The organism is Natrinema gari JCM 14663 (assembly GCF_000337175.1).
In the GTDB taxonomy this organism is placed as follows: Archaea; Halobacteriota; Halobacteria; order Halobacteriales; family Natrialbaceae; genus Natrinema; species Natrinema gari.
Window position 1 is genome coordinate 1 of record NZ_AOIJ01000032.1, and the last position, 57671, is coordinate 57671.

The 57671-nt window shown below is 61.3% G+C and carries 53 protein-coding genes, 4 pseudogenes and 1 CRISPR repeat array (1 of these 58 running past the window's edge); of the genes and pseudogenes, 28 read left to right on the forward strand and 29 right to left on the reverse strand.

Translation table 11 applies throughout. The annotated features are described in order from the left end of the window. Window positions 1-517: phage integrase SAM-like domain-containing protein (locus C486_RS02265; RefSeq protein WP_008452585.1), on the reverse strand; the 517-nt coding region annotated here is incomplete at its 3' end. Window positions 518-837: 320 nt separating this feature from the next. Here C486_RS02265 and C486_RS22750 point away from each other — a divergent pair. The 6 genes and pseudogenes from C486_RS22750 to C486_RS02295 all read left to right on the forward strand — a co-directional run. Next, window positions 838-1104, forward strand: a pseudogene (locus tag C486_RS22750) (hypothetical protein); the annotation flags it as partial. Window positions 1105-1303: 199 nt separating this feature from the next. Then, window positions 1304-2038 (forward strand): annotated as a pseudogene (locus C486_RS02270) (IS6 family transposase). Window positions 2039-2391: 353 nt separating this feature from the next. Then, on the forward strand, window positions 2392-3453 hold the full coding sequence (locus tag C486_RS02275; protein WP_008452589.1) for a zinc-dependent alcohol dehydrogenase family protein: 1062 nt from the start codon (window positions 2392-2394) through the stop codon (window positions 3451-3453). Between the two features lie 524 nt (window positions 3454-3977). Then, window positions 3978-5015: a Gfo/Idh/MocA family protein gene (locus C486_RS02280; RefSeq protein WP_049910058.1), complete on the forward strand. Its 1038-nt coding sequence runs from the start codon at window positions 3978-3980 to the stop codon at window positions 5013-5015. A 344-nt stretch (window positions 5016-5359) separates the two neighbouring features. Continuing rightward, window positions 5360-5575, forward strand: coding sequence for a hypothetical protein (locus tag C486_RS02285; protein ID WP_008452595.1), 216 nt, complete (start codon window positions 5360-5362; stop codon window positions 5573-5575). 672 nt (window positions 5576-6247) lie between these two features. After that, window positions 6248-6700, forward strand: coding sequence for a hypothetical protein (locus tag C486_RS02295; protein ID WP_008452598.1), 453 nt, complete (start codon window positions 6248-6250; stop codon window positions 6698-6700). A gap of 389 nt (window positions 6701-7089) precedes the next feature. Here C486_RS02295 and C486_RS02300 read toward each other — a convergent pair whose 3' ends face one another. Further along, window positions 7090-7830 carry an Lrp/AsnC family transcriptional regulator gene (locus tag C486_RS02300; protein ID WP_008452599.1) on the reverse strand — a complete coding sequence of 247 codons (741 nt, stop codon included), beginning with the start codon at window positions 7828-7830 and terminating at the stop codon, window positions 7090-7092. A 232-nt stretch (window positions 7831-8062) separates the two neighbouring features. Here C486_RS02300 and C486_RS02305 point away from each other — a divergent pair, with 232 nt between their 5' ends. The 4 genes from C486_RS02305 to C486_RS02320 all read left to right on the forward strand — a co-directional run bounded on the left by C486_RS02305 (window position 8063) and on the right by C486_RS02320 (window position 10977). Continuing rightward, window positions 8063-8413 carry a hypothetical protein gene (locus C486_RS02305; protein ID WP_008452601.1) on the forward strand — a complete coding sequence of 117 codons (351 nt, stop codon included), beginning with the start codon at window positions 8063-8065 and terminating at the stop codon, window positions 8411-8413. Between the two features lie 6 nt (window positions 8414-8419). After that, entirely contained in the window at window positions 8420-9106 is a 687-nt protein-coding gene (locus C486_RS02310) for a potassium channel family protein (protein WP_008452603.1), read from the forward strand. A 123-nt stretch (window positions 9107-9229) separates the two neighbouring features. Then, window positions 9230-10771: a TrkH family potassium uptake protein gene (locus C486_RS02315; RefSeq protein WP_008452604.1), complete on the forward strand. Its 1542-nt coding sequence runs from the start codon at window positions 9230-9232 to the stop codon at window positions 10769-10771. Continuing rightward, on the forward strand, window positions 10768-10977 hold the full coding sequence (locus C486_RS02320) for a hypothetical protein (protein ID WP_008452606.1): 210 nt from the start codon (window positions 10768-10770) through the stop codon (window positions 10975-10977). The genes C486_RS02315 and C486_RS02320 overlap by 4 nt, the downstream gene beginning before the upstream one ends. A gap of 396 nt (window positions 10978-11373) precedes the next feature. On the opposite strand, the pseudogene C486_RS19900 reads toward C486_RS02320, so the two are convergent. From C486_RS19900 to C486_RS02345, 6 genes and pseudogenes are all read right to left on the reverse strand, one after another. Continuing rightward, window positions 11374-12084: pseudogene (locus tag C486_RS19900) on the reverse strand (IS6 family transposase); the annotation flags it as partial. A gap of 32 nt (window positions 12085-12116) precedes the next feature. After that, window positions 12117-12668: a phosphatidylglycerophosphatase A family protein gene (locus C486_RS02325; RefSeq protein ID WP_008452609.1), complete on the reverse strand. Its 552-nt coding sequence runs from the start codon at window positions 12666-12668 to the stop codon at window positions 12117-12119. Window positions 12669-13039: 371 nt separating this feature from the next. Beyond that, window positions 13040-13759: a metal-dependent transcriptional regulator gene (locus tag C486_RS02330; RefSeq protein ID WP_241432455.1), complete on the reverse strand. Its 720-nt coding sequence runs from the start codon at window positions 13757-13759 to the stop codon at window positions 13040-13042. A 65-nt stretch (window positions 13760-13824) separates the two neighbouring features. Next, window positions 13825-14835 (reverse strand): metal ABC transporter permease, encoded by a 1011-nt coding sequence (locus C486_RS02335; protein ID WP_008452613.1) that lies wholly within the window; start codon window positions 14833-14835, stop codon window positions 13825-13827. Next, on the reverse strand, window positions 14832-15620 hold the full coding sequence (locus C486_RS02340) for a metal ABC transporter ATP-binding protein (protein ID WP_008452615.1): 789 nt from the start codon (window positions 15618-15620) through the stop codon (window positions 14832-14834). Before C486_RS02340 ends, C486_RS02335 begins: the two co-directional genes overlap by 4 nt. A gap of 7 nt (window positions 15621-15627) precedes the next feature. Then, window positions 15628-16680, reverse strand: a complete 1053-nt coding sequence (locus tag C486_RS02345) for a metal ABC transporter substrate-binding protein (protein ID WP_049910060.1) — start codon at window positions 16678-16680, stop codon at window positions 15628-15630. Between the two features lie 659 nt (window positions 16681-17339). Here C486_RS02345 and C486_RS02350 point away from each other — a divergent pair. Then, window positions 17340-17476, forward strand: a pseudogene (locus tag C486_RS02350) (site-specific integrase); the annotation flags it as partial. Between the two features lie 149 nt (window positions 17477-17625). Then, window positions 17626-18720 carry an AI-2E family transporter gene (locus tag C486_RS02355; RefSeq protein ID WP_008452620.1) on the forward strand — a complete coding sequence of 365 codons (1095 nt, stop codon included), beginning with the start codon at window positions 17626-17628 and terminating at the stop codon, window positions 18718-18720. 254 nt (window positions 18721-18974) lie between these two features. On the opposite strand, the gene C486_RS02360 is transcribed toward C486_RS02355, so the two are convergent. Then, window positions 18975-19658: a zinc ribbon domain-containing protein gene (locus C486_RS02360; RefSeq protein WP_008452621.1), complete on the reverse strand. Its 684-nt coding sequence runs from the start codon at window positions 19656-19658 to the stop codon at window positions 18975-18977. 348 nt (window positions 19659-20006) lie between these two features. Here C486_RS02360 and C486_RS02365 point away from each other — a divergent pair, with 348 nt between their 5' ends. From C486_RS02365 to C486_RS02375, 3 genes are all read left to right on the forward strand, one after another. Further along, on the forward strand, window positions 20007-20243 hold the full coding sequence (locus C486_RS02365) for a winged helix-turn-helix domain-containing protein (RefSeq protein ID WP_008452623.1): 237 nt from the start codon (window positions 20007-20009) through the stop codon (window positions 20241-20243). Window positions 20244-20972: 729 nt separating this feature from the next. Continuing rightward, window positions 20973-21236, forward strand: a complete 264-nt coding sequence (locus C486_RS02370) for a PhiH1 repressor-like protein (protein ID WP_008452625.1) — start codon at window positions 20973-20975, stop codon at window positions 21234-21236. Between the two features lie 45 nt (window positions 21237-21281). After that, window positions 21282-21569: a hypothetical protein gene (locus C486_RS02375; protein WP_008452627.1), complete on the forward strand. Its 288-nt coding sequence runs from the start codon at window positions 21282-21284 to the stop codon at window positions 21567-21569. Between the two features lie 330 nt (window positions 21570-21899). On the opposite strand, the gene C486_RS02380 is transcribed toward C486_RS02375, so the two are convergent. The 3 genes from C486_RS02380 to C486_RS20785 all read right to left on the reverse strand — a co-directional run bounded on the left by C486_RS02380 (window position 21900) and on the right by C486_RS20785 (window position 24775). Next, window positions 21900-23009, reverse strand: a complete 1110-nt coding sequence (locus C486_RS02380) for a hypothetical protein (protein WP_008452629.1) — start codon at window positions 23007-23009, stop codon at window positions 21900-21902. Continuing rightward, window positions 23006-24091 (reverse strand): hypothetical protein, encoded by a 1086-nt coding sequence (locus C486_RS02385; RefSeq protein ID WP_008452631.1) that lies wholly within the window; start codon window positions 24089-24091, stop codon window positions 23006-23008. The genes C486_RS02380 and C486_RS02385 overlap by 4 nt, the downstream gene beginning before the upstream one ends. A 72-nt stretch (window positions 24092-24163) precedes the next feature. Then, complete coding sequence (locus C486_RS20785) at window positions 24164-24775, reverse strand: hypothetical protein (protein ID WP_152419115.1); 612 nt, start codon at window positions 24773-24775, stop codon at window positions 24164-24166. Window positions 24776-25374: 599 nt separating this feature from the next. Here C486_RS20785 and C486_RS02390 point away from each other — a divergent pair. From C486_RS02390 to C486_RS02405, 5 genes are all read left to right on the forward strand, one after another. Beyond that, a complete protein-coding gene (locus C486_RS02390) occupies window positions 25375-26508 on the forward strand; it encodes a hypothetical protein (protein ID WP_008452632.1) in 1134 nt (377 codons plus the stop codon). Between the two features lie 277 nt (window positions 26509-26785). Next, complete coding sequence (locus C486_RS02395; protein WP_008452634.1) at window positions 26786-27124, forward strand: CHY zinc finger protein; 339 nt, start codon at window positions 26786-26788, stop codon at window positions 27122-27124. 208 nt (window positions 27125-27332) lie between these two features. Beyond that, window positions 27333-29924, forward strand: a complete 2592-nt coding sequence (mutS, locus tag C486_RS02400) for a DNA mismatch repair protein MutS (protein ID WP_008452637.1) — start codon at window positions 27333-27335, stop codon at window positions 29922-29924. Between the two features lie 46 nt (window positions 29925-29970). Beyond that, window positions 29971-33883: direct repeats of the CRISPR family, unit length 30 nt; unit sequence CCTTCGACCCCACAAGGGTCCGTCTGAAAC. Between the two features lie 359 nt (window positions 33884-34242). Next, window positions 34243-34377 (forward strand): hypothetical protein, encoded by a 135-nt coding sequence (locus tag C486_RS22555; RefSeq protein WP_275039787.1) that lies wholly within the window; start codon window positions 34243-34245, stop codon window positions 34375-34377. After that, a complete protein-coding gene (locus tag C486_RS02405) occupies window positions 34374-34766 on the forward strand; it encodes a type II toxin-antitoxin system VapC family toxin (RefSeq protein ID WP_008452641.1) in 393 nt (130 codons plus the stop codon). Before C486_RS22555 ends, C486_RS02405 begins: the two co-directional genes overlap by 4 nt. A 396-nt stretch (window positions 34767-35162) precedes the next feature. Here C486_RS02405 and C486_RS02410 read toward each other — a convergent pair whose 3' ends face one another. Next, window positions 35163-35696, reverse strand: coding sequence for a GNAT family N-acetyltransferase (locus C486_RS02410; RefSeq protein ID WP_049910061.1), 534 nt, complete (start codon window positions 35694-35696; stop codon window positions 35163-35165). A gap of 105 nt (window positions 35697-35801) precedes the next feature. Here C486_RS02410 and C486_RS21500 point away from each other — a divergent pair, with 105 nt between their 5' ends. Both C486_RS21500 and C486_RS02415 read left to right on the forward strand, forming a co-directional pair. Beyond that, window positions 35802-35945 carry a hypothetical protein gene (locus tag C486_RS21500; protein WP_008452646.1) on the forward strand — a complete coding sequence of 48 codons (144 nt, stop codon included), beginning with the start codon at window positions 35802-35804 and terminating at the stop codon, window positions 35943-35945. 131 nt (window positions 35946-36076) lie between these two features. Beyond that, window positions 36077-36532 (forward strand): YbhB/YbcL family Raf kinase inhibitor-like protein, encoded by a 456-nt coding sequence (locus tag C486_RS02415; RefSeq protein WP_008452648.1) that lies wholly within the window; start codon window positions 36077-36079, stop codon window positions 36530-36532. Between the two features lie 89 nt (window positions 36533-36621). Here the strand turns inward: C486_RS02415 and nucS are convergent, their stop codons facing one another. Further along, window positions 36622-37365 (reverse strand): endonuclease NucS, encoded by a 744-nt coding sequence (gene nucS / locus C486_RS02420; protein ID WP_008452649.1) that lies wholly within the window; start codon window positions 37363-37365, stop codon window positions 36622-36624. A 136-nt stretch (window positions 37366-37501) separates the two neighbouring features. On the opposite strand from nucS, the gene C486_RS02425 reads away from it, so the two are divergent. Then, a complete protein-coding gene (locus C486_RS02425; RefSeq protein WP_008452651.1) occupies window positions 37502-38110 on the forward strand; it encodes a hypothetical protein in 609 nt (202 codons plus the stop codon). A gap of 39 nt (window positions 38111-38149) precedes the next feature. Here the strand turns inward: C486_RS02425 and C486_RS02430 are convergent, their stop codons facing one another. Then, the gene (locus C486_RS02430) at window positions 38150-38635 is read right to left on the reverse strand and encodes a hypothetical protein (RefSeq protein WP_008452653.1); all 486 of its coding nucleotides are present in this window, start codon (window positions 38633-38635) and stop codon (window positions 38150-38152) included. Between the two features lie 360 nt (window positions 38636-38995). Between C486_RS02430 and C486_RS02435 the strand changes: the two genes are divergently transcribed. Next, window positions 38996-40930 carry a beta-CASP ribonuclease aCPSF1 gene (locus tag C486_RS02435; RefSeq protein ID WP_008452656.1) on the forward strand — a complete coding sequence of 645 codons (1935 nt, stop codon included), beginning with the start codon at window positions 38996-38998 and terminating at the stop codon, window positions 40928-40930. Between the two features lie 303 nt (window positions 40931-41233). On the opposite strand, the gene C486_RS02440 is transcribed toward C486_RS02435, so the two are convergent. The 10 genes from C486_RS02440 to C486_RS02480 form a co-directional block, all read right to left on the reverse strand. Then, window positions 41234-42037 (reverse strand): ABC transporter permease, encoded by an 804-nt coding sequence (locus C486_RS02440; protein ID WP_008452658.1) that lies wholly within the window; start codon window positions 42035-42037, stop codon window positions 41234-41236. Further along, entirely contained in the window at window positions 42030-42965 is a 936-nt protein-coding gene (locus tag C486_RS02445; protein WP_008452660.1) for an ABC transporter permease, read from the reverse strand. The genes C486_RS02440 and C486_RS02445 overlap by 8 nt, the downstream gene beginning before the upstream one ends. Before the next feature lie 2 nt (window positions 42966-42967). Further along, entirely contained in the window at window positions 42968-44125 is a 1158-nt protein-coding gene (locus tag C486_RS02450) for an ABC transporter ATP-binding protein (protein WP_008452661.1), read from the reverse strand. Window positions 44126-44149: 24 nt separating this feature from the next. Continuing rightward, a complete protein-coding gene (locus C486_RS02455; RefSeq protein WP_049910062.1) occupies window positions 44150-45298 on the reverse strand; it encodes an ABC transporter substrate-binding protein in 1149 nt (382 codons plus the stop codon). A gap of 232 nt (window positions 45299-45530) precedes the next feature. Continuing rightward, window positions 45531-46220: a 5,6-dimethylbenzimidazole synthase gene (bluB, locus tag C486_RS02460; RefSeq protein WP_008452665.1), complete on the reverse strand. Its 690-nt coding sequence runs from the start codon at window positions 46218-46220 to the stop codon at window positions 45531-45533. Window positions 46221-46417: 197 nt separating this feature from the next. Then, window positions 46418-47248: an endonuclease III domain-containing protein gene (locus tag C486_RS02465; protein WP_008452668.1), complete on the reverse strand. Its 831-nt coding sequence runs from the start codon at window positions 47246-47248 to the stop codon at window positions 46418-46420. A 98-nt stretch (window positions 47249-47346) separates the two neighbouring features. After that, window positions 47347-47760, reverse strand: a complete 414-nt coding sequence (locus C486_RS02470) for a DUF371 domain-containing protein (protein ID WP_008452669.1) — start codon at window positions 47758-47760, stop codon at window positions 47347-47349. 594 nt (window positions 47761-48354) lie between these two features. Beyond that, complete coding sequence (locus C486_RS02475; RefSeq protein WP_008452673.1) at window positions 48355-49698, reverse strand: alkaline phosphatase family protein; 1344 nt, start codon at window positions 49696-49698, stop codon at window positions 48355-48357. Window positions 49699-49892: 194 nt separating this feature from the next. Continuing rightward, a complete protein-coding gene (locus tag C486_RS22560; protein ID WP_008452675.1) occupies window positions 49893-50024 on the reverse strand; it encodes a hypothetical protein in 132 nt (43 codons plus the stop codon). Between the two features lie 141 nt (window positions 50025-50165). Next, complete coding sequence (locus C486_RS02480) at window positions 50166-50696, reverse strand: inorganic diphosphatase (RefSeq protein ID WP_006184715.1); 531 nt, start codon at window positions 50694-50696, stop codon at window positions 50166-50168. Window positions 50697-50900: 204 nt separating this feature from the next. Here C486_RS02480 and C486_RS02485 point away from each other — a divergent pair, with 204 nt between their 5' ends. Then, entirely contained in the window at window positions 50901-51260 is a 360-nt protein-coding gene (locus tag C486_RS02485; protein WP_006184714.1) for a PadR family transcriptional regulator, read from the forward strand. Here the strand turns inward: C486_RS02485 and C486_RS02490 are convergent. Both C486_RS02490 and rnhA read right to left on the reverse strand, forming a co-directional pair. Next, window positions 51257-51892: a DUF7108 family protein gene (locus C486_RS02490; RefSeq protein ID WP_008452679.1), complete on the reverse strand. Its 636-nt coding sequence runs from the start codon at window positions 51890-51892 to the stop codon at window positions 51257-51259. The genes C486_RS02485 and C486_RS02490 overlap by 4 nt on opposite strands. Before the next feature lie 312 nt (window positions 51893-52204). Then, window positions 52205-52798 carry a ribonuclease HI gene (rnhA, locus tag C486_RS02495; RefSeq protein ID WP_008452681.1) on the reverse strand — a complete coding sequence of 198 codons (594 nt, stop codon included), beginning with the start codon at window positions 52796-52798 and terminating at the stop codon, window positions 52205-52207. Between the two features lie 162 nt (window positions 52799-52960). Here rnhA and C486_RS02500 point away from each other — a divergent pair, with 162 nt between their 5' ends. Then, on the forward strand, window positions 52961-53923 hold the full coding sequence (locus C486_RS02500; protein ID WP_006184711.1) for a transcription initiation factor IIB: 963 nt from the start codon (window positions 52961-52963) through the stop codon (window positions 53921-53923). Between the two features lie 93 nt (window positions 53924-54016). Here C486_RS02500 and gfcR read toward each other — a convergent pair whose 3' ends face one another. Both gfcR and C486_RS02510 read right to left on the reverse strand, forming a co-directional pair. Further along, on the reverse strand, window positions 54017-54670 hold the full coding sequence (gene gfcR, locus C486_RS02505; RefSeq protein ID WP_008452683.1) for a transcriptional regulator GfcR: 654 nt from the start codon (window positions 54668-54670) through the stop codon (window positions 54017-54019). After that, window positions 54667-55788 carry a glucose 1-dehydrogenase gene (locus C486_RS02510; protein WP_008452686.1) on the reverse strand — a complete coding sequence of 374 codons (1122 nt, stop codon included), beginning with the start codon at window positions 55786-55788 and terminating at the stop codon, window positions 54667-54669. The genes gfcR and C486_RS02510 overlap by 4 nt, the downstream gene beginning before the upstream one ends. Window positions 55789-55950: 162 nt before the next feature. Between C486_RS02510 and C486_RS02515 the strand changes: the two genes are divergently transcribed. Further along, on the forward strand, window positions 55951-57264 hold the full coding sequence (locus C486_RS02515) for a hypothetical protein (RefSeq protein ID WP_008452689.1): 1314 nt from the start codon (window positions 55951-55953) through the stop codon (window positions 57262-57264). Between the two features lie 201 nt (window positions 57265-57465). Continuing rightward, window positions 57466-57671, forward strand: the beginning of a protein-coding gene (locus C486_RS02520; protein WP_008452691.1) for a helix-turn-helix domain-containing protein. It continues 475 nt past the right edge of the window; only the first 206 of its 681 coding nucleotides appear in the window; the start codon lies at window positions 57466-57468; the stop codon falls past the right edge of the window.

A 57671-nucleotide genomic window follows, 5' to 3' on the forward strand; every position in this document is an offset into this window, starting at 1 on the left:
GTTCCCCGACGCGAACGGCGGTGTACGCGAGGACGAACACCAGGGCGCGGTCACGAGCGGCTTTCAGCGCCGCGTAGCGCGCTCGCTGCATGTCGACGGGGGCAGTATCGTCTGGGAGCGTCGTGTACGTCTCGATGGCGTCGCGAGTCCGCTCGTCGACGTATCGGGTGAGGGCGTGGCGCTGCTCGGATGTCCAGGCCTGCTGGTCACCGGGCTTGCGGCCGTCGTCCTCCGGCAGCGGGGCTATCGCACTCGCCCGCTGGGCGTAGTGCGCCTCGAGGTACCCTTCGTTAACACACCAGCCACACCACGCAGAAATATAGCGGTAATAGGTTTGTACAGTGTTCTGTTTGAGTCCACGGTCACCAGCGAGATGCCGGGCGTATTCGCGGAAGACACGTTCATCAAGGTCCTCGAAGGTGGGATCGCGGTCGACATCGTCGGGGACGATCCCGAATTCGGCGTCGCCGTCGCCGCTGCTGTGTCCGTCGAACGGCTCGACGAGGTAGGCGAGCATTTCCTCGGCTCGTCGTCGATCGCGGTCCAGGCGCTCAGCGGGGCAGTGGCAGACGCTCACCGTCCCTTCGATCCTGGCCAGCCGGGTCGCGAGTACCAGTAGCGCGCGGCCAGTTCGAGCGCGACCCAGCCGCACACCGTGCCGAGCGTCAACCACTGACGAACCGACGCGGTGAGGCGTACTCACTCTCGGGTTCGGCGGAGAGGGTGTACATCCCCGACGCGAGCGGCGGAAACAGTAGGAACGGGAGCGCGAGACGGCATTCGAAAGCGCCGTCACCGCAGCGGTGAGCAACGAGACGAACAGCAGCGCCGAGAGATACGGCTATCGAGCGTGCGTCTCTTCAGACCCGATGGTATGAGACAGACGATTTCAACATCCACTACTCTGAACAATACGAGACTGGAGACCACTGGGAGTGTCGGTGGGACCGCCATCCAAACGATCACAATACCCGCTCGCATTTTCATTCACCGCCAGATGCAACGACATCAGGGGATGATGTAGCGTATGAGGAAGACCGGCGAGATATACTCCCGGACGTACTCGGCGACTTAGACGATCGAATCGAAGCGTTTTGGGAATGAATCTGACCGCTGTCACACTCATCTCAGTATATTTTTGTGAGCATATCCCAATCTCAACGAAGGAGATGGTGCCCCAGCGAAGTCAGAGTCGTACGGGTGAGATCGTTCGATGTGTCACTTAGTCTCGGAACCTTCATCACCGGCACTGTCTAGTTGAGCCAGTTTGAGGAACGAGCAGGCCGTTGAGCGAACTGGTTAGATGCTCGCAGACCTGTTCAGTGAGAGCTACGAGACGGATTTAGACGAAGTTTGGGAGAACGAGCGGACGGCGACGCCCGTCAGGGCGTTCGCCGTCCGCCTCCCTCAGACCGGTTGTTCGCTTCGAGAGGCAACAACGATTCTCGCTGAATTAGGCGTTGAACGCTCTCACGGAACGGTTTGGAACTGGGTTCATCGGCTGGCTGACAGCGGACGCGACCCGCCGACGTCCACGAGAGCGTTGCTCTCGTGCGCGGCCCATCAGAACGTGGAGCGTTCTGCGGACGGCGAATCGTCGCGGGTCGCCGTCAACGAGACCGCTGTCACAATCAACGGCGAGTAGTCTTGGCTGTACGCTGCAATCGACGTCGACACGACGTTGATACTCAACGTCGCATTGTTTGGTCGACCTGGCACCGATCCGGCGGCTGCGTTCCTGCACGGACTCACGGAATAACACGACTGTTCGGAGGCGGTGTTTCTCGTCGATCAGTGCGTCTGTCGGACTTCCCTTGCCCGATTTGGGCTGAGTGGTCGGGTGAACTATGTGGAGCGAAACCTGAGCGAAAAGTGGTTTCACACGCTCAAGATGCGGGTCGACTGCTTCCATAATCCGTGGGTTGGCAGTCGGGCGAGCGTCCGCAAATGACTTGCACAGTTCATGCACTACTATAACCACCAGCGACCCCATCAGGCACTCGATGGACGGACGCCAGCTGCGGAGGTGCTAAACTAGACAGTGCGCCTATACCGATACTGTTGATTCCCGTGCATGCTAGTAAATCATAGAATTCCTTTCGTCGAGTACCGGTCGCGTTCTCGCAGCGCATCGACTCGACGAGCGCGTCTCTACGATAGTGACAAATGACGTTCGACCCTCACACATTCCAACCCCTGCCGCATTCTCCGAAGTGTATACATCGACAGTCCGTTTTCGACATCGGTTATCGAACTTCGGTCTGAGTGGTCAATAGCGACCCAACAGGCCGGAATCGGATTACGCACAACAGCAGAAAATCCACGACGGATTTGTGATGAATAGAATACGTACCGCCTACACTTTTATACTCGCTGACTCTATCCCGGAACATGCGAGCAGCCGTACTCGAGGACCATGGGGAACCGCTCTCGGTCGAAGACGTCGCCTATCCGGAGCCACAACCGGACCAGGTCATCGTCGAGACCGAGGCGTGCGGGATCTGTCGCAGCGACTGGCACGCCTGGCAGGGCGACTGGAGCTGGATCGGAGCAGGGGTTCCGGAAGGCCAGATCCTCGGCCACGAGCCCGCTGGCGTCGTGTCGGCGGTCGGCGACGACGTCGAGACGCTCGCGGAGGGCGACCGCGTGGCGGTACCGTTCCACCTCGGCGACGGCAGCTGTTCCCACTGCCGCGAGGGGCGAGCGAACAACTGCGAGACGGTCATCCCCCTCGGCCTCTCGGAGTTCGCACCGGGCGCGTTCGCGGAGGCGTTCCCCGTTCGCGAGGCGGACTTCAACTGCGTAAAACTCCCCGACGAGGTCGAATTCGCGGAGATGGCCGGCCTCGGCTGCCGGTTCATGACGGCCTATCACGCGCTGGCCGACCGCGCCGACCTCCGACCCGGCGACTGGGTCGCGGTCCACGGCTGTGGTGGCGTCGGGCTCTCGGCGATCCACATCGCCCAGGCGCTGGGAGCACACCCGATCGCGATCGATGTCCTCGACAGCAAACTCGAGCGGGCCGCGGAACTGGGTGCCGTCGAGACGATCAACAGCACCGAGGTCGACAGCGCACCGGGTGCGGTTCAAGAGATCACCGGCGACGGTGCCGATGTCTCGATCGACGCGCTGGGGATCGCGGAAACCTGCCGGAACTCGGTTCACAGCCTCGGGACGCGGGGCAGCCACGTTCAGGTCGGGCTCACGACCGGCGAGGAGGAGGGCCAGATCGAACTCCCCGTCGACGTCATGACGATGCAGGAGATCGACTTCCACGGCTCCTTCGGTATGCCCCTGGTCCGCTACGAGGAACTGTTCAACCTGATCGCACAGGGCACGCTCGAGCCGCGCAAGATCATTGGCGAGACGCTCTCGCTCGAGGAAGCACCGGAGACGCTAGCATCGATGGACGACTACGAGACGGTCGGCATTCCGGTCATCACGGAGTTCTGATCCGCGCCCGAAACGCGACCGATCGACAGGATCGGTCGTCGACGCAGCATCGCGAGCGGCGACCCCCGGAAGCCGTCGCTGTTCGATACGGACATCGCGAAACCCGGGCGGGGCGGGAACCGCCCTGGGCGTGAGAGACATGAGCGTACTCGAAGCGGGGGCGAGTCCACGTCGAGCGATCCGGGCACGAACGCACGCAATCGGCCGGTCAGCGCGTCGGTCTGCGCGCGTACCCGGCGGGGCCTTTCCTCCCCGCACGTCGGCTAATGAACGGGTCGGGTATTGTTATGCGGCGGTTTGGACGCCGGTAGCGATCCCGAACCGACGACAGGCCCCGTCTACGCCGTTTGTAGACCGCTGCTACGGTTCGAGCTCTTCGACGACGCCCTCGAGGCCGATGTCCGCGCGGTCGACTCGTCTCGGCGGACGGTCCCAACGCCACTGGTCGCCCCGATGGCGGAGCGCGGCAGGTGCTTGCCTGTGTCGCCGCTAGAGGGATGACGCTGCCGATCGTTCGAGTCCGTATGACCGACGGCGCTTCGCCACGCCCGGTTCGGCTCGGTATCGTCGGCCTCGGATACATCGGTACGACTGTCGGCGGGCAGTTCCACCGCCATCCGGACGCGACCGTCGAGGCGATCTGCGATCTCGACGCGGACCGTCTCGAGCGAGTCGGGCGGGAGTTCGACGTGCCGGGCGACCGCCGGTACGCCGAGTACCCGGCGATGCTCGCGACTGCGTCGCTCGACGCGGTTCTGATCGGTACTCCACACACCCTCCACCACGAGCAGGTCGTCGCCGCCCTCGAGCGGGACTGTCACGTCTACTGTGACAAGCCGCTGACGACCGACCTCGGACGGGCACGCGACCTCGTCGAGCGGGTCGAACGGAGCGACCGGACCGTGATGGTCGGCTACCAGCGACACCTCCAGACGGCGTTCCGAACCGCCCACGAGCGGTTCGTCGATCGCGACCCGACGTGGGTGACCGCCTCGATCACGCAGGACTGGATCGACGACTCGCGGGGGACCTGGCGGCTCGAGCCCGACCTGTCGGGCGGCGGCTTCCTGTACGATACCGGGAGCCACGTTCTCGACGGCGTGCTCTGGACGACCGGCCTCGAACCGGTCTCCGTCGCCGCGAGCATGGACTTCCACGACGACGACCAACGGGTCGATCGCCGTGCCCACCTCGATGTCGCGTTCGCGAACGGGGTGAGCGGCACGTTCTCCGTTCACGGCGACGCGCCGTCGGTCCGCGAGCACATCCACATCTGGGACGCGGCGGGCGCGGTCTATCTCGAGGGAACGCAGTGGAGGCCGCGAACCGTTCGCGAGATCGATTCCGACGCCGGGGAGTACGTCCCGTACATCGATCCCCGTGGCGAGCGGTCCCGCGCCGACGCCTTCCTCGAGAGCATCGAGGCGGGGAGCGACCCGCCGGCGACAGTCCGGGACGCGCTCCGGGTCACGGCGCTGACCGAAGCGGCGTACGAGGCGGCGAGGACGGGTAGTCGCATCGCCGTCGACACCTCGGCGACTTCTCTCGATGGAGGCGGGTGATCACGGGAACCGGGCTCCCTGATCGGGTCCTAAGCCACCGGTACCCGTCGGACAGCGAGACGCCACCGGAACCGTACTCGGACCACGGTAACCGGCTCGTTCGGTCGGGAAAGCGGCGTTTGCGGCGGCCGGATCGGTCCGCGGGATGCCGCCGCCGATCCCGGTCGCGTCGGGTGATTATGCGATTATTACTGGCGTTCGGCCCGGCTCGAGCGACGGCGGCTGGCGGTCAGGACCGCCCGCGTCCGCGTTACCGACCGAAACCCGGGTAAAACCGTGATAGGCGGTCGTCGCTTTCGGTTACAAGCCGGATAACTACAACCGGTGACGGCTATCGGACGGGTATGATCACCTGCACTAACTGCGAGACCGCCCAGTTCCTGCAGATCACGCAGAGTCGCGTCTACTTCGAGGACGGCGAGATGATCAACGAGATTTCCGAGACCTACGAATGTACCCTCTGTGGCGCGACCGGGCAGTACGTCTACGACGACGACAGCGACGAGGAGACCATCACCGGAGATGTCGAACACACGACCGAACGGCCGAAATACGCCTGACTGGCGGCCCCCGTTCGGGGGCGCAGCGGATAACGGTGGTTGTACAGCCTCGATTCCCGGAATAGGGCTCGTCTCGTGACAGTTTTCGGCTCTATTCAATAGCGTAGCCCGGTACGTCCATCTTGAAATCCTGGGCAAGTGGCCGATCGGGCCAGGGACAGAGCCTCAATAACGCAATTCAAAATGCGATCGAGAGTGATATTACCGTTCAAGCTACTGGGTATCGGACAGCCGAGTAAAAGGGCTCCGAGCTGCCGTTCGAGGTCAGTGCGATACAAATAATCTACGACAGGAGTGTTATCTATTGGAGGATCACCGGTCGTATTTCGTGTTCGAACCACTCAGCAGCGACACGAAGTGTCACTGGACACCAGACCCATGCTCGGGGAGTGTGGTATTGAAGCCTGGTCCGGCTCATCACACTTTGGTTGCCAAACTCCGGATGGTAGACAAGAGCCTATGCACGTTTTGGCGTCGAATGGCCACGGCGGCGGTGCGGGCCCCCTCGAGCGAACGGAACCCGGATCGAACTCTCCTGACACAATCACCGACAACGGGCGTCAGTATCTCGGCGATGATCGCAGAGAACGAGTTCATTACGTCGGGGAGTGCCCGATTTTTCGGACCGTACACATACCTTATGTCACTCGAGCACTGTAACGATATACGAAAATGACAGGTGAAGTCGCATTCAGGGAGGTCCAACGGTTCCGACAGTGGTGGCTCTGGGTACTCCTCGGACTAGCCGGTTTGGTTTCGGTCGTTGCCGGCGGACCTGTCGGGCTCCTCATCATCGGAGCCATCGCGGTATTGTTCCGATCGCTGCGACTGGTCACCGAGGTCCGAACCGATGGGCTCTACGTACGGTTCGCTCCACTCCACCGGTCGTTTCGAAGAGTCCCCTGGGAGGCGATCGACTCGGTCGAGTCGGTGACGTACCGGCCACTCCGTGAGTACGGCGGGTGGGGTATCCGCTGGCGACCGGCGACGATCGCGTTCAACGTCAGCGGCTCCCGCGGCGTCTACGTGACGAGATCCGACGACCGCGACCTGCTGGTCGGCAGTCTCCGTCCGGACGAACTGGCGACCGCGATCCGAGACGGGATGCACGAAGCGGAAGAATGAGGCTCGATTTCCGGCGAGACGCGACGATTCCACAACGACTGCCCCGCTGTGGCGTTTCAGAGCCTCTTCGCGGCTGATCGGATGTCTGCTCGAGACAGCGAGGAGTGCAACACGGTGGCTCCGCTTGCTCTATCGCGAACCTGATACCTAGTCGTTCAGTGAAGAGGCGGACCGATCATCCGTCCGCCGAACCGGATACCCGAGCGACGGCGTCGACAGCCGATCCCTTTCGATGTCGATGGCTCGTGTGTATATTCCGTGGATTAGATTTGGTCGACGTGCAACCCTAGGGAAGATTCTGCATCCTGACGGTACTCGTGTGAAGATGCAGGCAAGCAAGAGGGCAAGTCACGTGACTAATTGGAAAAGCAGGATACCGCTTTCAGTAACTATCCACTGGTGAAAACAGCCAAGGTCTCATCAGTGATTCCTGACCGTGAGTGGACCGTCACGAAGTCGTTTACTTCGATCGTCGTCTCCCCCGTCGGAGTGATTGCCTGCTCGTCCCGGTCGATCCGTACGACTAGAACGCTCGAGGGGATGAGACTCTCTTCGTTCGCCTGTTGGAGCGTCTTGCCCGCAATCGGCGCTCCATCTTTGACGATGACTTCGATGACATCTGCGTCTCCGGAAAGGCCCGCGACACCGGTTACTGGCGAGATTGGCTCTTTTTCTCGCGGGCCGAACTGCGCGTACGGGCGAAAGTATTCCCGGTGAACGAGTCCTTCGTCGTTGATTTCGATCCCGAGAGCGGTGATATCTTGCGCGATGCGCGTGAGGTCATCGGTATCCGTCCCGATAACTTTGACTTGGAGATCACCCTTTCCCGTCATAATCTCCCTGACGTTGATGACGCCCGGAACGTCGAGTACCCGCTGGGCGAGTTCCTGCCGGTCGGTCGCCGACGTGCTACAAATAAACAGGTTCGTCAATCGACCATCCGCCTCGTAATTAACGTGCGCATGATAGCCGTTGATGATGCCGTCTTCTTCGAGGCGACGGATCCGGTTTCGGACCGTCGGCGGAGAGACGTCCACCTGCTCGGCGATGTCCGGTGCTGACGTATGTCGAGCCTCTCGCGTGAGATAATACAGGATCTGCTCGTCAACGTCATCGATCTCTCGGGTCATATTTATACTCCGCAATTGGTTCCCCAGCTACATTTAAGCTATCTTTGGGTCTTGGTGAGAAACCGGTTGTCGTCGTTGTCTCCCTCCTCCGTGACCCGCTGCAACGCCGACGATTTCGATGGATAGACTGCCGTCCGACGCTACCGAACGATACAAAAGACAATACTGTATCCACAAACGTATCGAAACTCACAGCGGAAATTATTTTACTATCCGAAATAGGGTGGTATGTATGTCTGACTCGGACGACAAACAATCACCCACGGAACGACTCCCGACAGCCCTCATCGAGGAACTCGACACGCTCGAGTCGCCGGAACTCCACGCGGTACGTGAGTACGTCGACCAATTACTCGAGTCGAGCCAGCCACCGATTGAACAGCAGATCCGCGAGGAAGCAAGCGGTGAGGTCCTCGATATCGAAGACCAGGGGGTTTACACCCTCGTCAAACAACGTCCACCGAGTCAGAGCGAGGGTGATTCGAAACCCGTTTCGCTCTACCATGTAACGCGGGAGAGACATCCAGACGGGGAAGAAACGCTACACTGGGCGTTTTTGGGCGATGTCCATGGTGAGGTGTAGTACGCTATGTATCTCATCATTGTCGGGGCAGGTGATATCGGAACGCCGCTTATCGAGATTGCGACCCGATCAGGGAATGAAGTCGTCGTCATCGAGAGTGACCCAGAGCGGGCAGACTACGTCGTTGGCCGATACGACTGTCTGGTCCTCAACGACGACGCGACGGTCCACAACGTGCTCGCGGACGCCGGTATCGAACAGGCCGACGCGGTGATCAGCACGACCGATCGGGATGCGACCAACATCATGGTCTGCCTGCTCGCACAAGAGCACGACGTCCCGGCGATCGTCTCGGTCGTTCACGACCCCGAACACATGAACGTGTTCCGCCAGATCGGCGTCAACACCATAGAGAACCCGCAGGAACTTATCGCCGAGTACCTCTACCGTGCGGTCGCTCGACCGGCGATCGTCGACTATATGCGCATCGGTGACGCGGCCGAAGTCTTCGAAATCGTAGTCACCGAAGACGCACCGATCGCCGATAAAACCCTCATCGAGACGGCCGATGAGAATCTCCTCCCTGACGACGTACTGGTCGTTGCGATCGAACGCAAAGGGCAGGATCCACCGCTTACTCCACAGGGGGACACGCGAATCAAAGCCGGCGATCTGCTCACCGTCTATTCGGCGTTCGGAGCCACGCCTGAACTCACCGACGTGTTCGGTCATCCAGAAGATCGAGTGAACTGATATGGGGCAGAAAGCGCGGAACTCGTCTCCTGCGATCAAAGCGAGTAGCCGGCGCGTCGTGGCTCGAGTAAGCGATGAAAAGCTCTGGTCAAATACGAACCCGGATCAACGAGGAAGTGACGTATGAGCGAAGCGATGAAAACGATCGGTCGGGACCTCGGGCGGATGCTTGAGGCGCTGTCCGGGCTATTGTTCGTCTCACTGCTCGTCCCGCTCGTTTGGGGCGAGTACTGGACGATCCCGGCGCTGATCGTCTCCGGACTACTGCCGTTGGCTCTCGGCTATGCGCTGACGTCGCAGTTTCGCGAAGCGACCCAGCCCGGGAAGTTACACGGGATGATCATCGCCGCAACTGGCTGGCTGCTCGTCGCGGTCTTCGGCTCGCTCCCCTTCCTCCTGATCGCGTGGACGGCGGAACTCGCGCCGCCGATCCTCGGAGAGCCGTCGCAGACGGAGACGCTCGCGGCGTTTACCGAGCCGCTGAACGCGCTGTTCGAGAGCATGAGCGGCTTTACCGGGACCGGGCTNGACAACGAGGAAGTCCTGCCGCGCACGCTGCAGTGGTGGCGGTCGTTCATCGAGTGGATCGGCGGCGTGGGCGTGATCGTCCTCACGACGGCGGTTCTCGCCCGCCCCGGGAGCGGTTCGCTGACGCTCTACGAGAGCGAGGCCCGCTCGGAGCGGATTCATCCGAGCATCGTCTCGACCGTCCAGACCATCTGGTGGATCTTCATCCTCTTTACGTTCGTCTCGATCCTCCTGCTGTGGATCGTCGGGATGCCGCTGTGGGGCGCGATCAACCACGCGATGACTGGCCTGTCGACCGGCGGGTTCGCGATCAAAGACCACTCGATCGCCACCTACGACAGCGCCGCCATCGACTTCGCGCTCCTGCCGATCATGATCCTCGGGAGCATTGCGTTCCCGGTCCACTACCTCATCCTGCAAGGCGATCTGCGGAACTTGTATACGGATCTTCAGACCCGATGGGTGTTCATCTACATGAGCCTCGGAACGCTCGCACTGACCGCACTCGTATACGTTGGCGACACGTACGACTCGCTGTTTACCGCGTTCCGATACAGCTCGTTCCAGTTCGTCTCGGCGGCGACCTGTGCCGGCTTCCAGACCGCTGTCGACGCGACCAACGTCGCGCTCGGGCAGTGGCCGGCCCAGGCCCAACTCACAGTTATCTTCGGCATGGTCGTCGGCGGTGCGGCCGGTTCGACGGTCGGCGGGATCAAGCTCATCCGGGCGCTCACGCTGCTGAAGGGGATCCGGTTTCGTATCGCCGACATCTTCTATCCGCAGACGGCCGTCCGTCGGTTAGGAATCAACGGACGGCGGCTCAACGATCAGAAAATGCGCCAAGAGTTCGAGGAAGCGGCGATCATCGGGCTCCTCTGGTTCGTCTTCCTCGGACTCGGGCTGTTCGTACTCCTGCTGGTTCTCCCACAGGACGAGTATGTACTCGAGAACGTGCTCTTCGAGGTTGCCAGCGCGCAGGGCAACGTCGGGCTCTCCGCAGGGATCACTGGCCCCGACTCACTGCCGTCAGTTGGGAAGCTCATGCTTCTGTTCAATATGTGGATCGGCCGTCTCGAGATCATCCCCGTTCTGGTGACGCTTCGGACGATCTTCAATCGCGGAGGGCTGTACCAATGAGCCTTGATGATCTCCCAATCGTCGGCGGGTTCCTCGAGGCAGGTGCCGAAGATCGCGTCTTTGATTTGCTCTTATTGGTCGGTCCGCTACTCATACTCTTTATCGCCGTCGCTGGACGGTCACCCCTGACGGTTGGCGGTGCGATCGCGTATTGCTGGTTCTTTATCGCACACATCATTTATCGAGGTGTGCAGAAGAGAGTATGAGCGACGATTCCGGAGACAGAATGTCGCTAACGTGCAGAAACTGCGGACATGGACTCTCGGCCACCGACAGATCATGGCCTTCGTGTGGGACGATAGTGATTGCAGAGCGTCGTGCCAATTCTTCATGAGCGTCTCGGGACTGGTTTCCATCGGCCTCGTCTTCGCAGCAGCCGTAGCGCCGCTCGAGCCTCTAGGCGGAATCGTATTGCCTCTTCTTTCCTCGGGGCGCGCTGTGTTCAGCGCTTTCTGGCCATTTTTGGCTATGAACGGCTTAGAAAACGCCGGAAAAAGCTCGCGGAGAGTGCTCACTATTGAGAAACACCGTTGTTCATGACTGTACACTTCGATCGGCATCAAATAATTACAATAGCAATGAACGAGTCGAATTGGCACTGTCTAGTTTAGCACCGCCGCTGGCGTCTGTCCCTTGAGTGACTGGTGGAGTCGTTGTCTGTTATCATAGTGTCCGAACTGTTCAAGCCACTCTCTGACGCTCGCCCGACTGCCGATCCACGAGTGATGGAAGCGGCCGATCCGCATTTTGAGGGTATGAAATCACGTTTCGGTGTGGTTTCGATCAACATAGCCGAGGTAATTGCTCAAGCCTAACCGAGAGAGGGCAATCAGCTAGCCAGCACCATCGACGAGAAACCGAGGTCGGAGAGATCGTGGTTCTCGGTAAGTCCATGAAGAAACGCAGGAGCCGGTTAGTGCCATGTCGACTGAATAACGCAACGTCGAAGATCAACGTTGTCTCGAGGTCTATTGCAGTATATAGCCAAGACCGATCGCCGTTGATTGTGACAGCGATTTCGTCGACAGCGACCCGCGACGGCTTCGCCGTCCGCAGAACGCTCCACGTTCTGATGGGCCGCACGAGAGCAACGCTCTCGTGGATGTCGGCGGGTCACATCCGCTGTCAGCCATCCGACACACTCAGTTCCAAAACTGCTTCGTAAGTCCTCTCAACCCCTCATTCAGCGGGAATCGTTGTTGTATTCCGAAGCGAACAACCGGTCTGATGGAGGGGACGGCGAACGCCCTGACGGGCGTCGCCGTCCGCTCATTCTCCCAAGATTCTTCTAAATTCCTCTCGTAGCTCGAACTGGCTCAACTAGACAGTGTCTTGGTGAGTTAGATTACAGTACTCTGAGAAGATGGGCTACGACGGTATCCACGTCTGTGGGCTGAACTACGCGGATAACTAGCCCCGTGGTGAGAGCAGCATAAACACCTGCGCCGATGTCGTCGGAGATGATTCCCCAGCCACCCGGCATCCGTTCAAGTGCCCGTAATGGTGGGGGTTTCGAAACGTCGAACGCTCTGAATGCACTCACGGCAATCATAACGAGGAATCCGGTCCACAGCAGACTCTCTTCGGTCCCCGAACCATGCCACGGGAGCCAGAAAAGCGGAAGCGTCTGTCCGATAGTTTCGTCTGCGACTACCGCTTGTGGGTCGTCGGACTCCCATCGATCTTGAGCCCAGTCTCCGAACGAAAGACACGCAATCAAGAACGTGAGCGCAGTGCATACCAGAAAGAGATACATTACCGATACCGGGATTTCGAGCACGACGAAGACCAGCACCAGCAGTACCGGTGGAAGAGAGCCGAATGTGCCAGGGACAACAGGCAGGTAGCCAAGTCCGCTGACAGTCAACAGCACTTCGCGGATGTTTAGCTGAATCATCTCATGTGTGTGCGGGAGTACCAGTGGGATTCAGGTGTGGTAAGAAACGCGAGGAAGGATTTGAACCCGAACTGCCCACCTCGCGTCGCAGGAACTCATCTGGCGAACGGGACAACTGTACGCTCCGCAGTCGTCGGAACGTGGATGAGAATAGTCGGCGAGACCGTATAGTTTTTCTCATCTATACTATTGTTTAGACTGGCCTAATAAATATTGCCACATTCTACGTCGGAATCGATTCGGGCCGAGAACCGGGAGAAGCGCCCGTGGTTCCGGAACGATTACTGTGGCTCCAAGCCCCACCAGCCCCAGCTCGAAACACAGAATACCCAGTCCGCGAAGGAGCGGTTCCATAGTATCCCGGGTATGGATCACGGGTCATCTAGCGGTGTAACGAGTATCTGTGCGGCCAGTCTTTGTGGGAGACTCGTCTGTTCACCGGCGTCTCCGATAGTGAGAACCACCATCCCAATCGGCGTGATTTCGTCGAGGTAAAGGCGCTCGGCCGGTTCCAGTCCGATCGAAACGAGATATTCTAGTACCTCATCGTCCTGTGTCAAGATTCGCGTAACCTTCACACTCGCCGACTCGTCGACCTCCACCAGCGAGGTGACGTCCGCTGATTGAGGGAGGTCAAGATTACTGTCGGGAATCGGATCGCCGTGGGGATCGGTTTCTGGCATGTCAAGCGCCCGTTCAATCTCTCGACAGAGCCGATTACTGAGGTGATGCTCCAAGATATCGGCCTCGGCGTCGACTTCACTGATCGCGTACTCAAACAACTCCGCGAGCATCGTCTCAGCGAGCCGGTGTCTGCGGACCACTCGTAGGGCGAGTTCTTCGCCCTCAGTCGTGAGACGAATCGGGCGATACCGTTCTCGGTCGATCAGCCCCCGATTCGAGAGCGTACTGAGCATACTCGTCACCGACGCTCTGGTGACGCCGAGCCGGTCGGCGATTTTCGAGTTGGACACCCGTCCGTCGGCTTCCTGCTCGAGACGGTAGATGCGACGGAGATAGTCTTCCATCTTCGGCGTGAGCGCTGGCAACGACTCCGGCGCGTCCGGGGTGTCAGAATCGGATGAATTCATTTCGTCTGCCATGATCGAACGGTTACTTTGCGGGTTACCGCACAGGTTCGTTGTGGAAGTGGTCGTCAGTCGTCACTCGGTTTGGCTTCGCCCATGTCGATGCTTCCCATCTCGGGGGTGTCCTCCTCACTGAAGACCGTCTGGAGTTTTCCGAGTACGACGGCGACGACGTAGATCGCGACTGCGAGGAGGACGATCACGCCTCCGGCAGTTGCCTCCGCAGAGTACGAGACACCGATGCCGAGGATGACGGCCAACTCGGCGAGCACGATCGACACGAGTATCGATTCGTTGAAACTCCGAGAGACCTGTGATGCGCCAGCGACGGGCACGACGAGCATCGCGGCCACGAGGATGACCCCCATGATCTGCATTGCGCCAACCACAACCATCGCCGTCAACAACACCATGATGCGGTTGTACCAGCTGACCGAGAGCCCAGACACAGCCGCTGCCGTCTCGTCGAAGGTGACGTACAGCAACTGGTTTCGGGTGAGTGCGACCACGCCGATGATGATGACGAATAACAGCAGGAGTATCGCTGCACTGTCCTGCGAGACCGTGGCGAGGTTCCCGAAGAGGAATTGGTTCACTCCGACGGCGAGTCCCCCGGCGTTGATGCTGATCAGTGTCGTCCCCAATGCAAAGCCCGTCGAGAGTACGATCGCCATCGAGACGTCGTTGTAGGCGTCGGTCGCCTCCGAAATGAGTTCGATGAACAGCGCAGCGATCATCGACACGATCACAGCGGTCAGGTACGGCGAGATCCCGAGTTCGAAGACGGCGTTGACGAATAATCCGACGGCAACGCCCGCGAACCCCGTGTGGGCGAGCGCATCACCGATCAGCGCCAACTGCCGATGAACGAGGAAGGTCCCGATCAGGGGTGCCATCACCCCAATACAGAGCCCAACCAAGATCGCACGGTGCATGAAGCCGTACTGGAGCAGCTCCAATCCAGTCATCCCAGCCACCCAGGACATGAACCCCGACCATAGCTTCAGGAACCAGTACAGTGGTTCGAACACGGGGTTCAAGGGTCCCGCTTGCAGTGGAATCGTGGGGAGGGACGTCATCGAGAACCACCCAACAGGTTCGCTGTGGTGCCAAAGGCGCGAGCCAGGGCGTCACTCTCGACGAACTCGCCGGCTGGCCCGTCAAAGTATATTTCGCGGTTGAGACAGATGACACGGTCGGCATGTTCGGTGACCGCGCCCAAGTCGTGTTCGATGAGCAGGACCGTGATACCGTCCTGATTCAGTGCATCCAAGAGATCGTAGAAAGCTTCAACTGATTCAATGTCGACCCCGACAGTCGGCTCGTCAAGCACGAGCAGGTCGGCCTCGCTGGCGAGCGCACGGGCGATGAACGCCCGCTGGCGCTGGCCGCCAGACAACTGTGTCACCCGACGACTGGCAAACGAGGTCATACCGACGATGTCGAGCGCACGGTCAACGATGTCCCAGTCCTCGCTGGAGAGGCGACCGAAGCCGACGTGTGGGTACCGACCCATCTTCACCACTTCACGGACGGTGATCGGCATCGCTTTGGAGGCGCTAGCATGCTGGGCGACGTAGCCGATCCGCTCGCCATCGTCGAACTGATGTGAGGGCTCGCCGAACAGCCGAGCAACTCCCTCGTCCGGTCGGAGCAACCCTAACATCAACTGCATTAGTGTCGACTTCCCCGACCCGTTCGGACCCACGACTGCAGCGTACTCGCCGGGGGTGACCCGAAGCGAGATATCCTCGACGACCGGAGTCGACGTGTACCCGAAGTCGACCCCGGATAGGTCGATGATCGACTCGGTACTACTCCCCGTTCCCGAACTCGTAGTACTCGCAGGATTTTGTGTGCTCATTGGACGTTCACTCGAAGTTCATCCACTCATCGGCCCAGCCCTCTGGCCCGGCTTCTTCGGGGGTCTTGTTGCCGAGTACGACCTCGAGCGTGGGGCCGTTGATGTTGTACGCGACCTCCTCGTAGCCCCAGTTGTTCTCGACCCAGTCCTCTCGAACCCCTGCGTACGGCGTCACTGGGAAGTACCCCTTGACCTGGGTTTCGGCGAGCAGTTGCTTCGCGGGCTTGCGCGATTCGAAGACGCCGTTGGCGATGTACTTGATGTCGTTCTCCTCGATGAATTTCTTCGCCTCGGCGATGTCCGAGGGCTTGACGTTGCCGCTTGCTGCGAGGTTCGTGACGAGGGGCTCCATCTGTGCGCCGTACCTGACGCCCCAATACTGGAAGGCGTTGTGCGCGGCCAGTTGTACCGCATCCCGCTCGGACGCGTCGAAGATGGCCTGGAAGTCCTGACCGATCCGTTCGAGAATATCGGATTTGTACGTCTCGGCGTTGTCCCGTAGTGCGCTTTCCTGCTCGGGAGCGAGTTCGGCGAACCCATCGGCGATATTGTCGACCGATTTCTTCGCCCGCTGTGGGTCAAGCCAGAAGTGTGGGTCCTTACCCTGTTGCTCGCCAACGCCTTCTTCTTCACGATCGAGAGTAGCCGCGAGATCGACCAGTTCGACACCGGCACGCGCGTTGATAAGTTGCGTGTTGACGTCGTCGTCTTTGAGCGTCTGAATCGCTCGGTCGGCCCACGGCTGGAACCCTGGACCGACGTGGAGAAACGCGTCTGCTTCGATGATGTCTCGTGTGACGCTCGCGTTCGGCTCCCACCCGTGACCGTGCAAGCCGGTTGGAATGAGGTTGTTCACCTGGATGGGCGTCCCGTCGACGATCTCCCGTGCGAAGTCGTAGAAACTGAAAAAGGACGCCACTGTGACAGTAGATCCGTCCCCAGATGCACCCTGGTTGCTTGTACACCCTGCGAGACTAGTGGCAAGAATCCCTGCACCGGCAGTAATGGCTTTTCTACGTAAGAAACTGTACTTCGTTTGCGACTGCGTCGTGTCGTCCATCGTCGGCTAGTCGATGACAGGGGGAAAGATATAGTAGTTTCTATCGAAAGTAGAGTTTAGACTAGTCTAATTTTGTGGTCGTATCTCGCGTCGAGATCTCACTGTTCGTATCGTGAGAGCAACAGCGCCCACAACTACGGCCTCGAGACATTCCTCGCATGTGTTCTCGAAGGCGTCTCGATCGATGAACATACTTGACGGGGAATTCGTCGCTCACCGTAACCTGTGTTCGATGGGAAAGCGACCCTAATAACGAAGCTAATGGTGGGTGACGAGTACTCTGCGCCACAAAGAGAATTGAGGACCGTATGCATTGAGACGGTCAGTCTCAACTTGTCTGACCGAGAAATTTGTATAACCCCGCCGCCGTCGGTGAAGCACGAAGGTTGCAATCGCCTCATGACGCCGCTTTCCCCGGGGTAGAGCCACTGGAAGCGTCTGGCTCTCTTCGCATTTTGGATCGGTTGCGAGTTCCGATACTGGGCAGGCAGACCACGTTGTTCGCTTGACGACCGACAAACCAGCGGGACGGGCAGCCGAGACGCTTCTCCCTCAGCACGGCTTCAGCGATCGTATCGCATTCCGGGACGTCAGTGTCGAGTCTCTCGAGACGATCACAGCCAACGAATTTCAATGACGCAGCCTCGAGGTGAGGGCCGATGATCGACGATCGGTCTGCTTCCCGTTCCGAACGTGCTCTCGACGACAGCTTCGAGCGCTACCTCCAGGACGAGGGAAAGGCCGCGGTGGCGACGGCGGGACCTATCGACGCAACGCAGCGCGCGAACTCGAGCGATCGTCTCGGCGGCGACCGGCCGACTGCCTGCTCTCGCCGATGACCCGTCATCCAGCTCGGATTCGACGACCTGCCACGTCCGGCCGGTCGGCGACGAACCGGGCAGACGCACGCCCAGGGCTTTTGACGCCCGTTCTCGCAAACCGACTATGTGCGCCCTCAGCCAGCCAGGGTGGGACGGTCGCCGGGCCGTCTGGGCCGGTCTCGGTCTCGTCGTCGCCCTAGCGATCGGGTTCGCGCTCGTTTCGTACCTGGGAACCCTCCTCTTCGCGATCTTTCTTTACTACGCAACTCGGCCGTTCTACCGCCGGCTCGATCGACATTTGGACCATCCGAACGTGACGGCGACGGTGACGATCCTGCTCGTCGTGGTCCCGATGGTAGCCGTCGTCTGCTACGCCGGCCTTGTTGCGCTCCAGGAACTCGATCAGTTCCTCGCCGCGAGCGACCTCGGTACCTACCGATCGGCGCTCGATCCGTACCTCGCGGTCGCCCGAGAGGGGAACATCGACCGGTTCCGTGCGACCTTCGTGTCCGACACGGGTCGATCGGTCACGTCGGCGCTCCAGCAGGGACTTCCGGGCATCGTCGGGCAACTCATGACGATCGCCGGCGTCACCGTCAGCGTGCTGTCGCGGTTCTTCCTCATGCTCACGTTCCTCTTTTACCTGCTGCGCGACGACGGCCGGCTCCGCCGGTGGTTCGTCCGCAGCGTCGACAGCGATGAGGATCTCGTCTCCTTCCTCGACGGCGTCGACGACGACCTCCAGACGATCTTCGTCAGCAACCTTGCAGTGGTCGGGGTCGCGGCGATCGTCGCCGCCGGCACCTACGTCGGTTTGAATCTGTTCGCCTCGGGGACGGTCGTCGGTACGCCCGTGCTGCTGGCCGTCCTCATTGGCATCGGCACGCTGATCCCGGCCGTGGGGATGAAGATCGTCTACGTCCCCTACGGCCTGTACATCCTCGCGCTGGCGATCGCGTCCCCGACGCCGCTCTGGCAACCGATCGCCTTCTTCGTGCTCACGTTCATCGTCGTCGACACCGTTCCGGACTTCTTCGCGCGATCGCTGCTCTCGGCGCGCAGCGGGATCCATATGGGACTCGTCCTCCTCGGGTACTTCCTCGGAACGCTAACGTTTGGCTGGTACGGCCTGTTCCTCGGCCCGATCGTCGTCGTCCTCGCCGTTCACTTCGCCCACGAGCGATTCCCCCGCCTCACAACCGGCGTTCTGTCCTCGTAAGCGAGGCGTCGGCACGAAGCGGCCCTCGTTTTTCGAAGCGACTCAAGTCGTCCAGTGTGGGATGTCTCGCTCGTCGATCGCCGGGCTGTTCCGGACACGCAGGACATCAGCGGTCGCTCCGAACTCAGCCCCGGCGCGGGGACACCGCCCAGTTCGAGTGACGGCCGACTGCCGGCCGGCGCGAGTCGCGTTCGGACCGCTCGAGTGGGAACGCCAGCCACCGTATCGCTCACTGTTGTCGTTTTCTCTGCCGGTCAGTCCCGGAGCCCGCCGTCGGCGGCGAGCGTCTGGTGATCGCCGGAGTGGGCTGTCTCACACGGGCGGTAGTCACAGCATCGGCCGGGGTAGTAGCGCCGGGCGAGGACCTTCGCGGCGTTGAAATCAGCGGTCACGGTGTCGACGTGGCAGTTCGAATTCGTGCATCGAACGGTCGTGTTCAGTTCTCGAGTCCCGAGGACGCCGCAGGCGTGACACTCCTGCGTGGAGTAGGCTTCCGGCACTGCCGTCACCGGGAGGCGGTACTCGGCGGCGACGGCCCGCAGCCGAAGGTGTGCCGCGGAGAGGAGCCACGCGGAGCCCCGATGTGCGTCGGGGTCGGTGAGCCACGCCCAGAGGTCCGGACTGTAGTGGCTGTCTTCGGTGACCAGCACCGGGTCGTCGTAGGCGGTCGCGTACTCGCAGACCGTCCGCGCCGCGGCGTCGAGTGCCGCGACGAGGGCGTCGCGACGCTGTTGGATGTAGGCCGCGATCGTCGCTCGATCGTACGAACTGGCGAGCAAGGCGGCGACCTCACGTCGGAGGTCGTCGAGTCGCTGGCAGAGGTCGTCGCCACAGACCGCGTGCGCGCCCCGCCAGTCCGGGAGGTCGACCGGGCAGGTCGTATAGAGGTTGTATTCGCCGACATCGACGCCGATCGCCGTTTCCGCGCGGTCACGCATCGGGATCACCGCGAACGGCGGCGGCGCGGTCGGACTGCAGCGATGCGTCTCTCGTGTCGGGACCTTGAAGGTCCCGTGAACTGTCAGTAGACATGGCTTGCGTCCCATGGCGACGCGAGCCGCGCGGACCCGGTGTTGGTGGCACCGGTCCGTATTTTCCGAGCGGCCGGACGGATAGGTAGGTCCGCGTGTAGCTCGCGTTACTTACTCAGTACCACCTCATTCAAAATAAATATTCGGACTATTTAGTCCGATATCTCGTACAATATCATCCGGCAAAGAAGCGCGTTCGAATCAACTAAATGTCGATTCACCCTTTCAACGATGATGAGAAAACCGGGAGAATGGATGCAACTCCCCACGGATAATTTCATTCTCGAAGCTCTCGATAAGGGTCTCGAGATCGGACCCACAGCTATCGCACGGAACATCGACAAATCACAGAGTACCGTTCACGAGCGGCTCCGTGTCCTCATCGAGTACGGGTTCGTCGAGAAAGTCGACGACGGCTACTACACGATCACTGACGCCGGGCATGCCTATCTCGAGGGCGAGATTGACGCGAGCGAACTCGAACCGGAGTAATGGGAGCACGGACGAGCTAGCCTGTGTGTCTTCCTTTTCAACCACTTCTCCCTCAAAATAGACCGTTGGATAGTCCAGTCCAAGTTATTTCATCATGTAGTATCTCCCATTGTCAGTGCCAATTCTAGAATTGTAATGAGAATATAAGCACATGTCGCCGTTATAATCACATCCAATACAATACTCTCCATACCTATTAAAGAGGTTAAATTTCTAGAGGCTGCTGAACTAATTGTCATTCCCACTACATAGGCTACTGTTCTTTTTGACCAAAATTTTCTCCGCTCCGAGCCCATGATGTTTAATTACACTAACATGATCAAAACCTTAGTGCTTTAGATTCGGGTTCTGGACCAGCCGTGAACGCTGTTCGACTTCGTCAGACATCTCTGTCTCAAGTGGCTATCGATCGCCGACAGCGACTCTCCCACGGGTCCGCGCTCGTAGACATGTGGGAAGTTCGTTGCGAGACCAGATGCAGGGGACACGATTGCGACTGTATCGCCTGGTTCGAGGGACGGTGGAGTGATGAAGTCAGTCATCTATTCAGTTGTTCGATTCCCAAGTATATCTTTAGATACATAAATCTCGGTCAATACGCAGAGTCACTACGGTACCAGTTCTACTGGAATGAATGTGTTGTCTGTATCGTAATCTGAAGAAAACAATATCGCCCAAACAGTCTAGCTTACCGACAACTGTAAGCACTGCTCCGACAGTGTGCAGGTAATGAGGAAGCGGGCGGACTGGATGGTGAAAGCCGACGATGCGATCCTCGAGATTCTCGAGGGCGGCCTCATGCTCGGCCCCACCACGATCGCGAAAAACGGCGATCTGTCTCGCCAACACGTGACCAACCGATTGTCTATTCTGATCGCGTACGGATTCGTCAAGCGAGTCGAAGAAGGTTATTACCAGATCAGTGATCGTGGACGACTGTGGCTCGAGGGAGAGGTCGATGCGAGCGACCTCGATCCGACCGAGGATCAATAACGGACGGGCATCGAATCCGTAGATATGCGCCCTCGAGTACCGTGGATGAACGAAGTCGACGATGCGATCCTCGAGTTTCTACGGGATCTAGACATCGACGGCCAACCGGTGGCACTGAAGCCCGGCGCGGTCCACTACAATTTGGTCACCGAATTCGGAATGTTGGACAAGAGCCTGAGTACGTTTTCGCGCCGAATGGCGACGTTAGCGGCTGCGGGTCTCCTCGAGAAAACGGAGACCGGAAAAGGCTCTCCATACAGAATCACCGACAACGGGCGTCAGTATCTCGACGGCGAACTCGAGGCAGACGACCTCGAGTTGGACGACGGCTGACTGACTGGTGGTCGGCCGCTCGAGGCCCGCCCGCCGGATCAGTGAATGACAGTTATGCATATTTGATATCGAACCACTGTTCCACTGAGCATCGATTCCGGTATTAACGCAGCCGTGAACACGACACGCTATTCACGGTCTTTCAGATTGTCCGAACGATGTTTGTTTATAAATTTGCTCATCAAACTCAACAGTATAGTAATGTTCCAGACATCAATACGGTGAATATACACACGACGATCGGCAACTCGTGTGCATATTAGGGAAACAGATTCTGTCGACGTGCGACCCCTGGGGGGAGAGGGTCAAAACTCAAACATGGCTCTACCCTTACTGGTAGTCTCCTAAATTTGTTTCCGGCTCGAATTTATCTTTCGTAAGGTCAAACGCTCGTCGACCTTTCTCGTAAGCTGGCATATTTTCGAAGAATCTCCGCTTAACAGCACTTCTGGCATGTCTTGGGCCTCTGGAACCTGAATAGACAACCCTGTAGTCTTTGTCGGTGTTGAGATCGTTATGATCGTCGGTCAATATGTTCGCGGCCAATCCATCGTGTAGAATCGCTTCCGTTTGGTTCTCAATTAGCGAATCACGATTTTCCTGCCGGCAGAAGACCTGTAGCCCATCATTGTAGTGTTCAACAAACGTTGAGTGGTCAAACTCGTCTTCATCGTCTGCGTTGAACTCGGTATTCTCCTTGACAATCCGATAGACAATCTCCTCTAATGGGAATACAGAATGAGACCCAACTGCGTAATCCAGTGGGTCTTCGCGGCGACTATAGTCTATCTCGTCTTGAAATGCATCTCTCAGATCGGAGTGAACGAATGACCCCTCCACATGGCGTAGCCATTTGTCACCTGTTTCACATTCCCAGACTGCGTATGGACTGACATCGCAGTTCCGGTCAAGGATGGAGAAGTCCATTCCGGTGGTGTCATCCTCTCGCGTTAAAGAGATATAACCGATATCTAGCTCTCTTGTATTGATTTCGAGCTTTTCCTTTATCTGCTGCCGGGTTTCTTGTGAGTCGAAATATCGATGGACAGAATTGACATTTTCTACCCACTCATCCCGTCTTTCGCCCCCTATTTCACAGCAGATTAGCAGAACGTATACACAGTTGTATTCTGGCCGTATGGCAGCGACATCAACAGGAGTCTGCCTCGTACCGGCAAGCGGGTTGACTCCCACTAATTTGAAATCACTATCCGATTTGGCAGCCCCGTCTTCAGGATGGAACGCAGCGCAAGCAGCCTTGAGGAGGTCTAAGTGTTCTTTCTGGTGATCATACTCTGACCTGAGCTCCATTTCGATGGCGTCCTCGCTGAACTCCCCGAGTTTATCATCGAATTCTTCCTCAAAGCGGTCTTGATCTCGGGGACTCAAACCCTCGTACGTTCCATCGTCGAAAGTGGTTGGGTCTTCAACGTCCCTCATATCACTTCGATAGCTTCAGGATTAGGACTGATGTGGTCATCCACGAAGTTATAGATGCGAACAGACTGGTCAATCCCGGTGGATTCACGTGGATACACCCGTATCTGCTCTTCTTTCGTGCGGACACCAGTGCGACTATGATCTTCCGTGTCTACCAACTCGGCGTCAAATGCCCTCTTTTCGTAGTTGGGGTCGAAATCAAGAACGTCAAACTCTAGATTACTCTCGGAGAGGTTCCCCTCAAAATGCCGGATATCGCCAATTGCCGGCCTCTCATCAAGTTGAATTGCCCATGGTTTGCTGTAAGGGAATGAGAAGTCTTGCAGAATATCGTAGCTCTTCTCATCATAGTCAGCAGTGTCTATGGCACTCTTGATGATGCGGAGTCTGTTAATAGTGTGCTGAACTAAACTGGATATCTGCTCCACTCCGTTGTCTATTGCTGTGAAAACGCCATCCTGAGTGATCTGGAATTTGAACGACCCTGGTTGCTGGAACTGAAGATTGGTTGGCAGAACCCCGTATCGACTCTTCATGTGGCGGAACGTTTCCAGCCCATCCTCTGCCCAATACGAAATGGTTCTATCGTAGTCTGGCCGTTTTTCAGCAGGTATGTCTGTATGTTTCGACCGCTTTGCGGTGAAATACGGTATTAAGAGATGATCGTAGTCGCGGACCATCTGCTCCCTGAGCCGTTCCATTTCCCGTTTGCCAACCCACATTCGACTCATCAGCTGGTCCGACTTTAGATACTTAACGAGAGTATCTGGAATCTCGTCGGTTTTGTTTGCTGCAGTAAAGAATAATGGAAACTCCTGATCATGTAAGGAAACATAATACGATACTCCTTCGTTTTCTGCCCAAAGGAGAAGCAAGTTCTCTTGCTCCTCTACGATGTTGAAATGTCCTTGAAGAGATTGGATAAAGTCCGTACGATTGTGTTCACTAACGGAACCTATAAGACTCAACTTGTTATTCAGATCATTAAGTTCTACGTTCTTCTGGATGTAATCAATGAAGTCATCTCTGGAATTGTATTCTTGGTCAGTGGCGTCTAAGAAGTCTATTCTATCCCCTGGCATACTACGTCACGCCCGTTTTAGCGAAAGCGTCCATAGTGGCTATTCCCACCTCCAGGACTTAAAACTGTACCATCACGAGGCTTCCTCGTCAGTACAATTTCCTTCTCTACTTGAACCACATAGAATCCCGAGGCCAACACGTAATGAGGTGAGAAGTTCCTTCCTATCTGATTCCAGATTTGGTAGTTCGTCATGTAACTCTTTCTTATCAGCGGATAATACAGATTCCTCGTTTCGAACCGCTTGAATGATGGATTTCAGTGCCAAGAGGCTGGAATAGTATTCTACTACCTCTGACACCTCCTTCTCTGGGAGTGTCCCGAGATTGCCTGTATTACCCTCGTAGATTGATGTGGGAATTGAATCTGCAGGAGGAAGGTCAGAAGGCCGAACCGGATACTCTTCGCTGTCCTCAGTATCGATATCGGTTGTTTCATCCATTTGGAGGGATTCTACAATTCGTTCTAGGTCTTGCTTCTCGAGTTCAGCTATAATCGCACGCCTCAAGCGATCACGGCGGTGCTTTCTCCGGAGATAGAGCAGTCCAAAACTGGAAAGAAGTGTGGCAACGAAGCCTAAGATGGCACCTGTTCCAATTCCAGAAAGAAGCTCAGAGCTACCTTGAGTGGAGTTATTCGCATCTGTGGTAGTCTGAACAAGCAGTGATAGCAGGGCGGTTGACACGGCTTGGATATACTTCCCAACGATAAAATCAGTTTCCTTTTCATAGATTGTTGAATACAGAAGTTCTGTGGACTGTTAAGGGATATCTGCTATGCGGAGGTGAAGGCAAGGCGCTGTGATTTTTTGATGCTGACCTCTTGGGACACTATCCATTCGAGTTGACGATTGAATCACTTACTCCGAGTCCATGTTGATACGAGATCTCAGTTGATAGGTTCAAAGCCCACTCTTCCTTCGGTGGTTCTCTATGTTCTTGGGCGAGCAGTGACAGTGCATAGACTATCGACAGGTCGTCTTGTGGGTGGCGCATGACGCTCTGTCTGGCTGCGTTCTCATTAAGGATATCCCGCTTCGGTTTTAATTCGGATTTATAGTACCTTAGTATGAACAGGTAGTGAGAGATGGCATTCCTAGCTGAACGCGACGGGGAGCGAGTCATTCCGGAGCAAGTCTCCGATGGGGAGACGGTGACATGCCTGTCGTGTGGAAGCGAGATGTCTCCTCGAGGACCATCTACCGACGGACGAGCTCGTCACTTCGTCCATCTACCTAATGCTGCCTCATGTGATGGAAAGGGTGAATCCGACGAGCATCGGAAGATGAAATCGCTAGCAGTCTCAAAGCTTCGCCAAGTATTCGATGGGGAGTTCGCCCGGTGCGCTCCGGAGGTTCACCTCGATGTCTCACATACGGGTACGGATGCAAAGTTCCGTCGAGCAGACGCGCTCGTCGAATTCGATTACGCACATCCCGTCTACGGGTCGGGCCTCATCGTCGAAGTCCAGTTTCGGAACAAGGGGAAAGAGATCCCGATTGTGACGCGTGACTACCTTGAGTGCGAGTACAGTGTCTACTGGGCACTCTCTCGTGATTTTACGGAAACGGAGTTCATATTCGACCGACTCGAGACAGCATTCGAATCAAATACGGTGTTCGCTCACTCTGTCTCCCGCTTCAGCAAGGGTGATCTTAAAGACGTTGACGAGACCGATCTCCTCTGGCAGGATCCGATCCCCGATTGCGATCACGTCTGGAAGGAGTTTGACGAACTCGAGTACTGCGCTCGCTGCCGGATAAACCGTACGTACAGTTACGAACGAACCCGGTATCTATACGATAACATGGGTTTCTTGGGCCCTCTCGAGCGCCCGGATGTTCCGAAGGTGCCTGATCCGGGTCCTCCTGAACGTACGAACACGCAGTCGTCAACCACTACGGCTGGAACGCAACACGGCTATGGAGGGTGGGATCCTCTCGGGATCCCTGACTGCGACTACGGGGAACACGATTGGAAAGAACACTGGGCAAATCAACATGAAGCAGTCTGTAGGAAATGTGATGTCTCGGTCGACGTGGATAGACTCCAGGAATCGGCTACGCAGAAACTCAACAACCAGAGTACTACCACGACCGCCGAGATTCCGCCGTGCGACTCGATTCTACACGATACCCCCGAACACAACTGGGTCAAATATAACGAGTACGGCACTGTTCAATGCAACCGGTGTTACATGACTGTCACAAGGGAGCGGCTCCCCGATTCAGCTGAGATCAAGGATCAAAGTTCGAAACGGAAGAATCGAATCCCAATCGATCCGTGCGACGAAGGTGGTGATCACAGTTGGGCTGATACGGGTCGGACTGAAGACGTTGTACAGTGCGTAAAATGCTACGACACCGTTGATCGAGATCGACTCCCTGACTCGGCAGAGGTTGAGGAATCGTGGTGGTGATGAGAGATGCGATCAGTTGTCTACAACCCTCGTAGGCATATTCGCTAATCACAATTATTGAGGTTCCACCACACCTAATCAGTGAGCAGCATTGCTGTGGTGTCCTGTTTCGGCCGGCATAGTTTTCCACGAGCGCGGCGCGCGCTCTGCGCGCCGCGCAATTGCCCTGCCCCCTTAGGGGCACTCGAGCGACGGCCCCCAGCAAACAAACTGAACCCTCGAGCCCGACTCCCCTCCAACCACAACACCGAAGCACCCGCCGACCCTCGAGCCACCCGTGCAATCGATCGGTGGCCACACGGTCCGCGGCGTCGATGTCGGTCCGGAAACGCGGTGTGCCCACTACGACACCGACCGCGACGTGGTCGCGTTCACGTTCGCCTGCTGTGAGGACTTCTTCCCCTGTTTTCGCTGCCACGAGGCCGTGACCGACCACGAGGCCGTCCCGTGGCCTCGAGCCCGGTTCGACGAGCCGGCCGTCCTCTGTGGGGCCTGTGGCACCGCACTCACCGTCCCCGACTACCGCGCCGCTGACTACCGCTGTCCGGCCTGTGACGCGGCGTTCAATCCCGGCTGTGCAACGCACGCCGACCTGTACTTCGAGACGGACGCCTGACGGGCAGTCGTCGGCCGGCGCGGGCCGCGACTCGCCCTCGAGTCCGGAGCGCGCCGCCTCGAGCCGTCGGTGGGACGGCCGATCCAGCAAGGTATTTGAGCGTCGGGCGGCCGCTTTCGAGCATGGATTCGGCGCTTGGCCCTCCGGACGCGATGGCCGAGAAACGCGACNCAGAGATGGGTATAAGAGACAGATCGTGCTCTTTCAGGTGGGTGACTTCTACGAAACGTTCTGTGGCGCGGCCGAGCGCACCGCGCGCCTCCTCGAGATCGCACTGACCAGCCGCGAGGACAGTACCGGCGAGTATCCGATGGCCGGCATCCCGATCGACAACGCCGAGTCGTACATCGAGGAGTTGCTCGAGGCCGGCTACCGCGTCGCCGTCGCGGACCAGGTCGAGGAGCCCGGCGAGACCTCCGGCGTGGTCGAGCGCGCGGTCACGCGGGTGATCACGCCCGGGACGCTCACCGAGGACGAACTGCTGGCCGGCGACGACAACAACTTCGTCGCGGCGATCGCACGCGACGACGAACGACTCGGGCTCGCCCTGCTCGACGTGTCGACGGGCGACTTCTACGCGACGAGCGCGACCGCGGCCGAGTCGGTCGCCGACGAGGTGAGCCGGTTCGATCCCTCGGAGGCCGTCGTCGGCCCCGACGCATCCGCCGACCCCGTTCCCGACGACTGCATGGTGACGCCGTTCGACGCGCGCGCCTTCGATCGCGAGCGGGCCGGGGAAACGCTCGCCGCGTACTTTCGCAACCCCGATGCCCTGCTCGCCGGGGACGCCGAAATACGGGCCTGCGGCGCATTGCTCGCGTACGCCGAGTACGTCCGCGGCGGCGAACACGAGGGCGAACGCGGCGACACCGACGAGGAGCGCGTCACAGCCGTTCTCGAGGGCGACGCGGACCAGCACCTCGAGTACATCACGCAACTCACCCGCTACGACCCTCGCGAGTATCTGCTGTTGGACGCCGTCGCCCTCCGCAGCCTCGAGTTGTTCGAACCGCGGACCGTCCACGGACGGGACGACGCCACGCTCGTCGGCGTCCTCGACGAGACCGCGAGCGCGCTTGGCGGCCGCACGCTCAGGGACTGGCTCCGCCGGCCGCTGCTCGATCCCGTCCGGATCGAGGCGCGCCACGACGCAGTCGCCGAACTGAAATCGGCCGTCCAGCGGCGGGAACAACTCCACGACCGGCTGCGGGAGGTCTACGACCTCGAGCGGCTGATCGGCCGTATTTCGCGCGAGCGGGCCAACGCGCGTGACCTGTGCTCGCTTCGCGAGACGCTCGCGGTCGTGCCCGAGATCAGGGACCTGCTGGCCGACGCCGACTGTGAGCGCCTGCGGGACCTCCATGAGGCCCTCGACCCCCTCGTGGACGTCCGCGAGTTGATCGCGGACGCCATCGTCGACGAGCCGCCGATCGAGATCACCGAGGGCGGGATCATCGCGACGGGGTACGACGACGACCTCGACGATCTCCGCGGGACCGCTCGAGACGGCAAGCAATGGATCGACGACCTCGAGGAGCGCGAGCGCGAGCGGACGGGGATCGACTCGCTGAAGGTCGGCCACAATTCGGTCCACGGCTACTACATCGAGGTAACGAACCCGAACCTCGAGTCGGTGCCCGACAACTATCAGCGACGGCAGACGCTGAAGAACTCCGAGCGATTCGTCACGCCGGAGCTGAAAGACCGTGAGGACGAGATCGTCGGAGCCCAGCAACGCGCCGACGAGCGCGAGTACGAGCTGTTTTGCGAGATCCGTCGTGAGGTCGCCGCCGAGGTCGAACGCGTCCAGCGGCTGGCCGACGCGATCGCGACGCTGGATGCGCTCGTCTCGCTTGCGACCGTCGCGGCCCAGTACGACTACTGTCGGCCCGAGATACTCGAGCACGACGGGCGCGACGGTCTCGTCATCGATATCGACGGCGGCCGCCACCCGGTCGTCGAGCGCACGCAGGAGTCGTTCGTCCCCAACGACGCGCACCTGACGAGCGACCGCAGGCTGGCCGTGATTACGGGTCCCAACATGTCGGGGAAGTCGACCTACATGCGCCAGGTCGCCCAGATCGTCCTGCTCGCGCAGGTCGGCAGTTTCGTCCCGGCCCGCGCGGCCAGGCTGACGCCTGTTGAACGGGTTTTCACGCGCGTGGGTGCCAGCGACGACATCGCGGGCGGGCGCTCGACGTTCATGGTCGAGATGGACGAACTCGCGACCATCCTGCGGGAGGCCGACGAGCGGTCGCTCGTGCTGTTGGACGAGGTGGGGCGGGGGACCTCCACCGCCGACGGGATGGCCATCGCGCAGGCGATCACCGAACACCTCTACGACGAGGTCGGCGCGACGACGCTGTTCGCCACCCACCACCACCCGTTGACCGAACTCACCGCGGACCTCGCGGCCGCGTTCACGCTGCACTTCGAGGTCGATCAGGACGACGGTGAGGTCGTCTTCCACCACGAGATCGCGCCCGGCGCGGCGACGGGCTCCTACGGCGTCGAGGTCGCGACCGCGGCCGGCGTTCCCGACCCCGTCGTCGATCGGTCGCGAGAACTGGTCGCTGACGCGGCCGAGGCGGACCGCGAGACGGACGCCACCAGCGCTGTCGACTCGAGCGGCGAGCCCGGTTCCGAACCGACGGAGAGCGCGACGGGAGACACGACCGCGGACGGCGGGGACGTGCCGACGGATGTCGCCGCCGAACTCCGGGCGCTCGATCTCGGCCACCTCACCCCCGTCGAAGCGCTCACCGAACTCGATCGGCTGAAGCGGTTGCTCGAGGAGTGACGACCGTTACCCATCGTCGGCGATCGATTTCCGAGACACGATCAGTGCTTCGACCCCACAAGGGTCCGTCTGAAACCTAGCGTCGAGTTCGACCGGACGCGTCTCCCGGCAGAGCTTCGACCCCACAAGGGTCCGTCTGAAACGGCCAAGCATGATGGGTATAGTGCGGTCTGTGGCGCTTCGACCCCACAAGGGTCCGTCTGAAACAGTCATGCTCGAGGTAGACGCCGTCGTTCTGTGCGGTGCTTCGACCCCACAAGGGTCCGTCTGAAACCGGCCCTCGAGGCGATCGCGACCGAGATGCGGTATCAGCTTCGACCCCACAAGGGTCCGTCTGAAACGAGTGAGATGCCGCCGTGGTTAGCCGTCTCGAGCCAGCTTCGACCCCACAAGGGTCCGTCTGAAACTCAACTCGTCGGGTGAGGCCGTCGAGGCCGGCGCGGCTTCGACCCCACAAGGGTCCGTCTGAAACTAGTCATACAATGAGTCAAGCCGAAACCCCGCCACGCCCTCGGCTTCGACCCCACAAGGGTCCGTCTGAAACTCGGTGTCGTACCACCGAACGCGTGTCTTGAACATGCTTCGACCCCACAAGGGTCCGTCTGAAACTATGGCGAATGAACCGGGTGCAGAGGTGCCTGTTGAGGCTTCGACCCCACAAGGGTCCGTCTGAAACGAGGAAGACACTGCCCTATAATAGATGCCACAGGCAGCTTCGACCCCACAAGGGTCCGTCTGAAACAGTCAAAATCGTCTCCAGGGATCGTGTGATCGGGGGTGCTTCGACCCCACAAGGGTCCGTCTGAAACCTGTCCTCGACGTCCTCGTCGGGGATCGCGATCTCGCTTCGACCCCACAAGGGTCCGTCTGAAACCGGCCTCACGCAAGAGGAGGACTATGACGAGGCCGGAGCTTCGACCCCACAAGGGTCCGTCTGAAACCGGGGCCGGGTCTCCGTTGATTTGGAGGTTGGACTGCTTCGACCCCACAAGGGTCCGTCTGAAACCATCCTAGTATCACACTAGAACACATTTAAAGGTGCTTCGACCCCACAAGGGTCCGTCTGAAACGCTGCGAAGGCACAGATGTTGAGCGGCCTTGTGGGGGCTTCGACCCCACAAGGGTCCGTCTGAAACTAATTATGACCGTTGGCACGGAGCCGTGCAGGTTATGCTTCGACCCCACAAGGGTCCGTCTGAAACAACTCGGTCCCACCAGCTACGATAGCGACGAGTGGGCTTCGACCCCACAAGGGTCCGTCTGAAACCGCCAGCGCCGTTGGTATCCACCGCAGGTACTTCGAGCTTCGACCCCACAAGGGTCCGTCTGAAACTCACTCGTTGTACAGATGAGATTTGCCGACTGGAAGCTTCGACCCCACAAGGGTCCGTCTGAAACCCAGTCAACGGCGGCTCTGCATGGGCGGTCCAAGAGTTTGCTTCGACCCCACAAGGGTCCGTCTGAAACCCTCGGAGTACGTGGCGCTGTTGGACACTATCGCAGCTTCGACCCCACAAGGGTCCGTCTGAAACACGATCGCCTCGAGCGGCGCGTGCGGCGGCTCCTTCGACCCCACAAGGGTCCGTCTGAAACCGTCTGCTCCGTCTTCGGGACCGTTACCGCTCCCTCGCCTTCGACCCCACAAGGGTCCGTCTGAAACCCGGATTCGACGCGCCGGAGCCGCCAGCCGGACAGGCCTTCGACCCCACAAGGGTCCGTCTGAAACCGATCTACCAAGCGGCGCGGGGGATGCTCGAGGCGCGCCTTCGACCCCACAAGGGTCCGTCTGAAACCGGAGACGTTCAGCGACCGGCTCGAGGCGGGTGACCCTTCGACCCCACAAGGGTCCGTCTGAAACCCCCAGGACGGCGACTCGGGCGTCGTCACGATGCTCCCTTCGACCCCACAAGGGTCCGTCTGAAACTGTTGCTCGGCCCGGTGCCGACGAAGTCCGCGTCGGTCCTTCGACCCCACAAGGGTCCGTCTGAAACCGCGGGGACGGTCTGCTCCTCGATCTCGTCGTCGCCCCTTCGACCCCACAAGGGTCCGTCTGAAACTCTGGGACGTACTCGTACAGGCCCCGGTTCACTTTCCCCTTCGACCCCACAAGGGTCCGTCTGAAACGGGGATCGGCGACGGGACACCACTGTCGAAGGCAGACCTTCGACCCCACAAGGGTCCGTCTGAAACCGGTTGCACGAGCGCTCGCCGTTCCAAGAGCCCGTCCCTTCGACCCCACAAGGGTCCGTCTGAAACGAGGACTTCGCCGACGCCCATCCCGATTCGATCTCCCTTCGACCCCACAAGGGTCCGTCTGAAACCAGACACGGGGGCGATCGTGATGTCGGAGGACGGGGTTCCTTCGACCCCACAAGGGTCCGTCTGAAACGCAAACGGGACAGTACGGACGTATATATCGGCCGTGCCTTCGACCCCACAAGGGTCCGTCTGAAACCGCCCGGCGTCCCGATCGGGCTCCTCGTCGACGACCCTTCGACCCCACAAGGGTCCGTCTGAAACCGTACCAGACGACATCGACGCCGGTCTGCTCGAGCGGCCTTCGACCCCACAAGGGTCCGTCTGAAACCGGCGCGGATGGAGACGTCGTCCTCCTCGCCGGGCCTTCGACCCCACAAGGGTCCGTCTGAAACTCGCCGCGCTCGCGAACGACGGGGAAGCTGCCGACCCTTCGACCCCACAAGGGTCCGTCTGAAACGCGCCACTTCGTTCAGGTTATCCACGGGACGATCCTTCGACCCCACAAGGGTCCGTCTGAAACCCGTCGGCAGCGGGTCGCGACCCACTCGCCACGGACCCTTCGACCCCACAAGGGTCCGTCTGAAACCCGAAGACCTCGATCTACTCGGCCCCGGGCCGAACCTTCGACCCCACAAGGGTCCGTCTGAAACTAACTTTACTAGGGTCGGTACTGTACAGACATCCCCTTCGACCCCACAAGGGTCCGTCTGAAACCCGCCCGTCCGCGGGACGGTCGTGGACATCGTCGAGCCTTCGACCCCACAAGGGTCCGTCTGAAACTGATATAGACCAACACACCCGTGATGCCAGTGGCGACCTTCGACCCCACAAGGGTCCGTCTGAAACCGAGCCACCAGACGATCGCCGACCGCATCGAGCCCAACCTTCGACCCCACAAGGGTCCGTCTGAAACACGGATTTCCTTCGCGGTCGCTCCCTCGCGCTGCACCCTTCGACCCCACAAGGGTCCGTCTGAAACCCGAGATCGTCGATCAGGTGGGCGGCGGCGTCGGTCCTTCGACCCCACAAGGGTCCGTCTGAAACTCCTTCGCCTTCCGCTCCAGGTCGTCCCAGTATACCCTTCGACCCCACAAGGGTCCGTCTGAAACTGGGAGTTATCGTCCGGTTCGACGCCGTACGCCAGCCTTCGACCCCACAAGGGTCCGTCTGAAACCCGTCTGTTCGTCGTTCCCCGCCCGAAACGACATCCTTCGACCCCACAAGGGTCCGTCTGAAACTCGCTCCATTTGATCGAAGCGTTGGTCATACTCACCTTCGACCCCACAAGGGTCCGTCTGAAACGCCATGCGCCCCGACGAGGTGCGCGAGCAGATGAACCTTCGACCCCACAAGGGTCCGTCTGAAACACTCAGACGGCAAAATCACGTTCGGCAGTTCGGACCGCCTTCGACCCCACAAGGGTCCGTCTGAAACACTGTTGGGGAGAGCGCCTCTGGGCGCACGGCCGGCCCCTTCGACCCCACAAGGGTCCGTCTGAAACTCGCGACGCCGAGTGTGCCCGCGATCCGTCGTGGGCCCTTCGACCCCACAAGGGTCCGTCTGAAACGCGGCTTCCTCGAGAACTGTGCGGTGATCGCCGGCGACCTTCGACCCCACAAGGGTCCGTCTGAAACCCAGACTTATCGAGCTCGAGGACAGCCGTCAGTGTTCCTTCGACCCCACAAGGGTCCGTCTGAAACCATGACTGATTTCCGGGCTGCAGCCTCTGTATAGCACGCCCTCAATAAAGTCCTTCCGTCGACCTCCAGTAGTCCGTCTACCCCCGGGGGTCGATGACTAGCTGCCCTCATTCAGATACCCGGAGCCCAGACCCCCCCCTCGCAGATCGTAGTGATCGGAGTTTCGAGCGTCGACGACGGCAACCTCTCCGAGTCGGAGTATCTGAGCCGGGTCCAAGAAACGATAGCGCAACCGCGAAGAGGGTGGCTCTTCTGTTCAACGATCACTCCGCCGCCAAAACGTCCCAGTACAGTTATTCACTACGCACCGGAATTGCATTACCAACAGAATCATGCCTGTAGCCATCGATCCATCTACTATGGACGACGACGATGCCTCCTCAAACGACGGCGATGACGCCCCATTAGGGACGTTTCTGTCGCAGGCGTTTGCTGACGTTGACGTCGAGGTTGACTCGGTCGAGGACGTCCGAGAGATCCGCGAAGACGTATGAAGCTGTTCGTCGATACGAATATTCTCGTCGCTGCGACACTCAACGAATCGGAACGAGGCGCTATCGCAACGGAATTCTTGAATTTGGACCGTGAGCTGTCGACAACGATGTTCAACCTGATGGAATTCCGGACCGTGTTGGCGAAGAAAAAGCGCCTTGATCAGGATCGGGTTGAACGCCTCCTCGAAAAGCTCTGGGATCGAATTACTGTCTACCGGCCGGACTCCAACGACCTGCTTACATCCTACTCAGTCCAAGAACGAACGTTACTGTATCCAATGGACTGCCTCATTCTCACGACGGCAGAAGAAACAGATGGGGTCCTGGTCACGTTCGATTCGGAGTTGCTCGAGAACGGTGCGGTCTCACCAAAGACATTTTTGGACTGACTACTCGTCGATCGCGACATCCTCAGCACATTCGGGATTGACTTCTTCGACGGGCTCGCATCCGGTCTCGCGCTACTGACAGCCGTTCCATTCAACCACAACCCACACCCAGTCGCCATCGGGCTGCGGCCGGAACGAGATCTTCCCCGGTGGGCCGCCGGCTGGCCGATACTGGATGTCGATCGCAATGTCAGTTATCACTCTCCACCAGATGATCGGCGATCGCCCGGCAGTGCTCGGCGACCTTCTCCTCGGTCAGCGGCCGCTCGAACGTGAGCGTCATCGCAAATCGGTCACCAGCGGCCGCCATCATGCGGAACCCACAAGGGCTCGTCTGAAACCTGGGCTCGTACGGACTTCTAGCGCGAACGGTTCCTGCTTCAACCCCACAAGGGTTCATCTGAAACCATCGTCGGCGATCGATTTCCGATAAAAGATCAGTTCGAAGGGATCATCGAATGCTTCGACCCACTCGCGACACACCGCTTCGAAGCCTTCCGTGTCGTACAGTCCGCGGGCCGCGGTTTGGGTCGGTCTCGTATCGAGGACGAACTGTTCGACCCCTCGCGACCGGGCACGTTCCTCGAGTTCCCGGTAGAGCTGCCGTCCGTAGCCCCGCCGTTGTGCGTCGGGCGCGACGCGCAGTCGCGTCACCTCGGCCGCCGCGTCGCCGAGGTCGGAAACGACCGTCGCGATGTGTGCCGAGTCGTCGACCGGTCGAAACGCGCCCATCGCGACGATCCGACCAGCTCGTTCGCCGACCAGAAACTCGCCGCCGGGCTCGAGAAACGTCTCCGTGATCGACTCGAGGTCGTCGTCCGGAACGCCCTCGACGTAGGCGTTGGCGTCCCGCATGGCTGTTTCGTGGAGGTCTCTAACCCTGGGGCCGTCGTCAGGTCGGTACCGACGGATCGAGAGTTCGTTTCCCATGGGCACCGATCAGTCGCTCCGCTTGAAACGTCCTCGCATCGATGGAGTCGGTCAGGTTGCGAGGACCGGCACAACGCACAACCACCTCGGCGAGAAGCTAGTAGTATGACATATCGAACAACGATCGGGTGGTCCCTCATCACGTCGGGTATCGTCACACTGTTGCTCGCCTTCCTGCCGGGCAAGTCGCTGTGGTGGGGACTCGGGCTGTTGCTCCTCGGGATCGCAATATTCGTCGTCCGTCGGTAGCAACTCGCCTGCCGTCTCGTCGCCGGTGTGTGACACGGCAGCCGGAGATACCGCCGTTCGTGGCTTCGAATGTAAGGTTCTTTTCGCTGGGCGATGACCGCTCGAAGCGGGGCACACGGAGCGTGGATAACATGGGAGAGTTCACACTCGAGAGTCAGGCCTTCGACGACGGGGACCGAATCCCCGAGGAGTATGGCTACACAGAGACGAACGTCAACCCACCACTCGAGATACGCGGCGTCCCCGACGACGCGGAGACCCTCGCGTTGATCGTGGACGATCCGGACGCGATAGAGCCCGCCGGCACGGTGTGGGACCACTGGATCGTCTGGAACGTGCCGCCGGAGACGGGGACGATTCCGGAGGACTGGGACGCTGCGGACGCAATCGAGGGCACGAACGATTTCGGCGAACGGGGCTACGGCGGCCCGAACCCGCCAGACAGGGAGCACACGTACCGATTCAGACTGTTCGCCCTCGAGACGTCGCTCGATCTCGGGCCCGATGCGGCCGCCGCCGACCTCGAGTCGACGATCGAGAAGCACGTGCTCGAGCAGGCACGACTCGAGGGCACGTATCCTGCCTGACTGAGACGGACCGCTGTCAGTCAGTGCCGGCGACCCCACGGACGGGTGGGTGATTGGTCGATGGAGTCGCCCGACCGTCCGGGACGAAATCACTCGGCGGGGGGCTCAAGGGAGACGAACTCGAGGCCGTGTTCGGTCAGGAGCCGACTCGCACGGTCGGTTACCGAGGGAGCGACCAGTATCCCCCGTACGGCAGCGTCGGCGTGGAGGTCGCGCTCGAGGGCGTCGACGTAGCGGCGGAGTTGGCTCACCGCGTCCGGCCCGACCCGCCGCCGCTTCAGTTCGACCACGACCGCTCGGCCGGCCGCGTCCTCGCCGTAGATGTCGACCGCACCCGCGGGCGTCTCGCGTTCGGTCGCCAGCGGCGTGAACTCGGCCTCGAGCACGGACGGGTCCTCGAGAATTCGCTGGCGGAGGTCCTCTTCCGTGCCGACGAGGGCGAGTTCGTTCTCGTCGGTACCCGAGAACGCCGACACCTGCAGCACCTCCCGAAACCGGACCCGGAGTCGCTCGTCCGGCGTCGACCGCACGCTCTCGAGGATGAGCTCGCCGTCCTCGCAGACGGCATCGTGCGTACAGCCCGGCGGCTGCCAGTTGACCGGCTGCTGCCCCTCGTCTGTGTGGACCAGCGCCGCCCCGTCGGGCTTGAGCATGACGTGACGGGCACCCGCCTCGAGGCGACTCGAGGCGCGGCCCTCGTAGTCGACGGTGCAGCGTCCGTAGACGGTCACGATCGCCTCCCGATCGATGCCGCGGGCGACGATGTCGCGAGCGGCCGCTGGCGTCGGCTCCCGAAGGGTTTCCGTTCGCGTGCCGTCCGCTGAATCAGTCACTGGGCCGTGGTAGTTCGGGCGCGAATAAAAGGTGCCCGTTGTCGTGGGGATCCGTCCCGCGTCGGTTGCCGTCGACCGCGCGTGCGAGGGCCAACGCAGAAGGTATATTGGCCCTCGACCCTGCGTGTCAGAGACAATGTCGAACCTTCCGACCCGCCGGGGTTTCCTCGCGCTTACCGGTGCCGGTGCCACCGCATCGCTGGCCGGCTGTTCCCAACTCGAATCGATCGGTCAGTCGGACGACGACGCGGCCACCGCGGTCACGCTCCAAGTCAGACCGGACGAGGAAAAAGTCTCGACGCTCGGGGACGAGATACAGGCCGACATCGAGAGCGGCGATCTCGGTCGGCAGGAGGCGCAACTGGCGTACCAGAAGCGACAACGCGAGTTAGTCGAATCCGCTGCAACCGACTTCGAGGACTCGGCTCCGGCAGCCATCACGATCGAAAACTCCGAGACCGCATACGGGCTCTTCCTCGTCACCGGCTCCGACGAGGCGATCCTGCAGTCGCTCCGCGATGGGGCCACCGGAGCGATCTACCCCGGCGAGCAGTACGAGCCGCTCGTCCAACAGCAACAACGGCGAGCACAACAACTCGAGCAACAACAGGCACTGCTCGAGCAACAACAGCAAGCAGCAGCGGACGGAGAGACGAACGAATCCGAGACCGCGACCGAGACGGCCACCGGAACCGAATCGGGCGACGGGAACGACTCGGCTGCGGGGAACGAGACGAACGACTAGGCGGCGACTGCCGTCTGTCGGCCCGCTCACCGGTGGCGCTCACCGTTCGAGGGCGAACGGACTCTCGCCGTCGGTCCAGTCCCAGCCGGGGAGTCGTTCCTGAAAGCCGGCCGCGAGGGCCGCCTCGCAGTCGTCGACGCCGGCGTTTTCGTCCGCACCGCCGTGGACCCGCACGTCGGCGTAGTGGAAGGTCGCTTCGCCGAGCGTCCGTAGCGGCTGCGGACCGGCGATCGTCGCAGCTAATTCGCGCCCAAGGAGTTCGTCGACGACGAAGCCCGGATAATCCCCGTCGACATCGAGTTCCCTGAGGATCGCGATCAGCGCCGCGACGTTGACGGCCAGATCGCCGTCAGCGAAGACGGCGTCGACTGCCTCCCGATACTGTGACTCGGTGACCGCGTCGACATCGGTTCCGAAGGCGTCGCCGAGATCGGTTCGAACCTCGTTGATGAGGCCAACGACCGTCTCGGTTCGATCCACCACCCAGTCACGTTCCTCGCGAACTCGAGTTGGAGTCACGTACATACTGTCCTGATAGGTCCGACTCCCACTGCCCTGGTTTTTGCGAAGGCTTTTATACCACGCAAAGAATAGCCTCGAGTAAGCGGGTTCTCCCTGGAATTGTCCCGCACGGACCAGGATAACCGATCCGGGAGCGTGTTCGTCAGCTACGGAGTAGGATACGATGAATCGGGAGACGAGACGGAGTGTGAGCGACGTTGTCCCGCGCGGACGACGATGCTCGCGATCGGTTCCGAGACGACGGCCGCTACGTGGCGTCCGTCACGGAACCGGGAGTCGTTCTCCAGTCCCGATCCTCTCTCCCCGGCCCGATGCCGCGTTCGATCCCGGACGGCGAGTTCACGCAAGCCACATTCGGCGATTATGAGCACTGTAGAGCAGCAACTCGACGATCTCAAAGCACAGATCACGAGCGAGTTACCGAGCGATATCTCGGTCTCCTCGGTGAAATACGAAGGCCCCGAACTGGTGGTCTACACGCGCGACCCGAAGAAGTTCGCCCAGCAGGGCGACCTCATTCGGCAACTCGCGAGCAAACTTCGCAAGCGAATCACTGTCCGGCCCGACCCCAGCGTCCTCTCACGGCCCGAACAGGCCCGCGAGGAGATCATGAACGTCATTCCCGAGGACGCGGGCGTCACCGACCTCGACTTCCACGCCGATACCGGCGAGGTCGTCATCGAGGCCGAAAAGCCCGGCATGGTCATCGGCCGCCACGGGTCGACCCTCCGCGAAATCACGAAGAACGTCGGCTGGACGCCCGAAGTCGTCCGCACGCCGCCGATCGAGTCCTCGACCGTCTCGAACGTTCGGAGCTTCCTCAAGCAGGAACGCGACGACCGTCGTGACATCTTGGAGAAAGTCGGCCGACAGATCCACCGCGAGGAGATGTCCGACGACGAGTACGTCCGTATCACCACACTGGGCTGCTGTCGCGAGGTCGGGCGGGCCTCGTTTATTCTCTCGACGCCCGAAACGCGAATCCTCATCGACTGCGGCGACAAACCCGGTGCCGAAGACGAGGTGCCGTACCTCCACGCACCCGAGGCGCTCGGCGCGGGCCCACAGACCATCGACGCGGTCGTGTTGACCCACGCCCACCTCGACCACTCCGCGCTGATCCCGCTCCTGTTCAAGTACGGCTACGACGGGCCGATTTACTGTACCGAGCCCACGCGCGACATGATGGGCCTGCTGACGCTCGACTACCTCGATGTCGCGGCCAAAGAGGGCCGGAGCCCGCCCTACGAAAGCGAGCAGGTTCGCGAAGCGATCAAACACTGCATCCCGCTCGAGTACGGCGACGTCACCGACATCGCGCCCGACGTCAAACTCACGTTCCACAACGCCGGCCACATTCTGGGCTCGGCCGTTTCGCACTTCCACATCGGCGACGGCCTCTACAACGTCGCGTTCTCCGGCGACATCCACTACGAGGACACCCGGTTGTTCAACGGTGCAGTCAACGACTTCCCGCGCGTCGAGACGCTCGTCCTCGAGTCGACCTACGGCGGTCGCAACGACTACCAGACCGATCAGGAGGACTCCGAGCGCAATCTCAAGGAGGTCATCAACGAGACCTACGAGCGGGACGGCAAGGTCGTCATCCCCGCTTTCGCCGTGGGTCGATCACAGGAGATCATGCTCGTCCTGGAGGAGGCGATGCGCAACGGCGAGATCCCATCGATGCCGGTCCACCTCGACGGGATGATCTGGGAGGCCACTGCGATTCACACGACCTACCCCGAGTACCTCCGGGACGACCTGCGGGATCGCATCTTCCACGAGGACGAAAACCCGTTCCTCGCCGACGAGTTCAACCACATCGACGGCGGCGAGGAGGAACGACAGGACGTCGCCGACGGCGAGTCCTGTATCATCCTCTCGACGTCGGGGATGGTCACCGGCGGGCCGATCATGTCCTGGCTCTCCCACATCGGTCCCGATCCGGACTCCTCGCTCGTCTTCGTCGGCTACCAGGCCCAGGGAACCCTCGGTCGCCGCATCCAGAACGGCTGGGACGAGATCCCGACCAGCGAAGTCGGTGCCATGGGCAACGGCGGCGGCCGCGGCACCCTCTCGCTGAACATGAACGTCGAAACCGTCGACGGCTTCTCCGGCCACGCCGACCGCGCCGGCCTCGAGAACTTCGTCAAGACGATGAACCCGCGCCCCGAGAAGGTCCTCTGTGTCCACGGCGACGAGCGCTCCACGCAGGACCTCTCGTCGGCGCTCTACCACGAGTACGACATGCGCACGTTCGCGCCCAAGAACCTCGAGACCTTCCGCTTCCTCTGAAAGCCCTCGCGATCGCTTGGCAGCGATCGCTCGCCCGTTCACTGTCCGCCAGGTCAGCAACGCGGCGCGCGGGTTCGCGCGCCGCGCGGTCGGCCTGCCCTCCCCCGTGACTCGAGCGCTCGCCGATTCGGCGAGCGCTCGAGCCGGCCACTGTACTGACTGGTGCCACCGCGCTGGTCGGAGCCACTGCCCTGTTCGGAGCCACTGCCACAGAATTGCTGCTGGCTGTTCAGGTTCGCTACGTGACCGACTACGTGCGTTGGTGAGAGCGCTCGAAGAAAGCACCGGATCGGAAACGGCCGATCAGGACAGCTGTTTCGAGAGCCAGTCCAGGTTCGTGGCGATCGTCGCGATCACGATCGCGATAAGCGAGATGATGATGAGGAACGTCGAGACGACGCTCACCATCGGATCCAGCGACTGTCGGATCTGGGTCCACGCGACGACCGGGATGGTCTCGGTGCTGCGACTCGAGAGGAACAGCGCCATCACGAACTCTTGGAGACTGATAATAAAGGCGAGCAGCGCGCCGACGAAGATCCCGTGTTTGACGTTGGGGAGGACGGCGTAGACGAACGACCGGATCGGTCCCGCGCCGAGGTCTTTCGCGGCGTCGAGGAGCTGCCAGTCGAACCGGCTGAACACCGACCGCATCACGAAGTAGACCAGCGGTGTCGCCCACAGCGTGTGCGCGAGGATGATGCTCGGGTACGAGGCCCCGATGCCAGCCCTGACGAAGTAGACGCGCATCGAGATCCCGAGGATGATCGGCGGGATCAACAGCGGGATGAGGACCAGCGGCGCGAGTACCTGTCCGGCGCGGCCGTCGTCGATTTCGTGGCCGAAGGCGGCCGTGACGCCGAGCGTGGTCGCGATGATCGTCGTTCCGACGCCGACGAGGAGGCTGTTGTCGAACGCCAACAGCCAGTGCGTCTCCTCGACGAACGTGCGGTAGTGAACCAGCGAGTAGTGCTCGGGCGGGAACGCGAGGTTCCCCGACTCCGCGAAGGAGGTCACGACGACCACCGCGAGCGGTAACAGCATGAACGTCAGGATCGCCAGATAGCCCGCCCGGAACAGGGCGTTCTCGAGCCGTTCTCTATGCATATTCGAACTCACCTCCGAAGTAGTTGAGTGTGGCCGTAAGAAGGACGATGCTCACGAGCATCAGGAGCAACATGACGACCGCGTACGCGGTCGCGACCTCCCACTGTAGGAGCGTTAGCAGTCGCTTCTCGACCACCAGTGCGAACGCCCTTGCCTTGTTTTGCCCGTCGCCGAGAAGCCCCGGCGCAGCGTAGGCACCGACGCTCCACGCAAAGGAGATCACCGTCGCGACGATGATGCCGGGCATCGCTTGGGGCACGACGACCTCGAGCACCGAGCGTGGACGGCTCGCGCCGAGGTCGCGAGCGGCTTCGACGATCCCCCAGTCCATCGTCGCGAGGACGCTGTAGATCGCCAGCACGGCGTAGGGCAGGACGATGTAGACCTGTCCGACGACGACGCCGACCGTTCCCGGAACGAACTGGATCGGCTCCGAGATGAGGTTCAGCGACAGCAGGACATCGTTGAGCGTCCCGTTCGGTGAGAGCAGTGGCATGAACGCGTAGGTCTTGATGACAAGCGTCGTCAGCAGGGGCAGGACGACCGAGAACAGCAGCGCCGACTTGACGAGTCCTTCGGATCGCCAGATCGCGTAGGCGTAAAACGTCGCGATCACGACCGTGATCGCCGTCGCGAGCAGCCCCAGTTTGATCGAGTAGGTGATCGCGTTCAGCAGTATGTCGGTGGAAAACACCTCGCTGTATCCGGAGAGCGACCACGTTCCCGGCGCGTAGCGGAGGTCCTGTGACCCGTTTGTGAGGCTGATCCGCAGCAGGATCAGAAACGGTGCGACGAACAGGAGCAACTCGAAGACCAGCAGCGGGGCCATCAACAGCAGCGCCCGCTTCGAGCGCGATCGCTCGCGCAGGGACTCCCAGAGCCGCGCGATCGGGGCCGGCAGCGAAGACGATGAGTGCGTTCCGGACATCGTTATAGGTCGACCCTCGAGCCGTCGTCGCGGAACGCGAGGACATCCGCGCCGTCCCAACTGATCCGGATCTCGTCACCAGCGTCGAACGCGCCGGAGTCGGCGACGGTGCGTTCGACGAACAGCGACGTGTCCTCGACCGCGACGGAGTAGCGGATCGTCGACCCTCGATAGAGGACGTTCTCGATCGTGCCGACGACGGCGTTCGTCGTACTTCCGTCGGTACGCACCGGCTGTGTTCGGTCCGCCTCGCCGTCGAATGTGGCCGCGTCCGCCGGCTCGATCGAGAGCACTTCGGGACGAAGCGACAGCGCCACCGACTCGCCTGCGGCGAGGGCGGCCGCGCCGTCCGCGCCGGCCGTCCTCGGGAGGACGACCTCGCGGCCCAGTTCGGTCTCGACGTGGACCGAGTCGGCCGTCGTCCGCTCGACCTCGCCGGCCACGAAGTTCGTATCGCCGAGGAAGCCCTCGATGAACCGGTTCTTCGGGTTCTCGTAGACCTCGTTCGGCTCGCCGACCTGGACGAGGGTGCCGTCGGCCATGATGCCGATCCGATCGGCGAGGGTAAACGCCTCGTCCTGGTCGTGGGTGACGTGGACGAACGTCTCCTCGAGTTCCGCGTGGATCTCGCGGAGTTCGATCTGCATGTCCTCGCTGAGTCGCTTGTCGAGGTTCGACAGCGGCTCGTCGAGCAGCAAGACATCGGGGTTGACGGCCAGCGACCGTGCGAGCGCGACGCGCTGTTTCTGTCCGCCGCTCAGGTTCATCGGGTCGTCATCGGCGTATTCTCCCATTCGGACGCGCTCGAGCATCTCACGGGCCTGTTCGCGGCGCTCGTCTTTCCCCATCCCCTGCATCTTCAGCCCGAAGGCGACGTTCTCGAGGACCGTCTTGTGCGGGAACAGCGCCCAGTCCTGAAACACCGTTGCGGTGGTGCGTTCGTAGGCCGGGCGATCGGTCACGTCCTCGTCGCCGATGCGTATTTCGCCGTCGGTCGGCGTCTCGAGGCCGGCGAGCATCCGCAGTGTCGTGGATTTGCCGCTGCCGCTGGGTCCGAGCAGGCACAGTAGTTCGCCGTCATCGATCGTCACCGAGACGTCCTCGACGGCGAGCGTGTCTCCGTACCGTTTCTCGAGTCCGGCAAGCGTGATTTCAGACATGAATTGTGGTGGCAGTGGCGATCCTTAGGCGTTCGACTGCATCTCGGTGAAGTCGTCGGAGAGGTCGCCGCTGTGCGCTGCGAGGAATTCCCAGTCCGGGAAGGCGATGTTTCGTGCTTCTTCGCTGTTGCTCGGCAGATCGTCCGCTAGATCGCCGGCATACTCGGTGTTCTCGTTGCAGAACAGGGTGGGCATTTCCTTGGACCACGCCGTCTGGACCTCGGCGTCCATGAGGAAGTTGATGAACTTCTCAGCCTGATCGCGCTTGTCGGTGCCCTTGACGACACACCAGTGGTTCAGGTAGCCGGTCGTCTCCTCCGGCATCGTGTGGGTCAGACCGTCGTAGTCGTCGATGTCGTACGCCGTCTGCTCGTAGTACCACTGCGCGACATCAATGACGTCGTTTTGGAATGCCTGCCAGATGTCCTCGCCGGAGCTCGCCCAGCTCTCGATGGGCCACTCGCGGACGGTGTCGAGGACGTCGTCGTGGAGGGCCGCGTCGTGCATCTCCTCGCCGAGTTCGGCCTCGTCCATGCCGACGGCGGCGGCATACATCGGGTACCACCAGAACCCGGTATCGACGCCGACGCCGTTGCTTTCCGCGACGGCCGCCGACGAGAGGTCGGCCCACGAGTCCGGCTCGAAATCCATCCCCTCGCGGTGGATGATGGTACAGGGAGCGCCGTCGACCGGCATCCCGTAGTCCGTGTTCCGGAAGTCGGTATAATAGTCGATGACCTCGTCGAAGTTGGGAACGTTGTCGGTCCGAATCTCGTGGAAGAGGTCGTCCTGTCGGCCGTAGTAGTAAAAATTCCCCTCCGTGATCGTCACGTCGTACGGCGGGTCGTCGTCCGGTGCAGTTTGAATGTCGCTGAGGATGTTGTTCCATCCCGGCTCGAGTTGGACCGCCGCATCGAACTCGTCTTCGTATCTCGAGACGACCGCTTCCTCGAATCGCTCGGCGTAGTTTCCGCTCCAGACACTGACGCGGAGCGGATCGCCGCCGCCGTTCGAGAGCAGTTTCGTACAGCCGGCGAGAGCGGTCACCGATCCGGCCGCCGTCGCCGACAGCACCCGCCGGCGCGAGGTCGCGGACCGTATTCGCTTGTTTTTCGATGGTGACTCCGACTCGCACTCGCTCGTTTCTGCAACCCGATCTGGGCCTGCAGGCATTGGTACCCCGGGTCTACCCCGATTCCGACATATAACCGTTGTGAAGTCACGAAGACGTGTTACGGAACGTCACAACGGCTCGAACGCACCGCTCGGAGCGGGAGCCGTCGATCCGAAGAGCGGGGACCGATGTGGGACGAACAGACATGTCATAGCCAAGCGGCGAGGTCGACTCCGTCCGCAACTCGAGCCGACGACTCGGTCGACCACCCGCCGGGTCGGCCGGGGTGGGCTACGAATGAGTGGTCGGTTCCCGTCGGTCCGCGCTCGCCCGGTCGGCGTTCCACTGCTCTTCGTGGACGAGTCGCTCCACCTCGAGCCGGTCGCGCCACCCTTCCTGTTGGAGGACCGGCTCCTCCGGAAACCCGTCCTCCGGGTAGCCGAGACAGAGGTACGCGATCGGCTTGACGTGCGGTGGGATGTCGAGGACTTCCTGCACCTCGTACGGGTAGAGGACACTCACCCACCCGACGCCGACGCCTTCCGCACGGGCGGCCAGCCAGAGGTTCTGGACGGCGAGACACGTCGAGTACACGTCCGTGCGCTTCATCGAACTGCGACCCAACACGTGGGGCGCGCCCCGCGTCGGATCACAGGTCACGCAGACGTTGACCGGCGACTCGCGGATGCCCTCGAGTTTCAGATCGGCGAACTCGGATCGGCGCGGTTCCTCGTAGCCCTCGCGGGCGGCCGCGATCGCGCGCTCGGCGATCGCCGCGATGTCGTTTTTCGTCCCCTCATCTTTGACGACGATGAGGTCCCAGGGTTGTGAGAAGCCGACGCTCGGCGCGTGATGTGCCGCCTCAATGAGCCGCTCGAGAACCGCGTCGGGAACCGGCTCGTCCCGAAACCGCCGGATGTCCCGGCGGGTGTAGATCGCTTTGTAAACCGCATCCCGTTCGGCGGGCGTGAATGCAACCATTATTTCGATAAGTAAAGCGAGCTTGTATGAAGGCGACGATCGCTCGCGGACCGGTCCCGCCCCGCTTCGCCGGGAGGCGTCACAACGGCGTCGCCGGTCGCGGGATGGGGGCGGGCCGCGGTAACGGTTTTCGACCACCCGGACGGGTCGTGGTCGTCGGCACCGACTGCCGGCCGCCCGTTCCACGCGACGCTCGATCAGTCGTCCGCCTCGGTCGCCGCCGGCGTTTCGGCCGGATCGACGACCTCGCCGGTCGCCGGGAAGACGCCGACCTGTTCGCAGACGTCGGCCATCGGGCAGGCGTCGGGGTCCTCGAGACAGGCGGGCGTGCGCGCCCGGCAGTACTCGCGACCGAACTGGATCGTCGCCGTGTGGCCGAAGCCACACTTCGCCGCGGGGACGTCGCGCTCAAGGACCTCGCGAACCGCTTCGTGATCCGCGTCGGGTGGTGCGATCCCCATGCGCCGATAGATGCGGTGGACGTGCGTGTCGACGGGGAACACGCCGCCGCGACCGCCGGCGAATAGCAGGACGCAGTCGGCGGTCTTCGGCCCGACGCCGCGGACCGAAAGGAGCGTCTCGCGAACGACCGACGGCTCCTCGTCTTTGACGAAGGCGTCGAACGCCGACGCGGAGTCGAACTCCGCGAGAACCCACTCGGCAGTATCGATCAGCGTCTCGGACTTCTGGTTGTACAGCCCGGCCCCGCTGATCGTTTCCGCGAGTGTCGATCGCTCGGCGCTCGCGAGCGATTCGGCGAGGTCCACGTCTGGACCCCCATATCTGTCGAGCAGTGCGTCGTGGGCCGGCTGACTCGCCTTGTCGCTCGTGTTCTGGCTCAGGATCGTTCGGACGAGACAGGTGAAGGCGTCCCGGCCGCCGTACTCTTTCTGCCAGAACAACTCCCCCAGTCGATCGACGATCGCCTCCGCGCGGGTCGCCGCGGTCGCCGGATCGAACTCGACCGTCGAACCGCCGCCCGCCGCACCGCCGCTGATATTGACTGCGGGCTCCGGATCGTCGCTCATATCGCTGCGTTGGGCCCGCGGGATCAAAACTGCGACGGACTCCCGACAGCCGCCGATTGTCTCGGGCTCGAGCCGCCCGAGCGGGGCCGTGGCAGCGTCTATTCGACGGTGATCGTCACCGTCGCCGCGGCACCGTCGGCTAACGCGTCGACGAGGCCGCGATCGAACCCGTCGGCCGCGAACTCGGCGTCGTTCACGATCGTCCGATCGTCGACGTAATCGCTCGTCCGGCCGACCGCGCTTCGCTCGTTGGTGAACTCGAGGTCGGGATCGCCGCGGCCCGTCACGGACTCCGTGTGGCCGCCGGCCTCGATCGTGACCGTAATCGTCGCATCGGCGTCCCGGCAGGCAGCGACGAAGTCGGGATCGAAGTCCGCCGGCGCACGATCGGCCTCGATCGCGAGGATGCAGTCGCCCGCGGGAGTGAGGTAGTCGTCGGTCGTCACTTCGAAGGTACTCGCATGCTCGGCGCTGACGTGCTCGTGGCCGCGAGCGTGGATGATCTCTTCCATGGCCGTCGGTTCGGTGCCGAGCGGAAAACGCCCTCGAATCCCGCTCGGCACCTCGTGTGCTGCCACCTCGGGACCCGCGGCTCGATCGGCCGGGTGTGGATCGGTTCCGCCGATGCTCCTCGTCGGCGAGCCCACGATCCCAGCGGGACCGCCCAGCTCACGAGCCGGATCGATAGCCGGCCCGAAACGCCCGCACGCCGGCCCCGATCAGGTTCCCGACCAGGACGTACATTAGGAGGATGATGAACCCTGTTCCCCAGTCCGCATGCAGCGAGCCGCGGACGAGACCGGCGAGGGCCGCGATCGCGGCACCGGCGGCTGCGGGGATTGCCAGTCCGAGTTGGAGGGGGGACCGCTCGTGCTGTAGAGCAGATACTGCGGGAGTCCGATTCCGACTGACAGATAGAGACCGCCCCCGGCCGGGGTACCGTCCAGGATCGCGGTGCTCTCGGTGATGGCGCGTACGAGCCCAGCCAGCAGAACCGCCACGCCCGGACAGCCGGCGATCACGACCGAGCGTTTCATACGAAGCCGTTCACGTCGAAACTGAAACGCATTGTGCAGGGCGTGGGATCGACCGCGATGTCTCGAGGTCTAGAGCAGGCTCGCGCCGTCGAAGTCGCCGCGGCTGTACTCGATGTCCATCAGATCGAGGATCGTCGGCGTGATGTCGAAGAGATCGGCGTTGTCGATCGTCGCGTCGGGATGGTCGATGTACAGCGACGTGTCGTCGAAACTGTGCATCCCGTTGCGCGGCCCAGTATCGAAGACGTCTCCATCACCCTTGAAGCCGGATTTGAGGTCGAAGCCGTTGTTCGGAATCGCGACCAGATCCGGTGCGATATCGTCGTGGTCGCCGCGGAAGGCCCGTTCCTTCTCGACGACGCGATCGACGACCGGGTTGCCGTCGGGTCCCTCAAGCGCCTCGAGGGCGGCCTTGAGTTCGTCGCGGACCGCGTCGTACTCGTCTTCGGGGACGGTACCGCGGGGTTCGCGCCCCTCGAGGTTGATATAGAAGCGGCCGGGGATGAACGAGTAGGCCGTCGTATCGTCGGCAATGTCGTTCAGTTCCTCGGGGTCGTCGGTCCGGAAGGAGAGCCAGCCCTCCTCTCGGAGCCATTCGTTGAAATGAACCTCGTAGTCGAGGCTGGTAAAGCCATGGTCGGAGGCGACGATCATGGTGACGTCGTCCGGCAGCGACTCTCGAAGGCGGCCGATGTACTCGTCGACTTTCTTGTAGAACTCGATGAATGCGTCCCTGTTCTCGCCGTCGCGCTCGTAATCCTTGAACAGGAAGTGGTTGACCCGGTCGGTGGTCATGAAGACGCCGAAGAACAGGTCCCAGTCGTCCTCCTCGATGTAGTGTTTGAAGGCCTCGAACTGGGCGTCGATCGTGGCGTGAGCGTCCTCGATGAACGCCGCTTTGTCGTCCTGGTGGCCGAGTTTCGGGTTGACGTCGATCCTGTAGTCGAGCGTCTCGAGGTAGTCGCGGACGTCGTCGGGATAGGCGGCCTTGTCGAGGCCGGGCGAGAGGAAGCCGGAGACCATCCGCTGGACGTCGCGCTGGGGCGGAAACGTGACGGGCACGTTCATCACGGTTGCCTTGCGTCCGGTCTCCTGAACGCGGTCCCAGACGCGTTCAGCCTGGACGTCACGCCCCATCGGAACGTAGGTATCGTAGGTGCCGATCTCCCGGTCCTGAAAGCCGTAAACGCCCGTCTCACCGGGGTTCATCCCGGTCGTCAGCGACGGCCAGCAGGCGCTGGATTCCGGCGGGACGATGCTCGAGATTTCCCCGGCAGTCCCGTCGGTAGCGAGTGCAGCAAAGTTGGGGAACAGTTCCTCGTTCTCCGAGAGGAGACTATACGGCACGCCGTCGACCCCGATAAATGCGACCCGGGGATCGCCGTCGCCCCGTAATCGGTCGAACAGACCCATGGACGGACGTAGTTCGACCGCATACAAGAAGGTTCGTTTCGAGACAGTGTTTTGCGAACGGCCGAGCCCCCGTCGGTGGGGTTACCGAGCACTCGCTATGGACGGCGGCGACGGGGGATCAACAGACGCGAACGGCGGCGGACGAACCCGGTGGCGATCGCGGACCGATGCGCGAACTCGAGACAGGCTAGTCGCTAGTCGCGTTCGCTCGCGTCCTCGGGATCGAAGTTGGTCGGAACGACCGTGGGGTGGGCCATGCCGGCGGCGGAGTCGGCCCCCTCGTCGGCCGACGATGCCGTTCGCGGACCGGAATCGGATGCTGCCATACGGGAACGACTACGGCAGGAACGGGGATAAAATTACCCATGCTCATAGCGAATCGGACGGCCGGCCATGGATAACTCTCGGGTATCCGTTCGCGGCGGCGATAGCAAACGACTGCGGGCCGTAAATACGGCGGGTTCCGCTTAGAAGTGCTCGTCGTAGAGTTCCTGGGCGTGCTCGATCGCGTCGTAGGCGGCCTGTTTGTCCTCCCAGCCCTGCGTCTCGACTTCCTTGCCCTCCTCCAAGTTCTTGTAGGTCGCGAAGAACTCGTCGATCTCGTCGAGTTGCTGCTGGGGGATGTCGTCGAGGTCCTCGATGTGATCGTAGCGCGGGTCCTCGCTGGGAACCGCGATGACCTTGTCGTCTTGCTCGCCGTCGTCGTCCATCTTCATCAGCGCGACCGGGCGAGCTTCGATGACACAGCCGGGGAACGTCTGATCCTCGACGAGGACGAGCACGTCGAAGGGATCCTCGTCGTCGTAGTACGATTGCGGGATAAACCCGTAGTCGCTCGGATAATGGACGTTGCTGTGGAGCACCCGGTCGAGGACGACGCCGGGAACGTCCTTGTCGTACTCGTACTTGTTGCGCTCGCCCTTGAGACATTCCACGACGGCGTAGATCTCTTCTGGCGGATTCGGTCCGGTCTCGAGGTCTTCCCAGAGGTTGACCATGTACCTGAGAGTCCACGGTCGATCAAAAAGTACTTTCGTAATCGAGTGTCACCATCTACGTGACGGTTGCCAGAAATCAAACAGACACGAATCGGGCACCAACACCAGTGTCCGGCGATGTTGCGTCGGTAGCGTGTTGTACTACCGACTGATACGAAGGATTAGTTGACAAGTCTTAAATAGTCTGGTGACATTTACACACGTATGTCAGAGGCACAATCAATCACCGGCGAGCAGAGTATTGCACGCGAACTCACGGCCTTCCAGAACAACATCCTCGTCATCCTGGCCAAGGAGCCGATGTACGGCCTGGCGATCAAGCGCGAACTCGAGGACTACTACGGCACGGAGGTCAACCACGGCCGACTCTACCCCAACCTCGACGAACTCGTCGATCTGGGGCTGGTCGAGAAAAGCGAACTCGACAAGCGAACCAATCAGTATTCCCTGACCGACGACGGCTACGACGCCGTCCTCGACGGCATCACGTGGTCCCTCTCGAAGGTCGTCACGGGCGACGACCGCGCCGACGAGATCCGCGAGATCGTCGACGAAAGCTACTAGAACTGGATCTCCGGGACCGGCTCGTCCGCCGTCTCGAAGACCAGTTTCGTCGACTCCGCCAACACGTCCCGCTGTTTTTCCGACGGCCACGCGTTCCGGATCACGTACTCCGTTCCGAACTCCGCGAGTTCCGCGCTCGTCAGCGACTCCATCGGCTTCGCGTAGTGGTTGCCGGCGAAGTCGGCGAGCAGTGCCGCGTTGTCGCCGTGAACGTCGCCGTGGGCTTCCCTGACCGCCGCGACGAGGTCGCGATTGTGGTCGTTGACCGACTCCCAGTCGTCCGGGTCCGCGGTCCCCTCGAGCGGAATCTCGACCGCGCGGTCGATGTCCTCGATGCGGTCGGTCCGGATGACGCCGTCCTCGTGCCACTCCTCGGGATGGCACACGAGGACGGCGTCGCCGTCGTCGTCACGGATGCGGGCGGTGAAGTCGTGGTCGTCGAGCAACTCGTCGCGCCGCTCCTCGTAGGCCGCGATTTCGTTCTCGTCGACCGCGGTACGCTCGAGTCGCGTCAGCCGTTCGACGTCGTCGACGACCCCTCGGGGGAGGTCCCCGGCGGTCTGGTCGGCGGTGGCGTCTCGGGGTTGCTTGCCGGCCGCACCGTCAGCGTCGGTCGCGTTCGGATCGGTCATAGTGGAGTGTATGGGCGCGGGCGGGTTTCCGCTTGCCGATCCGCTTCGACGGGTCGTTCTGACCGATACTCGAGCAGTTGGAGCCATCTCTGACGGCGCTGCTGCGACGAGAATCCGAGGGGCGTGTGCTGCTATCGTGGCAACAGGGAGTGACCACGCCCTCCCCAGCCGATTCGCTCGTTCACTTCGGTCACTCGCTCATCCCTCGCACGGTATTGACTGCCGACCTCGTTTGCACTCGGCCGGCCGCCAGCGCGCGCCATCGCAGATCATTCGGCCGAACCGATACGAAACCGTCCGTCTCGTGCAGATTCAGGCCCGATCCAGTGCCTCGTTGACCAGCCCGTCCGCACGATCGTTGACCTCGCGAGGGACGTACTCGAGTGTCCACTCGTCGAACGCCCGAAGCAGTTCGCGGACGGTAACGCGTTTCTCTCGAAGGTCGGGGTCGTTGGTGTCGTACTCGCCGCGGACCTGTTTGACGATGAGTTCGGAGTCGCCGCGGACGTGGACCTCGTCGTAGCCGTAGTCACGGGCGGCCTCGAGCCCCGCGATCAGCGCCTCGTATTCGGCCTGATTGTTGGTACTCGTGCCGATGGTCTCGCCGTCCTCAGCGACGATGCCGTCGCCGGTGACGATCACCCAGCCGATCGCGGCCGGCCCGGGATTGCCCCGAGAGCCGCCGTCGAAGTAGACGTGGGCGCGACCGCCGCCCTCGCGGAGCAGCGCTTCGATGTCGCGCGGGTCCGATCCCTGGACGACGATCTTGTCATCGTACGCGACCGCGGTCGCGCCGCCGCGGCTCGCCCGCCAGCGCTCGTGGTCAGTGTTGCCCGAGTCGACGGTCACGCCCGCCGCCTCGAGTCGTTCGCGAGCCGCCTCGACGTCGCACTCGATGACCGGCATTCGTCTCCGTGATCGGCCACTCCCGGATAAAGTCGTTCCGGTTTCGGATCGTAAACCTCGGTTTTCAACCCGTCTACTGGTCGTTTTCGGCGGATGAGCTGTAGTGTCCGAAATACCTTACCCAATATTTATATAGCGTGGTGATACTACTATAAAAGTGCGATGACACGGTCCACCCGCCAGCGGGAGCGAACGCGCGAGACGGACGAGACCGAGGATCAGGAGGGGGTACGTGCCTGCCCCGAGTGTGAATCGGATAATCTCGTTAAGGACTCCGACCGGGGTGAGCTCATCTGTGAAGATTGTGGGCTCGTCGTGGAGGAAGAACAGATCGATCCTGGCCCGGAGTGGCGGGCGTTCAACCACCAGGAACGACAGGAGAAGTCCCGCGTCGGCGCGCCGACGACCCAGACGATGCACGACAAGGGACTGACGACGACCATCGACTGGAAGGACAAGGACGCCTACGGCCGCTCGATTTCGTCGAAGAAACGCAGCCAGATGCACCGGCTCCGCAAGTGGCAGGAACGCATTCGAACGAAAGACGCTGGTGAACGGAATCTCCAGTTCGCACTCAGCGAAATCGATCGGATGGCCTCCGCGCTCGGTGTTCCGCGATCCGTCCGCGAAGTCGCGTCGGTCATCTACCGGCGCGCGCTCAAGGAAGACCTCATCCGCGGGCGCTCGATCGAGGGCGTCGCGACCTCCGCGCTGTACGCCGCCTGTCGGAAGGAAGGCATCCCGCGAAGTCTCGAGGAAATTTCGGAAGTCTCCCGCGTCGAACGCAAAGAGATCGGTCGCACGTATCGATACATCTCGCAGGAACTCGGCCTCGAGATGCGACCCGTCGACCCGAAAAAGTACGTCCCGCGCTTCTGTTCTGAACTCGAACTGTCCGAGGAGGTCCAGACCAAGGCCAACGAGATCATCGAGAAAACGGCCGAGGAAGGGTTGCTGTCGGGCAAGTCACCGACCGGATACGCCGCCGCCGCGATCTACGCCGCGTCACTGCTTTGCAACGAGAAGAAGACCCAACGCGAGGTCGCCGACGTCGCACAGGTGACCGAGGTGACGATCCGGAACCGGTACCAAGAGCAGATCGAAGCGATGGGCATTCACGGTTAGGCCCTCGCCGTTTCGGAGCGGTCATTTTTCCTGCGAGTGCCGGCTGTCCAGCCGCCGCACGCGGGGCGTTTTTTCAATCGTGCGCTGGGTCGACTACTCGTCCTTGCCGACGCTGATGACCTGCAACAGCGAATAGACCGGGACGCCGTCGAGTTCCTCGAGCCCCTGTTTATCGGCGAGGACGACGCAGGCCAGCGGTTTGCCGCCTTCGGCGCGGATCGCCTCGATGGTCTCGCGCATGGTGGTGCCGCTGGTGATGGTGTCGTCGACGATGTAACACTCGCGGTCGCGGATGCCTGCGAAGTTCCGGCTGAACGTCCCGCCGAGTTCGTCGATATCGCCTTCCTCCCACTGGTGTTTGGCGGGGGTGTAGGTCCCGAGATCGGTCTCGAGTTCGCGTGCGACGAGGGTGGCGATGGGGCCGCCGGCTTTCTCGATGCCGATCGTCAGGTCGATGTCCTCGCCGTGTTTGGCGAGCATATCGGCCATCGCCGAGGCGATGGCGTTCATGCGCTTGCTGTCCCGGCCGATCGCGGACCAGTCGACGTGGATGTCCTGTGGCCCGGTGCCACTGCTTGCCGGCGGGGTGGACGCCTGCTCGGTCGACTGGGCGGGCGTGCTGCTGCGCTCGACGAGCCAGCTAGCGGTCTCCCGGGAGACGTTCAGCTCGTCGGCGATTTCGCCTTTCGAGAGGCCGCGGGCCGCGAGCTCGGCCGCGCTCTCGATGAGGTCGTCAACGTTTTTCATATGTCTTCGAATTCGACCGCCGTTTTTATAGTCGTATCGTCATCCGGGCTCACCGTCGAGCCGCCGGTCGCCGCGACGGGCGCGGTCACCTCCGGAAACGCCCGCTCGAGGGCCGCGAGATCGTAGACTCCGGAGACGACCTCCGTGAGCACCCAGTCGGGAAGCGCGGAGAGGGTATCGATGGCCGCCTCGAAGTGTCCGCGATTCGAGTTGACGCTGCCGACGAGCGCCTTGTTCGAGAGCACGAGTTCACGATGGAGGTGCCCGCCGTCGACCTCGAACGCCCAATCCTCGGGGACGCCCAGCAGGGCGGCGACGCCGTTGGGAGCCAGTGCCTCGATCGCTTCGAACGCGTGTTTCGCGTAGCCGGTCGCCTCGTAGACGAGATCCATCGGTTCGTAGGCCGCGGGGATCTCGGAGACCGGCGTTTCCCGGGAATCGATGTACGTCGCGCCGAGCCGGTCGACGATATCGATCGTCGGATGTGGCTGGTCCTTGCGGCCGAGACAGTACACGCGGTCGTACTCGAGGGTCTCCGTGAGCATCGCGGCGGTCAACAGTCCCAGCGACCCGGTTCCGAGGACGAGCGCGGACGCAGGCTGCCAGTCGAACGCCGAGCGGGTCGCGCGGGCGTGTTGGATCGCCTTTTCGGTGATGCTGATCGGTTCGACGAGAAAGCCCATCGGAGCCAGGTCGGCCGGGATCGGAACGAGACAGTCGGCCGGACTCGTCACGTACTCGGCCATGAACCCGTGAGCGCCGACGATCCCGCGTTCGACGTACTCGCCGTCCGGTGCCATATCTGGCTCACCGCGCTCGAAGTACGCGTTCGTCTCGACACCCGGTTGCGGTCGTCGAACCGTCGGCACGACGTACTGGCCCTCCTCGAGGGCCGTTCCGTTCGCGTCCGCGACGATGCCGACGGCTTCGTGACCGAGAATCAGCCGGTCGTCGCCGTCGGGGACGCCGCCGTGGGTTCCGTCGATGACTTCGTAATCGGTCCCGTCGACGCCAACGCGGCAGATCCGAACGAGCGCTTCGCCAGGAGTCGGGTCGGGAACGGGCCGCTCAACGACTTCCGGGACGCCCGCTCCGGGCGTAACTGCGATGGCTTTCATATGCCCCTGGTAAGAACCATGATGGTAAATATTTATTCCTACTCGAGTAAATACTTCGAAGACGATGACAGTATTGTCACCAAGACACGAACGAACCGGACGTCCCTCCCGACGCGACCGTCACTGGAAACGGTTATCCGCCTGCCCATGCCTGTAGGCCACATGGAACGCTACGACCTCGTCTATCAGCTCTACGACGAGTACGACACGAAGACGTTACGGGAGTTCCAGGAGTTCGTCGATGTCTTTCCCGCGGTCGACTCGCGGGTCGCCCTCGAGCACTGGCAGGAGGCGACCGAGGAACTCGAGGAGCGCAAAGACGAGATCCGCTCGTCGTTCGCGGCCGGGGAGACGTTCGCGGAGATCGCCGCGCGGGCGACCCGCGATCAGGCCTTTACGGCGCTCGATCTCGAGGCGAAGTACGGCCGGGCGGTTAACGTCCTCGTGTTAGACGTCGACGAAACGCTGCGGTCCGCAGGCGGGACGGACAACGAGATCCCGCGGGACACGCTGCACATGCTGACGGAGTTCTACGACGCCGGCGTCCCCATCGTCATCTGTACGGGCCAGACCCTAGAAAACGTCAAGGGCTTTGCGATTCAGGGACTCGGCAGCGAGATCGTCCATTCGGGGTCCCTCTCGATCGTCTACGAGGCGGGGACGGGCGTGTTCACCCCTGGACACGGCGCACAGACGAAGCAGTTGCTCTACGAGGATCTCGAGGAGTCGATCCGGACGGTCTTCGACGACGTTCGCTCGCGGGTCCTGCCCGAAGCGCCCGAGGATCTCCGCCGCGGCTGTCACCTCCAGGGCAACGAGTTCAACGTCACGATGAAACCCAACTACGAAACCGGCTCGGCCGACGCCCGGGAGATCATCGACGAGGCGCTGGTCTACCTCATCGACCTGCTCGCCGACGCCGTCGGGACGACGCTCGAGGCGGATGGGAGCGACGCGGGCGCTACGGACAGCGGGACGACGGGCGGCGATGCGAACGGCGAGACGGAACTGGCGGGCGAGACGGTCGCGGACTGGACCCGCGCCTTCTACGCCGCACAGGACCCCGAGATCAGGGCCGTGCTCGAGGGCGAAGGTGCGTATCCGGCCCTCGACGCCGCGGACGTGCCGGACTCGCTTGCGGCCGTCCTCGATCGCATCGATGTCGCTTACTACGAGGCCGACGCGGCCGAAATCGGCAGCCTTGAACTCAACAAAGTCGTCGGCGTCGAACGCGCGCTCGACGTCCTCGGCGTCGCCGACCCGTTCGCGCTCGTGATGGGTGACTCAAAGAGCGATCTCCGGGTCATGGAGTGGGCCGCAGACAACGACGCCGGCATCGCCGCCGCCCCGGAACACGCCTCACAGGACACCTTGGAACACGTCCTCGAGACGGACGAACTCGTCTTCGATCGCGGCAAGAGCGTCGACGTGCTCCAGACGGCGTACGCGCTCAACCGACTGGCTCGTCTCGGGTGACGTGCGTACTTAAACTGCCAGAATACAAAGGCCCGCTCATCAAGCGTATTCGAGTCCTCCCTTCTATCAGCACGATCCGGACGACTACGATCGCCGACGCGAGCGGATCGGCCGGAGACGTACGAGTCACGTTCACGTTCCGCTACGACAGCAGTATCGGCAGCCAACCGGCTCGAGTCAGCGTCCCGAGGTGACCTTCCAATGACGACGATCGCAGAACTCTCGCTTCCGACGGACGAGTTCGCACTCGCAGAGACCGTTCAACAACTCCCGGCCCTCGAGGTCCGCGTCGAGAGCGTCGTCGCGGAGGGGCCGGTCCGAACGGTGCCGCTCGTCTGGTTCTCGAACGTCGACCGCACCGAACTCGAGGCGACCCTCGAAACGGACCCGACCGTCGACGAGTATCG

Excerpts from the sequence above, each read along its gene's own strand:
- C486_RS02275 (WP_008452589.1), top strand. The coding sequence starts at position 2,392 with ATGCGAGCAGCCGTACTCGAGGACCATGGGGAACCGCTCTCGGTCGAA.
- C486_RS02280 (WP_049910058.1), top strand. The coding sequence starts at position 3,978 with ATGACCGACGGCGCTTCGCCACGCCCGGTTCGGCTCGGTATCGTCGGC.
- C486_RS02285 (WP_008452595.1), top strand. The coding sequence starts at position 5,360 with ATGATCACCTGCACTAACTGCGAGACCGCCCAGTTCCTGCAGATCACG.
- C486_RS02295 (WP_008452598.1), top strand. The coding sequence starts at position 6,248 with ATGACAGGTGAAGTCGCATTCAGGGAGGTCCAACGGTTCCGACAGTGG.
- C486_RS02300 (WP_008452599.1), bottom strand. The coding sequence starts at position 7,830 with ATGACCCGAGAGATCGATGACGTTGACGAGCAGATCCTGTATTATCTC.
- C486_RS02305 (WP_008452601.1), top strand. The coding sequence starts at position 8,063 with ATGTCTGACTCGGACGACAAACAATCACCCACGGAACGACTCCCGACA.
- C486_RS02310 (WP_008452603.1), top strand. The coding sequence starts at position 8,420 with ATGTATCTCATCATTGTCGGGGCAGGTGATATCGGAACGCCGCTTATC.
- C486_RS02320 (WP_008452606.1), top strand. The coding sequence starts at position 10,768 with ATGAGCCTTGATGATCTCCCAATCGTCGGCGGGTTCCTCGAGGCAGGT.
- C486_RS02325 (WP_008452609.1), bottom strand. The coding sequence starts at position 12,668 with ATGATTCAGCTAAACATCCGCGAAGTGCTGTTGACTGTCAGCGGACTT.
- C486_RS02330 (WP_241432455.1), bottom strand. The coding sequence starts at position 13,759 with ATGAATTCATCCGATTCTGACACCCCGGACGCGCCGGAGTCGTTGCCA.
- C486_RS02335 (WP_008452613.1), bottom strand. The coding sequence starts at position 14,835 with ATGACGTCCCTCCCCACGATTCCACTGCAAGCGGGACCCTTGAACCCC.
- C486_RS02340 (WP_008452615.1), bottom strand. The coding sequence starts at position 15,620 with ATGAGCACACAAAATCCTGCGAGTACTACGAGTTCGGGAACGGGGAGT.
- C486_RS02345 (WP_049910060.1), bottom strand. The coding sequence starts at position 16,680 with ATGGACGACACGACGCAGTCGCAAACGAAGTACAGTTTCTTACGTAGA.
- C486_RS02355 (WP_008452620.1), top strand. The coding sequence starts at position 17,626 with ATGTGCGCCCTCAGCCAGCCAGGGTGGGACGGTCGCCGGGCCGTCTGG.
- C486_RS02360 (WP_008452621.1), bottom strand. The coding sequence starts at position 19,658 with ATGCGTGACCGCGCGGAAACGGCGATCGGCGTCGATGTCGGCGAATAC.
- C486_RS02365 (WP_008452623.1), top strand. The coding sequence starts at position 20,007 with ATGCAACTCCCCACGGATAATTTCATTCTCGAAGCTCTCGATAAGGGT.
- C486_RS02370 (WP_008452625.1), top strand. The coding sequence starts at position 20,973 with ATGAGGAAGCGGGCGGACTGGATGGTGAAAGCCGACGATGCGATCCTC.
- C486_RS02375 (WP_008452627.1), top strand. The coding sequence starts at position 21,282 with ATGAACGAAGTCGACGATGCGATCCTCGAGTTTCTACGGGATCTAGAC.
- C486_RS02380 (WP_008452629.1), bottom strand. The coding sequence starts at position 23,009 with ATGAGGGACGTTGAAGACCCAACCACTTTCGACGATGGAACGTACGAG.
- C486_RS02385 (WP_008452631.1), bottom strand. The coding sequence starts at position 24,091 with ATGCCAGGGGATAGAATAGACTTCTTAGACGCCACTGACCAAGAATAC.
- C486_RS02390 (WP_008452632.1), top strand. The coding sequence starts at position 25,375 with ATGAAATCGCTAGCAGTCTCAAAGCTTCGCCAAGTATTCGATGGGGAG.
- C486_RS22555 (WP_275039787.1), top strand. The coding sequence starts at position 34,243 with ATGGACGACGACGATGCCTCCTCAAACGACGGCGATGACGCCCCATTA.
- C486_RS02405 (WP_008452641.1), top strand. The coding sequence starts at position 34,374 with ATGAAGCTGTTCGTCGATACGAATATTCTCGTCGCTGCGACACTCAAC.
- C486_RS02410 (WP_049910061.1), bottom strand. The coding sequence starts at position 35,696 with ATGGGAAACGAACTCTCGATCCGTCGGTACCGACCTGACGACGGCCCC.
- C486_RS21500 (WP_008452646.1), top strand. The coding sequence starts at position 35,802 with ATGACATATCGAACAACGATCGGGTGGTCCCTCATCACGTCGGGTATC.
- C486_RS02415 (WP_008452648.1), top strand. The coding sequence starts at position 36,077 with ATGGGAGAGTTCACACTCGAGAGTCAGGCCTTCGACGACGGGGACCGA.
- C486_RS02425 (WP_008452651.1), top strand. The coding sequence starts at position 37,502 with ATGTCGAACCTTCCGACCCGCCGGGGTTTCCTCGCGCTTACCGGTGCC.
- C486_RS02430 (WP_008452653.1), bottom strand. The coding sequence starts at position 38,635 with ATGTACGTGACTCCAACTCGAGTTCGCGAGGAACGTGACTGGGTGGTG.
- C486_RS02435 (WP_008452656.1), top strand. The coding sequence starts at position 38,996 with ATGAGCACTGTAGAGCAGCAACTCGACGATCTCAAAGCACAGATCACG.
- C486_RS02440 (WP_008452658.1), bottom strand. The coding sequence starts at position 42,037 with ATGCATAGAGAACGGCTCGAGAACGCCCTGTTCCGGGCGGGCTATCTG.
- C486_RS02445 (WP_008452660.1), bottom strand. The coding sequence starts at position 42,965 with ATGTCCGGAACGCACTCATCGTCTTCGCTGCCGGCCCCGATCGCGCGG.
- C486_RS02450 (WP_008452661.1), bottom strand. The coding sequence starts at position 44,125 with ATGTCTGAAATCACGCTTGCCGGACTCGAGAAACGGTACGGAGACACG.
- C486_RS02455 (WP_049910062.1), bottom strand. The coding sequence starts at position 45,298 with ATGCCTGCAGGCCCAGATCGGGTTGCAGAAACGAGCGAGTGCGAGTCG.
- bluB (WP_008452665.1), bottom strand. The coding sequence starts at position 46,220 with ATGGTTGCATTCACGCCCGCCGAACGGGATGCGGTTTACAAAGCGATC.
- C486_RS02465 (WP_008452668.1), bottom strand. The coding sequence starts at position 47,248 with ATGAGCGACGATCCGGAGCCCGCAGTCAATATCAGCGGCGGTGCGGCG.
- C486_RS02470 (WP_008452669.1), bottom strand. The coding sequence starts at position 47,760 with ATGGAAGAGATCATCCACGCTCGCGGCCACGAGCACGTCAGCGCCGAG.
- C486_RS02475 (WP_008452673.1), bottom strand. The coding sequence starts at position 49,698 with ATGGGTCTGTTCGACCGATTACGGGGCGACGGCGATCCCCGGGTCGCA.
- C486_RS22560 (WP_008452675.1), bottom strand. The coding sequence starts at position 50,024 with ATGGCAGCATCCGATTCCGGTCCGCGAACGGCATCGTCGGCCGACGAG.
- C486_RS02480 (WP_006184715.1), bottom strand. The coding sequence starts at position 50,696 with ATGGTCAACCTCTGGGAAGACCTCGAGACCGGACCGAATCCGCCAGAA.
- C486_RS02485 (WP_006184714.1), top strand. The coding sequence starts at position 50,901 with ATGTCAGAGGCACAATCAATCACCGGCGAGCAGAGTATTGCACGCGAA.
- C486_RS02490 (WP_008452679.1), bottom strand. The coding sequence starts at position 51,892 with ATGACCGATCCGAACGCGACCGACGCTGACGGTGCGGCCGGCAAGCAA.
- rnhA (WP_008452681.1), bottom strand. The coding sequence starts at position 52,798 with ATGCCGGTCATCGAGTGCGACGTCGAGGCGGCTCGCGAACGACTCGAG.
- C486_RS02500 (WP_006184711.1), top strand. The coding sequence starts at position 52,961 with ATGACACGGTCCACCCGCCAGCGGGAGCGAACGCGCGAGACGGACGAG.
- gfcR (WP_008452683.1), bottom strand. The coding sequence starts at position 54,670 with ATGAAAAACGTTGACGACCTCATCGAGAGCGCGGCCGAGCTCGCGGCC.
- C486_RS02510 (WP_008452686.1), bottom strand. The coding sequence starts at position 55,788 with ATGAAAGCCATCGCAGTTACGCCCGGAGCGGGCGTCCCGGAAGTCGTT.
- C486_RS02515 (WP_008452689.1), top strand. The coding sequence starts at position 55,951 with ATGGAACGCTACGACCTCGTCTATCAGCTCTACGACGAGTACGACACG.